This is a genomic window from Bacillus paramobilis, assembly GCF_038096195.1.
In the GTDB taxonomy this organism is placed as follows: domain Bacteria; phylum Bacillota; class Bacilli; order Bacillales; family Bacillaceae_G; genus Bacillus_A; species Bacillus_A mobilis.
The window spans coordinates 288,356-346,026 of the sequence record NZ_CP151108.1; the positions used below are offsets into that span (position 1 = coordinate 288,356).

The 57,671-nt window shown below is 36.9% G+C and carries 50 protein-coding genes and 1 riboswitch (2 of these 51 running past the window's edge); of the genes, 26 read left to right on the forward strand and 24 right to left on the reverse strand.

The annotated features are described in order from the left end of the window. Both AABL52_RS01370 and AABL52_RS01375 read left to right on the forward strand, forming a co-directional pair. Nucleotides 1-484, forward strand: partial view of a zinc ribbon domain-containing protein gene (locus AABL52_RS01370; RefSeq protein ID WP_341518795.1) — the final stretch only. The gene continues 1,067 nt to the left of window position 1, outside the view; the window shows 484 of its 1,551 coding nt (coding positions 1,068-1,551); the start codon falls outside the window, past its left edge; the stop codon is at nucleotides 482-484. A 12-nt stretch (nucleotides 485-496) separates the two neighbouring features. Further along, complete coding sequence (locus AABL52_RS01375) at nucleotides 497-1,876, forward strand: zinc ribbon domain-containing protein (protein WP_341519682.1); 1,380 nt, start codon at nucleotides 497-499, stop codon at nucleotides 1,874-1,876. A 194-nt stretch (nucleotides 1,877-2,070) separates the two neighbouring features. Here the strand turns inward: AABL52_RS01375 and AABL52_RS01380 are convergent, their stop codons facing one another. Continuing rightward, entirely contained in the window at nucleotides 2,071-2,373 is a 303-nt protein-coding gene (locus AABL52_RS01380; protein WP_098238603.1) for a DUF3910 family protein, read from the reverse strand. A gap of 80 nt (nucleotides 2,374-2,453) precedes the next feature. Further along, on the reverse strand, nucleotides 2,454-3,332 hold the full coding sequence (locus AABL52_RS01385) for a cell wall-binding protein EntA (RefSeq protein ID WP_000733334.1): 879 nt from the start codon (nucleotides 3,330-3,332) through the stop codon (nucleotides 2,454-2,456). Between the two features lie 664 nt (nucleotides 3,333-3,996). Here AABL52_RS01385 and opuD point away from each other — a divergent pair. After that, nucleotides 3,997-5,514, forward strand: a complete 1,518-nt coding sequence (gene opuD, locus AABL52_RS01390; RefSeq protein ID WP_001230112.1) for a glycine betaine transporter OpuD — start codon at nucleotides 3,997-3,999, stop codon at nucleotides 5,512-5,514. A gap of 563 nt (nucleotides 5,515-6,077) precedes the next feature. Here the strand turns inward: opuD and AABL52_RS01395 are convergent. From AABL52_RS01395 to AABL52_RS01420, 6 genes are all read right to left on the reverse strand, one after another. Next, nucleotides 6,078-7,379, reverse strand: a complete 1,302-nt coding sequence (locus AABL52_RS01395) for a glycosyltransferase family 2 protein (RefSeq protein ID WP_000988760.1) — start codon at nucleotides 7,377-7,379, stop codon at nucleotides 6,078-6,080. Beyond that, nucleotides 7,376-8,131: a diguanylate cyclase gene (locus AABL52_RS01400; protein WP_000654297.1), complete on the reverse strand. Its 756-nt coding sequence runs from the start codon at nucleotides 8,129-8,131 to the stop codon at nucleotides 7,376-7,378. Before AABL52_RS01400 ends, AABL52_RS01395 begins: the two co-directional genes overlap by 4 nt. Nucleotides 8,132-8,382: 251 nt before the next feature. Beyond that, nucleotides 8,383-9,594, reverse strand: a complete 1,212-nt coding sequence (locus AABL52_RS01405; RefSeq protein WP_001051035.1) for a NupC/NupG family nucleoside CNT transporter — start codon at nucleotides 9,592-9,594, stop codon at nucleotides 8,383-8,385. Nucleotides 9,595-9,940: 346 nt separating this feature from the next. Continuing rightward, on the reverse strand, nucleotides 9,941-11,692 hold the full coding sequence (locus tag AABL52_RS01410) for an SH3 domain-containing protein (protein ID WP_097844729.1): 1,752 nt from the start codon (nucleotides 11,690-11,692) through the stop codon (nucleotides 9,941-9,943). 209 nt (nucleotides 11,693-11,901) lie between these two features. Next, the gene (locus tag AABL52_RS01415) at nucleotides 11,902-12,786 is read right to left on the reverse strand and encodes a D-amino-acid transaminase (RefSeq protein ID WP_144563914.1); all 885 of its coding nucleotides are present in this window, start codon (nucleotides 12,784-12,786) and stop codon (nucleotides 11,902-11,904) included. Between the two features lie 511 nt (nucleotides 12,787-13,297). Further along, entirely contained in the window at nucleotides 13,298-15,226 is a 1,929-nt protein-coding gene (locus tag AABL52_RS01420; protein WP_341518796.1) for an LTA synthase family protein, read from the reverse strand. 545 nt (nucleotides 15,227-15,771) lie between these two features. Between AABL52_RS01420 and AABL52_RS01425 the strand changes: the two genes are divergently transcribed. Further along, nucleotides 15,772-16,137 (forward strand): YkvA family protein, encoded by a 366-nt coding sequence (locus AABL52_RS01425; RefSeq protein WP_000435500.1) that lies wholly within the window; start codon nucleotides 15,772-15,774, stop codon nucleotides 16,135-16,137. Between the two features lie 50 nt (nucleotides 16,138-16,187). Continuing rightward, on the forward strand, nucleotides 16,188-16,679 hold the full coding sequence (locus tag AABL52_RS01430) for a metal-binding protein (protein ID WP_098258012.1): 492 nt from the start codon (nucleotides 16,188-16,190) through the stop codon (nucleotides 16,677-16,679). A 117-nt stretch (nucleotides 16,680-16,796) separates the two neighbouring features. Here the strand turns inward: AABL52_RS01430 and AABL52_RS01435 are convergent, their stop codons facing one another. Further along, nucleotides 16,797-17,114 (reverse strand): DUF4870 domain-containing protein, encoded by a 318-nt coding sequence (locus tag AABL52_RS01435; RefSeq protein ID WP_001014106.1) that lies wholly within the window; start codon nucleotides 17,112-17,114, stop codon nucleotides 16,797-16,799. Nucleotides 17,115-17,397: 283 nt separating this feature from the next. On the opposite strand from AABL52_RS01435, the gene lldP reads away from it, so the two are divergent. Both lldP and thiC read left to right on the forward strand, forming a co-directional pair. After that, nucleotides 17,398-19,059, forward strand: coding sequence for an L-lactate permease (gene lldP / locus AABL52_RS01440; protein WP_341518797.1), 1,662 nt, complete (start codon nucleotides 17,398-17,400; stop codon nucleotides 19,057-19,059). 71 nt (nucleotides 19,060-19,130) lie between these two features. Continuing rightward, nucleotides 19,131-19,246: riboswitch (TPP riboswitch) on the forward strand. A gap of 113 nt (nucleotides 19,247-19,359) precedes the next feature. Next, on the forward strand, nucleotides 19,360-21,120 hold the full coding sequence (thiC, locus tag AABL52_RS01445; protein ID WP_341518798.1) for a phosphomethylpyrimidine synthase ThiC: 1,761 nt from the start codon (nucleotides 19,360-19,362) through the stop codon (nucleotides 21,118-21,120). Between the two features lie 101 nt (nucleotides 21,121-21,221). On the opposite strand, the gene AABL52_RS01450 is transcribed toward thiC, so the two are convergent. From AABL52_RS01450 to cydA, 3 genes are all read right to left on the reverse strand, one after another. Then, nucleotides 21,222-22,580 (reverse strand): arsenic transporter, encoded by a 1,359-nt coding sequence (locus tag AABL52_RS01450; RefSeq protein ID WP_340421474.1) that lies wholly within the window; start codon nucleotides 22,578-22,580, stop codon nucleotides 21,222-21,224. 390 nt (nucleotides 22,581-22,970) lie between these two features. Then, nucleotides 22,971-23,996 carry a cytochrome d ubiquinol oxidase subunit II gene (locus tag AABL52_RS01455; protein ID WP_000544166.1) on the reverse strand — a complete coding sequence of 342 codons (1,026 nt, stop codon included), beginning with the start codon at nucleotides 23,994-23,996 and terminating at the stop codon, nucleotides 22,971-22,973. Next, nucleotides 23,989-25,344 carry a cytochrome ubiquinol oxidase subunit I gene (cydA, locus tag AABL52_RS01460; protein WP_340421475.1) on the reverse strand — a complete coding sequence of 452 codons (1,356 nt, stop codon included), beginning with the start codon at nucleotides 25,342-25,344 and terminating at the stop codon, nucleotides 23,989-23,991. The genes AABL52_RS01455 and cydA overlap by 8 nt, the downstream gene beginning before the upstream one ends. 254 nt (nucleotides 25,345-25,598) lie before the next feature. Here cydA and AABL52_RS01465 point away from each other — a divergent pair, with 254 nt between their 5' ends. After that, entirely contained in the window at nucleotides 25,599-25,748 is a 150-nt protein-coding gene (locus tag AABL52_RS01465; RefSeq protein WP_000283175.1) for a hypothetical protein, read from the forward strand. 90 nt (nucleotides 25,749-25,838) lie between these two features. Continuing rightward, a complete protein-coding gene (locus tag AABL52_RS01470) occupies nucleotides 25,839-26,921 on the forward strand; it encodes a transcriptional regulator (protein WP_341518799.1) in 1,083 nt (360 codons plus the stop codon). Nucleotides 26,922-26,971: 50 nt separating this feature from the next. On the opposite strand, the gene AABL52_RS01475 is transcribed toward AABL52_RS01470, so the two are convergent. Further along, nucleotides 26,972-27,856 (reverse strand): LysR family transcriptional regulator, encoded by an 885-nt coding sequence (locus tag AABL52_RS01475; protein ID WP_016085549.1) that lies wholly within the window; start codon nucleotides 27,854-27,856, stop codon nucleotides 26,972-26,974. A gap of 135 nt (nucleotides 27,857-27,991) precedes the next feature. Between AABL52_RS01475 and AABL52_RS01480 the strand changes: the two genes are divergently transcribed. Further along, nucleotides 27,992-29,992, forward strand: a complete 2,001-nt coding sequence (locus AABL52_RS01480) for a YhgE/Pip domain-containing protein (protein WP_341518800.1) — start codon at nucleotides 27,992-27,994, stop codon at nucleotides 29,990-29,992. A gap of 40 nt (nucleotides 29,993-30,032) precedes the next feature. Here AABL52_RS01480 and AABL52_RS01485 read toward each other — a convergent pair whose 3' ends face one another. The 3 genes from AABL52_RS01485 to AABL52_RS01495 all read right to left on the reverse strand — a co-directional run bounded on the left by AABL52_RS01485 (nucleotide 30,033) and on the right by AABL52_RS01495 (nucleotide 32,980). Then, the gene (locus AABL52_RS01485) at nucleotides 30,033-30,413 is read right to left on the reverse strand and encodes a VOC family protein (protein ID WP_016085551.1); all 381 of its coding nucleotides are present in this window, start codon (nucleotides 30,411-30,413) and stop codon (nucleotides 30,033-30,035) included. A gap of 42 nt (nucleotides 30,414-30,455) precedes the next feature. Then, entirely contained in the window at nucleotides 30,456-31,613 is a 1,158-nt protein-coding gene (locus AABL52_RS01490; protein WP_341518801.1) for an acyltransferase, read from the reverse strand. A gap of 149 nt (nucleotides 31,614-31,762) precedes the next feature. Continuing rightward, a complete protein-coding gene (locus AABL52_RS01495; RefSeq protein ID WP_000649366.1) occupies nucleotides 31,763-32,980 on the reverse strand; it encodes a dicarboxylate/amino acid:cation symporter in 1,218 nt (405 codons plus the stop codon). A gap of 222 nt (nucleotides 32,981-33,202) precedes the next feature. Here AABL52_RS01495 and AABL52_RS01500 point away from each other — a divergent pair, with 222 nt between their 5' ends. The 4 genes from AABL52_RS01500 (at nucleotide 33,203) to AABL52_RS01515 (ending at nucleotide 35,277) form a co-directional block, all read left to right on the forward strand. Continuing rightward, the gene (locus AABL52_RS01500; protein ID WP_001023540.1) at nucleotides 33,203-33,505 is read left to right on the forward strand and encodes a PTS sugar transporter subunit IIB; all 303 of its coding nucleotides are present in this window, start codon (nucleotides 33,203-33,205) and stop codon (nucleotides 33,503-33,505) included. Nucleotides 33,506-33,519: 14 nt separating this feature from the next. After that, complete coding sequence (gene celB / locus AABL52_RS01505; protein WP_098238593.1) at nucleotides 33,520-34,821, forward strand: PTS cellobiose transporter subunit IIC; 1,302 nt, start codon at nucleotides 33,520-33,522, stop codon at nucleotides 34,819-34,821. A 9-nt stretch (nucleotides 34,822-34,830) separates the two neighbouring features. After that, nucleotides 34,831-35,148: a PTS lactose/cellobiose transporter subunit IIA gene (locus tag AABL52_RS01510; protein WP_097844742.1), complete on the forward strand. Its 318-nt coding sequence runs from the start codon at nucleotides 34,831-34,833 to the stop codon at nucleotides 35,146-35,148. Nucleotides 35,149-35,223: 75 nt separating this feature from the next. Continuing rightward, nucleotides 35,224-35,277, forward strand: a complete 54-nt coding sequence (locus AABL52_RS01515; RefSeq protein WP_232289224.1) for a hypothetical protein — start codon at nucleotides 35,224-35,226, stop codon at nucleotides 35,275-35,277. Between the two features lie 104 nt (nucleotides 35,278-35,381). On the opposite strand, the gene speD is transcribed toward AABL52_RS01515, so the two are convergent. Together speD and AABL52_RS01525 are read right to left on the reverse strand one after the other, a co-directional pair. Then, a complete protein-coding gene (speD, locus tag AABL52_RS01520) occupies nucleotides 35,382-35,753 on the reverse strand; it encodes an adenosylmethionine decarboxylase (RefSeq protein WP_340421481.1) in 372 nt (123 codons plus the stop codon). Between the two features lie 18 nt (nucleotides 35,754-35,771). Further along, on the reverse strand, nucleotides 35,772-36,920 hold the full coding sequence (locus AABL52_RS01525) for a polyamine aminopropyltransferase (protein ID WP_341518802.1): 1,149 nt from the start codon (nucleotides 36,918-36,920) through the stop codon (nucleotides 35,772-35,774). A gap of 424 nt (nucleotides 36,921-37,344) precedes the next feature. Between AABL52_RS01525 and AABL52_RS01530 the strand changes: the two genes are divergently transcribed. The 5 genes from AABL52_RS01530 to chbG all read left to right on the forward strand — a co-directional run bounded on the left by AABL52_RS01530 (nucleotide 37,345) and on the right by chbG (nucleotide 41,561). Next, entirely contained in the window at nucleotides 37,345-37,647 is a 303-nt protein-coding gene (locus AABL52_RS01530; protein WP_001023569.1) for a PTS sugar transporter subunit IIB, read from the forward strand. Between the two features lie 16 nt (nucleotides 37,648-37,663). Next, on the forward strand, nucleotides 37,664-38,971 hold the full coding sequence (gene celB, locus AABL52_RS01535; protein ID WP_001168833.1) for a PTS cellobiose transporter subunit IIC: 1,308 nt from the start codon (nucleotides 37,664-37,666) through the stop codon (nucleotides 38,969-38,971). A 183-nt stretch (nucleotides 38,972-39,154) separates the two neighbouring features. After that, nucleotides 39,155-39,478 carry a PTS lactose/cellobiose transporter subunit IIA gene (locus AABL52_RS01540; RefSeq protein ID WP_000989055.1) on the forward strand — a complete coding sequence of 108 codons (324 nt, stop codon included), beginning with the start codon at nucleotides 39,155-39,157 and terminating at the stop codon, nucleotides 39,476-39,478. Nucleotides 39,479-39,481: 3 nt separating this feature from the next. Beyond that, the gene (celF, locus tag AABL52_RS01545; RefSeq protein ID WP_000145768.1) at nucleotides 39,482-40,807 is read left to right on the forward strand and encodes a 6-phospho-beta-glucosidase; all 1,326 of its coding nucleotides are present in this window, start codon (nucleotides 39,482-39,484) and stop codon (nucleotides 40,805-40,807) included. A 49-nt stretch (nucleotides 40,808-40,856) separates the two neighbouring features. Next, nucleotides 40,857-41,561, forward strand: a complete 705-nt coding sequence (chbG, locus tag AABL52_RS01550; RefSeq protein WP_340421484.1) for a chitin disaccharide deacetylase — start codon at nucleotides 40,857-40,859, stop codon at nucleotides 41,559-41,561. 42 nt (nucleotides 41,562-41,603) lie between these two features. On the opposite strand, the gene AABL52_RS01555 is transcribed toward chbG, so the two are convergent. Continuing rightward, nucleotides 41,604-42,785: a chromate transporter gene (locus tag AABL52_RS01555; protein WP_000002747.1), complete on the reverse strand. Its 1,182-nt coding sequence runs from the start codon at nucleotides 42,783-42,785 to the stop codon at nucleotides 41,604-41,606. Between the two features lie 189 nt (nucleotides 42,786-42,974). On the opposite strand from AABL52_RS01555, the gene exsM reads away from it, so the two are divergent. Next, nucleotides 42,975-43,388: an exosporium regulatory protein ExsM gene (gene exsM / locus AABL52_RS01560; RefSeq protein ID WP_000207038.1), complete on the forward strand. Its 414-nt coding sequence runs from the start codon at nucleotides 42,975-42,977 to the stop codon at nucleotides 43,386-43,388. Between the two features lie 141 nt (nucleotides 43,389-43,529). On the opposite strand, the gene AABL52_RS01565 is transcribed toward exsM, so the two are convergent. From AABL52_RS01565 to AABL52_RS01575, 3 genes are all read right to left on the reverse strand, one after another. Beyond that, the gene (locus AABL52_RS01565) at nucleotides 43,530-46,205 is read right to left on the reverse strand and encodes a sigma 54-interacting transcriptional regulator (RefSeq protein WP_000820985.1); all 2,676 of its coding nucleotides are present in this window, start codon (nucleotides 46,203-46,205) and stop codon (nucleotides 43,530-43,532) included. 104 nt (nucleotides 46,206-46,309) lie between these two features. Further along, entirely contained in the window at nucleotides 46,310-47,047 is a 738-nt protein-coding gene (locus AABL52_RS01570; protein WP_000595800.1) for a polysaccharide deacetylase family protein, read from the reverse strand. Nucleotides 47,048-47,254: 207 nt separating this feature from the next. Then, nucleotides 47,255-48,328 carry a glycosyltransferase family 4 protein gene (locus AABL52_RS01575; protein WP_000378314.1) on the reverse strand — a complete coding sequence of 358 codons (1,074 nt, stop codon included), beginning with the start codon at nucleotides 48,326-48,328 and terminating at the stop codon, nucleotides 47,255-47,257. 572 nt (nucleotides 48,329-48,900) lie between these two features. On the opposite strand from AABL52_RS01575, the gene AABL52_RS01580 reads away from it, so the two are divergent. Together AABL52_RS01580 and wecB are read left to right on the forward strand one after the other, a co-directional pair. Further along, the gene (locus tag AABL52_RS01580; RefSeq protein ID WP_098258002.1) at nucleotides 48,901-50,271 is read left to right on the forward strand and encodes a UDP-glucose dehydrogenase family protein; all 1,371 of its coding nucleotides are present in this window, start codon (nucleotides 48,901-48,903) and stop codon (nucleotides 50,269-50,271) included. A 74-nt stretch (nucleotides 50,272-50,345) separates the two neighbouring features. Further along, nucleotides 50,346-51,461 carry a non-hydrolyzing UDP-N-acetylglucosamine 2-epimerase gene (gene wecB, locus AABL52_RS01585; RefSeq protein ID WP_097844748.1) on the forward strand — a complete coding sequence of 372 codons (1,116 nt, stop codon included), beginning with the start codon at nucleotides 50,346-50,348 and terminating at the stop codon, nucleotides 51,459-51,461. A gap of 40 nt (nucleotides 51,462-51,501) precedes the next feature. On the opposite strand, the gene AABL52_RS01590 is transcribed toward wecB, so the two are convergent. After that, nucleotides 51,502-52,629: an LCP family protein gene (locus tag AABL52_RS01590; RefSeq protein ID WP_341518803.1), complete on the reverse strand. Its 1,128-nt coding sequence runs from the start codon at nucleotides 52,627-52,629 to the stop codon at nucleotides 51,502-51,504. A gap of 74 nt (nucleotides 52,630-52,703) precedes the next feature. Continuing rightward, complete coding sequence (locus AABL52_RS01595) at nucleotides 52,704-53,339, reverse strand: YigZ family protein (RefSeq protein ID WP_000926679.1); 636 nt, start codon at nucleotides 53,337-53,339, stop codon at nucleotides 52,704-52,706. A gap of 239 nt (nucleotides 53,340-53,578) precedes the next feature. Here AABL52_RS01595 and AABL52_RS01600 point away from each other — a divergent pair, with 239 nt between their 5' ends. The 4 genes from AABL52_RS01600 to comFA form a co-directional block, all read left to right on the forward strand. After that, nucleotides 53,579-54,421 (forward strand): DegV family protein, encoded by an 843-nt coding sequence (locus AABL52_RS01600; protein WP_000844775.1) that lies wholly within the window; start codon nucleotides 53,579-53,581, stop codon nucleotides 54,419-54,421. A gap of 171 nt (nucleotides 54,422-54,592) precedes the next feature. Next, a complete protein-coding gene (locus AABL52_RS01605; RefSeq protein WP_000400858.1) occupies nucleotides 54,593-54,907 on the forward strand; it encodes a winged helix-turn-helix transcriptional regulator in 315 nt (104 codons plus the stop codon). 253 nt (nucleotides 54,908-55,160) lie between these two features. Then, complete coding sequence (locus tag AABL52_RS01610) at nucleotides 55,161-56,471, forward strand: NlpC/P60 family protein (protein WP_144563952.1); 1,311 nt, start codon at nucleotides 55,161-55,163, stop codon at nucleotides 56,469-56,471. Between the two features lie 127 nt (nucleotides 56,472-56,598). Further along, nucleotides 56,599-57,671: the 5' portion of an ATP-dependent helicase ComFA gene (gene comFA, locus AABL52_RS01615; RefSeq protein ID WP_341518804.1), read on the forward strand. 277 nt of this gene lie beyond the right edge of the window; the window shows 1,073 of its 1,350 coding nt (coding positions 1-1,073); the start codon lies at nucleotides 56,599-56,601; its stop codon lies beyond the right edge, outside the window.

Here is a 57,671-nt window from a genome sequence, read left to right on the forward strand (position 1 = left end):
TCCAGCATTTGATCATCAATTTAAAAAATATACTAAGCAAGAATCTGATAACAAATTAGCATTTTCATTCGTGTCAGGTATTTCTATGAATGGTATCGGAATGAAGGATGTCATAATTGCACAAGGTGGATATCCAGAGGATCTCGCTGAAGTAGAAGAAGTAAATGGTGCATTCCATTACGGTTTATTACTACTTATCATTCCAGCATTCTTTATGTTCATGGCTGGGAGAAAATTAGCGAAATTACCAACTACGAACATGTATATCACACTAGCAGTATGTAGCGGTTCTTACACGATTATGATGATTGTACTGAACATCATTTCTAAATTCCAAATTGATGTTTCAGGAAAGGTCATGAATTTAGCTGGAGCAGGCGGTACTGTACTATCTATGCAAAATTCATTTGTGTATTTAACTTTGTTTAGTTTTATTTTGACATATGTAACGGCATTCGCCGGAATGAAATTAGCTAAAAAATAGGGGGAGAGCATGTTGAAGTTTTGTGGAACATGTAACAAGAAGGTTGCAGATCATTTGAACTTTTGCCCCGAGTGCGGAAGTAAGGTCGAAATAATCGTTGATAACACTGTCACTTCATATACAGAATTGCAAAGTGAGACCAAACCAGTAAAAAGTAAGAAAAATTTATTTTTGATTATTGGTTTCGTCATTATTGCAGCTTTATTATTTGGAGCATATAAATTTGGAGCAAATAAGTTTTCAAAAGAAAAGCAAGTGAATGTAATGATTGAAGCATTCCAAAAGAAAGATATCAATGCGATTGATGAGTTTGTGAAAGCAGAAGACCCGAGTTTAAAGATTAAGACAGAGGATATTAAGGCGTACATCCGTTACTTGAAAGAGAATCCGTCTTATAACAAAGAATTACTGTCTTATTTACAGAAAGAGACTGTAGATCAAAAGTTAACAAAAGATAAAGCGGCCTTTAAAGATGGACAAATTGTCGAAGACGGAAAAGAATGGTTCTTATATCCGAAGTATAAGTTCAGCATGAAATCTTATTACATGAGTGTAAGCACAACTGCAAAGAAAGCGGAAATATCTGTGAATGATAAGAAGGTAGCAGACATTTCTAGTGATAAATCTTCGAAAGAGCTGGGGCCATACTTCCCAGGTACGTATGTTGTAAAGGCAACGGCGAAGACAGAACTTACTGAATTAGAAACAGAAAAAGAAGTAGAGTTAGCAGATGAAAAGAGCGGAAAAGTAGAAGTGGATTTATCACTTGAAGGTAAGTATGTAACCATCTCTTCTGATGAAAATGAAGCAACTGTGTTTGTGAATGGTAAAAAACGCGGGAAATTAACTTTTGGAAGTTACGAACTTGGTCCTGTATCGACAGATGAAACAGTAGAAGTACATTTAGAGAAAACTACTGATTTTGGTGTAGTGAAATCTGAAAGTATTAAAATTGGAGACCAAAGCACGTATTACTTAAAATTCCCAAAAGAAACATCAAGCTCAGCAGTTGGCGATTTTGTACGAAGTCATATTTATGATAATGTACGTGCGATTTCATTAAATGATTTTAGTCTAATTGAAAATAATTATGATAAGAGCGGGAAATCGTATAAAGAAGACCGTGATTACCTACAATATTTACACAAAAAGGGAATTACAGAAGACTTATTAACGATGGAAGTTCGTAATATAGAGCGTCAAAGTGCTACGAAATATAAAGTAACGACATACGAAGAGTACCATATTCGTTACGGTGATGGGTCTGTAAAGTTCAAAAGCTTTAATAATGACCATATAGTTACTGTTAATGGAAATGGAAAGGTGCTATATCATTCTCTTGGTGCCAATAATACGTTGAAATCAGAGGAAGTATCTGGTCCGACTCGTTAATAAAAGAGAGAGGTTGTTCAATGTTTTTGAACAGCCTCTTTTTTTGTAGAGTCTCCTATTGTGAATTTTTGTCGGTAAAGCAATATTTCGTGTCGAACCGTTAATATATTTTCTCTACTCGTGTTCAAGAAGGGGAAATAAAAAGGATATCACTTAGCCGAAAAAATCTGGCGAGGTGATATCCTTTTTTACAATTATGAGCGCGTTTCCTTTACTATCGCTTGTACATATGGATCATGTAATATTTGTTCTATGATTGGTAACATGTTTTGTTCGAATGGAATGTCGATAGGAAATGGCTTTTGTGAGCCGGGTTTGATTCCATATTGGACAATTTTGTAATGTGTATTTTCTTCAGAGCTGAGCACAATTAATTTATATCGATTGTCATCGCCAGCGAGTGAAAAGTCAATGGAAGTAGCGTCGTATGTTACTTCATCCTTATATATATACGGTTTTGGTGTACCGATCCAGTCTACTTTTGCTTGTACATTCATGGACATAACCTCCTTATAAGCTATTATAAAAAAATAAAAGCCAGCTCTCAACAAAGAGAACTGGCTTTAGCAGTCATTGGTTATTTTAAAATTTTCACTTTAACAGTTTTGCGTCCCCATTTTTGAGCAGCACTATCTGATCCAAGTAGGATGTCGATACGGTTACCTTTAATCGCACCGCCAGTATCTCCAGCGATAGCTTCTCCGTAACCTTCAACCCATACTTTAGATCCTAATGGGATTACTTTCGGGTCAACAGCGATCATTTTCATGTTTGGGTTCGCTGTTAAGTCATGACCCATTGCAGTTAATACACGGCCGCCGTATGTGCCACCGTTTTCGCTTGGGTGAGCTGTATATGCTGTAGCTACAACTGTTAACTCACGACCATTAGAAGGTTCGCTAGTTTCAGCAGCTTTCACGGCAGGTTTAGCAGCTGGTTTTGCTTGTGCTGCAGGTGCTTGCGCTTTAGCTGGTGCTACAGTTTTAGCAGGAGCAGGTTGTTCTTGTTTCTCAATAACAGGTGCTGTACCTGTTAAGAAAGGAACGTGAACATAAGCTGTTTTCCCGTTATATTCGAATTGTAACCACTCATTTTGTACTTGGTTCGTTGTTTCGATCATATCGTCTTTCTTCAACGTTCCAAGAACTTCTGAGTCTGTGTTCGCTTCAGCACGTACGTTTAATACGTTAGCTGTTACGTAGTAGATGCTTTTTGTAAACTCTGTACTTACGAATGCGTCTTTACCATCTAAAGTGATTTTTGACCATCCGTTCTCTGTATTTTGAACATCTATTTTATTCCCGTTTAGTAATTTACCGACAACTTTTGATTCCGTAGTAGGGTTTTCGCGTACATTTAGTACGTCTGTTGTTACAACAGTTTCTGCATTAGCAGATGATGTGAAAATCCCAAGACCAAAAACTGCTGCTGTTGCTATTCCAATTAATTTTTTCATGATAGCCTCCATTGCGTTTGTTTTCGTGTCCTCATTATAGCAACAGATTTTTTCGGATTTCAGGAAAACACACAATTACAAACCATTCGTAATAAGTCGTTAACATCCTGTAATATAACAAAAAATATAGGAAAGCGTATTTCATTCTATGTAATTAGTAGGTTTCTACTTATATTCAAAATATTTAATACAACATATTGTTTTCGGCGGAAATAAAAACATTACAGGAGTGTTACATGATGTTTACTAAACGATTACATTCCTTGAGTATTTTACCGTTTTATGGGTAATATAGTTATATAAACATAAACATTTCGTTTGTGAAACTATAAACACGTGCTATATACTAGCAAAAAAACCGCATAATTGTTACAAAAAGAAAGGGTTGCAAGGAAGAAAAATGCCCTTTTTTACATCTGTAACACATCCTTTTTTGGGAAAATACATTCCCATCCGCATTTTTCTCACACAATTTGACAGCAGTATTTCGATCTCATAGCTCTTGCAGAGTGAAAAGGTTATACGGAAGGTAAGGCTGTCCATAAGAATTCGAATTGGTGAAGGTGAAAGTAAGAAAATCACCGTAAAATTATAGTTTTCTATCCGATTTTACATATCGGAATTTATGTTATTTACAAAAGTGAAACCTACGAAGGGGGATTTGATGAGGAAACTGACAAAAACATTCATCGTTTCATTAACATTATGTATTGCATTTACAATTTGGGGGATTATTCCCGAATCTATTATTGGAAAAGGTAGCTTAGGAAATGTAACAACCGCAATTCAAACTGCATTAGTTAGTAAGTTTGGATGGTTCTATATTATTTCTGTTTCTATTATATTAGGTGTGTCTATCTTTTTAATTGTTTCGAAATACGGTTCCATTCGTTTAGGTAAAGATGATGATGAACCTGATTATAGTTATATGACATGGTTTGCTATGCTATTTAGTGCTGGTATGGGTATCGGTTTAGTTTTCTGGGGCGTTGCCGAACCATTAAACCATTTGTACGCACCGCCGTTTGGAGAAGGTGCAACAGAGGAAAGTGCGCGTCTTGCACTACGTTTTTCATTTTTCCATTGGGGATTACATCCGTGGGGACTATATGCGTTTGTAGCGCTGTGTATTGCTTACTTTACTTTTAGAAAAGGAAAAGCAAGTACGATTAGTGCGACAGTAGGTCCGTTATTTAAAGGCGGGGAGCATGGACGTATTGCTCATTCATTTGATGTGTTAGCTGTTTTTGCAACTGTGTTTGGTGTTGCAACATCATTAGGTCTTGGTGCGAAACAAATTGCTGGTGGTGTTAGTTATTTAACATCTATCCCGAATTCATTGCCGACACAGTTAGTTATTATTGCAATCGTAACCGTTCTTTTCATGTTATCTGCGCAAACAGGTCTTGATAAAGGAATTAAATATTTAAGTAATGCGAATATTATTTTGGCATTTGCACTTATGATTATTGTATTATTTGCAGGTCCAACAAACTTTATTATGAATTACTTCACTTCAACAATCGGTTCTTATATTCAGGAATTGCCAAGCATGAGCTTCCGTTTAAGTCCATTAGATGAAGGCGGAAATCAATGGATTCAGTCGTGGACAATTTTCTATTGGGCATGGTGGATTGCATGGTCACCATTCGTAGGTACGTTTATTGCACGTGTTTCACGAGGACGTACCATTCGTGAGTTTGTTATCGGTGTGTTACTCGTACCGACTGTAATTGGTGCACTTTGGTTCTCTGTTTTCGGCGGGACTGGTATTCATATGGAACTGTTCGGCGATGCACATATCTTTGAAAAAGTGAAAGAAATGGGGACTGAAGTAGGATTATTCGCTATGTTTGATCAGATGGGAAGCTTTGGATCAGCTTTATCAGTTCTAGCTATTCTTCTTATTTCTACATTCTTTATTACATCTGCAGACTCTGCGACATTTGTTTTAGGGATGTTAACGACACATGGTAGTTTAAATCCACCAAACCGCATTAAAATGGTTTGGGGTATCGTTCTAGCAGTGTTAGCTTCTATCTTATTATATGTAGGTGGATTAGAGGCCTTACAAACGGCAGCTATCATAGCGGCATTCCCATTCGTCTTCGTTATTTTCTTTATGATGGCAGCATTATTTAAAGAGTTACAAAAAGAAGGGCGTATGAAGCGTCATAAATAATAGAAGGAAAAAGAGCTGATTGTGTATCAGCTCTTTTTTATATAGAAGAAACTTGAACTGCAAGTCAAGGAAATAAAATACTTTACGAGATAAGTAGTATGCCTTTTATATAAAGAAAAACCGATACATTTCGACAAATTCCGATATTTTATAAATTCTATTCATATTTTTGACAAAAAATTGTCGGAAATGTGTTGTCACGTTTATGTATATGTGCTATATTATTTCCTGTAAGCGATTTCAAATAGTTTTAAAGCGCATTCAAGGGGGACATCTAGAATAATGAAACGTTACGAAAGAAAGTGGAAGCATATTTGTTTGAAACGTGTGGCACATCGTAGTGTCCAAGAAAGCACGGAACCTAAGACTGAAACGCGCAAAGAACAGCAAGAGAAGCAATTGGTTCTACAAAAATAGCAATCACTTTTTCGTATATAAATGAAGGTCAATCGTTCGTTGGGGGATGGACGTGAAATTACTTTCAGCTAAGGGGTATTGTCTGATATATAATTTATACGGCAATAAATAAGCACAGAGCATACGGCGCTCTGTGCTTATTTTTATTATTTATCTTTTTTGAATCGAACTGTTTTATCCCAGCCAATGACTTGTTTCTTGCTTTTTGCACGTAAGTATAAAATTAAGCTACGAATAAATAAGTACGTAAAGAGCTGTGCGTACGTAAAGTACATGATAACACTAATAAAAATATTAGTTGGTGTAAAGGTTCGTTCTACACTCTGGGCACTAAATAATTGAGAAACATATGTAATATATGCGACATACCACATAAATAGTAGCGGAATGCTATATTGAATTTGGAATATCCCGAGTAACCCAATTACAAACCAAACGTTTGAAATGATTAAGAATAGCCAAAATACAACATACACTAAAACTTGTTGTAAGGAATGGACGAGAAGTTTTCCTTTAAAGAAACTTAAGGAAGAAAACATTTTTTCTAAAATGTACAAGTTCCCTTGGAGCCAACGTGTACGCTGTTTAATAAGGATTTTTAAATGCTCAGGTTCTTGTTCCCATGTAATCGATTCCGGAACGATTGGCAAGAGATAGCCTTTTTGTGTAATTCGTAATGTTAATTCAGCGTCTTCTGCAATTGCATACGGATCATAACCACCAAGCTCCTCTAATGCAGAGCGGCGAAGAAGCATGTTTGTTCCTGTTAGTGAACCTGTTTGGAATAGTAACCAGCGTCCAGATTGCATAAGGAGCTGGAAGATTTGAAATTCTAACGAAATCATTCGTGTTAGCCAGTTTCTTTTTTCATTTACAGTACGAACGTGACCGACAGCTCCAACAGCATCCTCGGTTGTTTCAGCGTGTTCTACAAGCATTCGCAGTGCATGTGGTTCAGGCTGGTTATCTGCATCATACACACAGAAGTATTCACCATCTGAAATACTAAGACCATAGTTTAATACACGCGATTTCCCTTTTGGTTCACCTGCCGGAACGCGAATGTGACGAATATGAGCATAAGCTTTATCGAAATCGTCACCAATTTCAGGTGTCTCATCTTGAGAGTTATCGTTTAATAAATAAACAGTTAGTTTTCCTGGATATTCAATCTTCGCCATCGCCTCTAAAGTATCTTTAATAACGACGCCTTCATTGTGGGCAGGTATTAAAATGTCGACGCTTGGATAATGTTCTAGCGTACGATCTTTTCGTTTCCTATTTCGGTGAACTAAGCCCGCAAGTGTTAAGAAAGAATAGTAAACGAGTAAGCCAGAGAACAGAAAGGCTGTAAAAATAAGTACATATTTAATTGAAAATGTGATGCTGATCCAAAAAACAAGTACGCAAAACAAGAGGAATAAAAGGAGTATAACGAGTGTCATCATAATACTGTCGGTCCTTTTGTAGCGATTTGTTCTCGTTTAATCTTAATGTCTTGAATTGCCTCAGCTGCAAGCCATTTTTCCATTTTAGGCTGTAGACGGTTCATTACAATATCGGCACCAGCTTCATTTGTATTTTGTAATAAAATGACTAATGTGTTGTTATCATATTCAGCAACAAGGTCAAAGTCAGCCCTTACCGTTTCAACTAATAATGAAGCTACACGGTCCATAACACTTTCCTTCGTATATTTACTAAAGGGAGTGAAGTCAAAATAAATCATAAGGCCTGTTTCATTACGACGATTCATTGCATTTATTAATAATGCTTGTCGTCTTTCGAATTCTTGTCTTGTTAATAATTTTGATTCTCCAATGTATTGTTCTAACGTTCTCACACGTTCGGTTAATTCTTTATTTTCATGAATAACCTTCTTTAATAAATGAGTTGATATATATACGATGAAGAAGTTTGCTGCCATTAGGAAGTGAGTAATAATGTATTCCCATTGTTCTGATGTACTCCATAAGTAAAGCCATGCTTGGTAGAACAGATAGAATACCGAAGTAATGGTTCCTAATATAAAGAGAACAAATGCGGTTTTATCAGTCAATAATAGAAATAGTACATTAACAATTACATATATAATTGTGAAAATGAGAGCATGCTCATATTGGGTTACATGTACAGTTGTAAAATAAAATAAAATTTGTAAAATCCACATAGAGAGGACTTTATAGAAGTTATCTTTCACAAAACTTTCCTCCTTAAAGATAATTCATGCAAGGATACTTGTAGTATGCGCAATTATTAAGAAATAGACCGGATGAATAGGTTATTTTACAGAGCAACCACAAGTAGTATCCCTCTTTTGCAAGAAAAAATAAACAGACTTACTAATTATTTTATCATAATGTTTTTATATTTCGGCATGAAGTATTTAATATATACGAAAAAAACATAATAAAAAGCCTCCTCTTTAGAAAGAGGAGACTTTACATCATTTTATAGGAACATCATACCTGCAACTGCTGCATTTAAGAAGTTCGCTAATGTACCAGCGATAACTGCTTTAATCCCTAACTGTGCAATTTGTTTACGGCGAGTAGGAGCTAACGTTCCTGTTACACCTAATTGAATTGCGATAGAAGAGAAGTTTGCGAATCCACAGATTGCGAATGTTAAAATTAAATTTGTTTTTGCAGAGAACTCTGCCATATGTGGTCCTAAGTTTGCATATGCAACGAATTCGTTGATTGCAAGTTTTTGACCGATAAAGCTTGCTGCTTGCACAGCTTCACCAGGAGAAACCCCGATTAAGATTGCAAATGGTGATAGTAAGTAACCGAAGATTAAATCAAGGCTAAGTTTAATATGGAACAGAGAGCCAATTAATCCTAATAGACCATTTAATAAAGCGATTAATGCGATGAAAGCCATTAACATTGCGGCTACGTTAATAACAAGTTGCATACCTTCAGATGCACCACGTGCAGCTGCATCAATAACGTTTGCGTCTTCACGTTCTGTAGAAAGCTCAACGTTATTATCTACTTCTTCTGTTTCTGGCATAATTAGTTTTGCAATTAATAAACTTGATGGAGCTGCCATAATTGCTGCTGCTAATAAGTGTTCCAACGGAATTCCCATCGCTGCATAGCCGACAAGAACTGATCCGGCAACAGCTGTCATACCGCTTACCATAATAGTGAAGAATTCACTATTTGTTAAACGTGCTAAGTAAGGTTTAATTAAGATTGGAGCTTCAGTTTGTCCTAAGAATACAGTTGTTACAGAGTTTAAACTTTCAGCTTTAGAAGTTCCAAGAAGTTTACTTAATGCGCCACCAACGACACTGACAAATTTCTGCATAATACCGAAATAATATAAGATTGCAACTAATGAACTAATAAATACGATTGGAAGTAGTGCTTGAATGAAGAAAACAAATCCCCAAGGGCCTTTTGCGTTGACTAAATCCCCAGCAACGAACTTAATTCCCTCGTAAGAAAAATTAATTAATCCTTGAACGCCATCTGCAGCGTATTTTAAACCTGCTTTTCCGGCATCCCATCGTAATACGATAAATGAAAATGACATTTGTAATGCTAGCGCAATTAAAATTGTGCGCCAATTAATAGCTTTGCGGTTGGAAGATAGTAAGAAAGCGATTGCTAATACTCCAATCACGCCGCCAATTCCCCATAAAAGATTCATGCAGTGTATGCTCCTTCCTCATAGTAAAAAAAGTGTATAAACCAGTTGTCTATACTTTTGCGAATATAACATCTTAAGTAACTTATCATAATGGACATCGGAGGTCAAACGTCTAACGAAAAGTTTAAATAAAAAGAAAATTCTTTAAAAAAACACATATAAAATAAATAGACATGAAATAGGTTATGTTTTTTGTGGGAATATATACATTGTGATAACGTTAGGGGTTATTTTTGTGGAATATAGTGTATGAAATAGGGAAATAGATACATTATTTTTTCTTGGATAGAGGTGACACATACTAAAAAGAGCCTTCTAGTAATCTAGAAGGCTCTAAAAATATAACTTAAGGTGCCTTTGTGTATCCTAAGAAATGGCTCTTCCAATAAGAATTACTTAATGAAGCGATTGCTACACCTTTATCTCCGGCTTGGATAAATGATCCCCCGCCAAGGTAAATACCCATATGAGAAGGACCTGCTTTATAAGTGTCTTTGAAATAAATTAAGTCACCTGGTTGTGGGCTTGAAGTTTGTGGTAAGCTGCTCCAATATCCTGCAACACTTTGACGACTAATGTTATGACCAAATTTCTTAAATACATGGTAGATGTAACCACTGCAGTCAACACCAGTAGCAGAAGTACCGCCCCAAACGTATGGTACGCCTTGCATTCCTTTTGCGTATGCAAGTAGGGAAGAACTATCGCCGTTATTATTACTTGTATTGTTGTTATTATTGTTATTATTTTGATTGTTATTTTGGTTGTCGTTAGGCTTATTATTTACAGCGCCACCAACTGGTGTTTTAGATAGGAAACGTGTTCCGATATAACCATTTTGACCGTTGTAGTTAATTTTACTCCATCCAGAGTTTTCAGAGATTACTTGAACCTTCTGTCCTTGTGGAAGTGCGCCTATGATTCTATAATTTGTACCTTCGCCGCTACGTACGTTTAGGGCAGAAGCATTAATGTAGTAGTCACCAATTGCACCTTGATCAGGTTGTTTTGGCTGTTCAGGCTGTTTCGGTTGTTCAGGAGTAGCAGTGCCACCTTTAACGAATTTTACAAATTCGCTACTAACGAAGCCTGTTTTCCCTTGATAGTTTACTTTAAACCAACCGTTTTCAGATCCAACTACGTTTAATGTAGTACCATTTAACACGCCACCAATTACACTATGGTAAGCAGCAGGGCCTGTACGAACGCGTAGAGATGTTGCGTTAACAACGTAAGTACCGCCAGTTTGAACAGTTACATTATTGTTTTGTTCTTGGTTGTTTCCTTGCGTAACGTTGTCGTTAGAACCGCCTTTTGTTACGTAGTCTTTGCTTACGTAAGCAGCTTGTCCAGCATAATTGATTTTGAACCAATCTTGAACTTCCCCAACAACTTGTACGACTTGTCCTTTTGCAACAGAACCTACAGTTGTATGAGAAGTGCTAGGACCTGTACGAACACGAAGGGAAGATACATTTACTGTATAGTTTCCGCTTGCTGGTTTTACAGATTCTTGGTTGTTATTATTTGTATTGTTGTTTGAAGAACCTGCATTAGAAGAAACACCAGATACAAATTCGCCACTTACATAACCTACTTGTCCATTATGGTTGATTTTCACCCAACCATTTTCTTGACCAATTACGTTTAATGCTTGTCCTTCATATACACGTCCTGAAACAGAACTAGAAGTGTTAGGAGCGGTACGTACACGTAATACATCGGCAGTAACTTTATTGTTCCCACCTGTTGTACTTACATTAGAATTGCTTGCTCCATTTTTTGATACAAATTCGCCACTAACAAATCCTGTTTTTCCATTCATGTTAATTTTGAACCAACCATTTTCTTCGCCAATCACATTTAATGATTGACCGTTATAAACACGCGAGATGATGTCGTGAGAAGTACTTGATCCTGCACGAACATGTAATACGCTAGTGTTTACCGTATAAGATGAGCTGTTTGATGCAGAAGCTTGGACAGTTGTAGCAGCTTTTTGTGTATTTTGTTCAGGGGCAGCTTGAACACTATCAAGTGTAGGTGCTGCTCCTCCTGCTACAGACACTGCCGCAAGACCGGCAAGGTATTTTTTCATAATTTGTCGATTCCTTTCTGTCTGTAATGTAGTGAAGAAATATTTACCAACTGTTAAAAATTCTAAAGAGCATGTCGATTACTGTCAAGACTTATGCGGGAATCTGAATATGACAAAAAGATTACAAGAAAAAATCAAGGCATAAATTATACCTTGATTTCCATTTAAATACATATATTGAATGTAGAAAGGTTAGAAATTATTCGTGTTTAAGAAGATGACATATTGGATTGTAACAAGCTTTGAGAAAAGGATCTTTGCAAGATTTTAGTTATAGGACCAACTTGACCATCTTGAATGGCAGTTCCATCAAGGTGAGTCATCGGCAAAATTTCAATCGTCGTTCCTGTAAAAAAGCATTCATCTGCTTGATAAACATCGCGAATGCTAAACAGTTCTTCTTGTACCGGAATGCGAAGGGTTTTCGCTAAAGAAAGGACATATTGACGAATAATACCATTTAAAATAAGGTGATTGGCTGGATGTGTGTAGAGAGTTCCGTTTTTTATGAGAAAGAAATTAGAACAACTTCCCTCAGTTACAGTACCATTTCTTACGAAAAGAGCCTCTTTACAACCTTTACGTTCAGCTTTCGTAGCGGCTAATACATTGGGTAATAAATTTAATGATTTGATATCACAGCGTAGCCAGCGCGTATCGGGTTCTGATATAGCACGTACACCATATTCAATCCATAACGCGGGTCTTTCTTTCTTCGTAATATAGGCATAGATTGTCGGCGGGACGTCATATGAAAATGTGTGGGTACGAGCTTGTACACCACGAGATACTTGTAAATAAATCGTTCCATCTTCGTAGAAATTATTATTTTCAATTAGTTTGTAAAGTAGGATAATAAGTTCTGCTTTTGAGAAAGGGAGTGATAATTCTATTTCTTCCATGGAGCGATATAATCTTGTGATATGCGGATCTAATAAGTGAAAGTTCCCTTTATATAGGCGAATAACTTCGTAGACACCATCTCCAAACTGCAAGCCTCTTTCTTCAAGTTCTATGTACGCGCGATGTTTTGTTGTATCAATAACTGCATCATTCCATAGTACAAATTTTTCGTATGCCAATTTCTGTCCCATCCTTTCGTAAGTGCATAAGTAAAGTGAAGCTTTCATTCATTTGGAATAAAAATCACTATAGTAATTTTTATGTGAGTACTTCTTTACATATGCCGTATATGTATTTGTAAATGGTAGAGAAGTAGTAGTGATTTACAGCATTTTGTATATACAAATTCGAAAATAAGAAATAAGAATCCTGCTTTTGAATAAAAAAAAGCAACATTCTTATGGAATGCTGCACAAGGAGGGTAGCTATCTTTCATAGGGACATCGTCTTATTGAATGTTTTGTGTATGGAAACAAAACATATTGAAAGACAATTATAAGAAAGTAGAAATAAACGATTCATATATTTCTTTAAGGGATCTTATTACAGATGAGAGATAAGAAATATATAGAACCTTGCTTACATATTTTATTATAGAGATGTTTCGTTAATCCTATGTGAATATTTGGTAAAGGTTATGTAATGTTAAAGTTAATGAATATAAGTGATTGTATGGAGAAATATAAAAAAAAGAGGCTGAGATTACTCAGCGCTCTTCTTTTCTTCTTTAATAGCTGTTTTTACTTCACCAGTTTTGGTCTTATTACTTTCAGAGAAGCGAAGTAAGTCACCTTCAATGATTTTGTCAGACATGTTCAATTCATTTTGGGCGCGATCAATGAGTGGTTGAGATTCTTCTTTTGGTAGTTGTACAACTTCACCGGTGTTACGGTCATAGAATGTACTGTTCGTGTACATGTACTTATCTGTAATGAAGCTACCGTCACGAAGAACAACGAACCCTTTATTATCAGGTGAGAATACATCATGACCAAATTGAATTTGGTTCGTAGAATCTACACCAAGTAAATTTAGAATTGTTGGTTTAATGTCAATTTCACCAGTTGGTTTTGAAATTGTTTTACCTTCTTTTTGACCTGGAACGTGAATAAACATCGGTGTTTTTTGTAAGTTCATATGGTCAAATGCAGTGATTTCTTCTTTTCCTAAGAACTGTGCCATTGCACGGTTATGATTTTCAGAAATACCGTAGTGATCACCGTAGAATACGATAACTGAGTTGTCGTAAATACCTTCAGCTTTTAGACGCTCAATAAAGTGTTTCATTGCTTCGTCTAAATAGCGAGCAGTTACCATGTAACGGTCAAATACGCCATCACCAGAATTGTATTCATCGATTAATTTCGTGCTGTCATCATAAGTGAATGGGTAATGGTTTGTTAAAGTAAGGAAGCGAGTATAGAACGGTTGCTTCACTTCTTTTAACATATCGATAGATTGATCGAAGTATTCGATATCTTTTAATCCCCAATTTAATTTCGTTTCTGGCGTAATCTTGTAGTCAAGCTCGTTGTAGTAACGATCATAACCAAGCGCCGGATACATAATGTTACGGTTCCAGAATGTTGCGTTGTTCGCGTGGAATACTGATGTGTGGTATCCTTGCTCACGTAAAATTTCTGGAGTTGCTGTATATTCGTTATTACCGTGTGTGAAGAATACAGCACCACGGTCTAGTGGATACATGGAAGTATCTACTAAGAATTCAGCATCAGATGTTTTTCCTTGCCCAGTTTGATGGAAGAAGTTATCAAAGTAATAACTTTCTTTCGTAAATTGGTTTAAGAACGGTGTAACTTCTTGTCCGTTAACTGTTGCACCAATTAAGAATGTTTGTAATGACTCAAGAGAGACAACAATTACGTTTTTCCCTTTTGCCGTACCAAACATATTTGGATCTGGTTTGCTTTGCGTTGTTTTTACGTAGTTCTCTGTTTCCTGTAACTTACTACCGTCAGCAAAAGCTTTTTGTGAACTTGATTTTGCTTGTAAGCCAAGATCATACACTTGGTGTACATATAAACCTAAGTTTTTAACAAGCATAACGCGGTCGAATGAACGTGTTAATAGTTCAGGACGCTCAGCTTCTGCAAGTCCTAAGTTTGCGAAGAAAATAGCAACTGTTGACACGAAGTATAGGGAACGCATTGGGCGTGCTACACGTTCTGTCGGTGCAAAATTCTTCATCTTCTTCAATAAAATGAAGAATACAATAATATCAGCAAATGCAAGGATAATTTTGTAGTTAAACAATTCTTTCACACTAGAACCTAAACTTCCAAAGTTAGATGTTTGTCCTAGTACTGGTAAAGTAACGAAGTCATTGTAGAATCCGTAGAACATTACGTTACCAACAAGAATGATTGTTAAGACAAAATTAATTCCAAGTGCTATATAGTTACGTTTTTTCCCTTTTGCAAATAATGCAAGGCCAACAAGCAGTAATGATGCTGCTAATGGGCTAAGGAATAAAATGAATTCTTGCATGAAAGATTCAAGTTTTAAATCAAAGCTTGTGCGTGTAATAATATATGTCTTCAACCATACGGCTAAAGCTACGAATACAGTGAAACGCACATTTTGAAATTGTGATTTCAAGGTTTCTTTCATTCATTTCCACCCTTTCTCTATCAGGCTTGGTCGATTTTGGAGCGAAAAATGCTAAAATAAAAAATACATAGTTTTCTTGGCCATAATTAGAGGTTCTATATTCACCCATATACGACTATAACTATGCATACCCTTTTGGTTTCTTGTGCTGCTCATAAGCATAACGTCATTTCTGTATTATACAACAAAATTCATTTCTGAGAAACACTATAACATTTTACATTTTTTGTATGATATTTGTCACTACCAGAGAAAACTTTAACATTCGTTTATATGTCCGTCAACTAGAAAATATAACAAAGGTAGAGCAGAATGTTCAGTGAAAGTGAAAATTTTCTTGTTGAGAAATAAGAAATGACAATGGGTGAGTGGTTATCTAGAAACCTATTATATGAAGGGAAGTATGTAAAAATTAACGAACACTTGTTCTTTTTTAGTTTGTTTGTTACAATGAAAGTTCATTGATAGATTATGTGTAATTTTGATGAACTTTTACTGATAACATATTGTAGCTTATTTCTTTAAAAAAATAGGGAGGCTTTTACATGGAACAAAAATTTTCAGTTGAAGCGTTTTGGAAGAAAGCAAAACATGTTGCAAAGCAAGCAGGGCAGTCGGTCATTTATGCAAGTTTATTATTGTTTTACGTTTTGCAAAGACCTGATGTTCCAAAGCGAGTGAAAATTATTGTGATTGGAGCACTTGCTTATTTTATTGCACCAATTGATGCCATCCCAGATTTCATTGCTGGAGTTGGTTATACAGATGATTTAGGGGCGTTAATGGCTGCGCTATTACAAGCGTCGTTATACGTCAATGAAGAGGTGAAAGATAAGGCACGAGTAAAGTTGGCAGAATGGTTTGGTTCGGATATAGACACATCCTTTATCGATCAGAAATTAGATCAATAGGTGAGAACTGTCATATGGTGACAGGGCGAACGTAAGCGAGGAAGTGCTTTATGCCATCAGGAAGAACGCATACGAAAATAAACTTAATATCCCTTCCGGTTGTTTTGTTTATGCTCTTTTCGTATGGATTAACAAACTTGGATTTTTTATTAACTTTTGCAATTGGCTTTTTAGTAGGTACTTCATTTTTAACGCCGGATTTAGATACATATAGTAATGCGTATAATAAATGGGGGTTCTTACGTATATTTTGGTATCCGTATAAGAAGGTCATGCCGCATCGCTCCTTCTTTACACATACAATTATACTTGGTGATGTGATTCGTATTGCATACATGTTAATTGTATTTTCTCCGTTTTTATTCCTATTAAATATAATCGCGCTTGACGGGAATTTGATAGAAATTACGAAGAAACATGAGGTTGAAATTGTAACGTTCGTAATGGGAATTGTTGTGGCAAGCACGCTTCACATTATAGCGGATAAAGTGAATACGCGCCGCAAAAAAATGATGAGAAAAAAGAAGAAACGCAGAAGATAAAAAAACCGTCCCAAAAGGTATTTTGGGACGGTTTTTTCTTATTAATAAGTCGGTTATCGACGAAATTTCATTTATCATCATGCGATAGTGTCTTTTTAATCAAACGTTTGTTTAACCTTAAGCTTTCAGCACTTTAATACCTTTTACGATGTTCCAAATGAAGTAGTATAAGCTAATAATGCCGCAAATACATAAGACAATCATTGCTCCAATGCCAAGTGTTACGTCTGGTTGATCCGATCCGATGCCCATAATTCCTAGAATAATAAATCCAATAAATGACGCGATGCTTGGAATGATGTGTGTCCATAGAGCGCGTTTTGCATGTGGTTTTGTTTCAGAATCTCCCACAATCCACACAATGATAGGGAATAAGATAGGGGCAAATAATACACTAAAGTATGATAAAGCTGCTAATATTTTGTTTCCGTTCATATATATCACCTCATAAATAATATCCGTTGTTATACCTTTATTATGCAGGAAATGTAGTGAGCTTCCTATCGATGAACATTACAAGAACGTGACGTTTTTGTAAGATTTCCACACTAAATAATAAAATTTTCAAAAAACTCTTTTGTAATATAAATGGTTGTGATAGAATTAATGAAAACGTTTTCTTAAACGTTTTTTATTTTAGACTTAAAGGTATGATGACCTGATAGTCTATTGATGAGGTTATTCTATTTAAAAGGGGATTCTTTAGGGGGAGAGAACAATGAACACATGGACACAAGTTTATGATCCGTTCGGAAACATTTGGATTTCGGCAGCGGTCGCACTTATTCCGATTATCTTTTTTTTCTTAGCTTTAGCAGTTTTTCGCATGAAGGGGTATGTAGCAGGATTTATTACAGTTGTACTTACAATTTTAGTGGCGTTATTCGCTTATAAGATGCCGTTCACGATGACGATGGCAGCGACCGGATATGGTTTCTTATACGGACTATGGCCGATTGCTTGGATTATCATTATGTCGGTATTTTTATATAAAATATCTGTAAAAACAGGTCAATTCGATGTCATTCGTGCATCTGTATTATCCATTACAAATGACCATCGTTTACTCGTTATTTTAATCGGTTTTTCATTTGGAGCATTTCTGGAAGGGGCAGCAGGATTTGGTGCACCAGTAGCGATTACGGCAGCACTTCTTGCAGGTCTTGGATTAAATCCTTTATATGCAGCGGGTCTTTGTTTAATCGCAAATACGGCACCAGTAGCGTTCGGAGCGATGGGAATTCCGATTACAGTTGCTGGACAAGTAACTGGTATTGATCCACATAAAATTGGACAAATGGCTGGACATCAATTACCGTTTCTATCATTATTTGTTCCGTTCTTTATCGTATTTTTAATGGATGGATTTAAAGGAGTAAGACAAACATGGCCAGCTCTATTTGTAGCGGGTAGCTCATTTGCAATTACGCAGTTCATTACAGCGACGTTCTTAGGACCAGAACTTCCGGATATTACGTCAGCACTTGTAAGTTTAGTGAGTTTATCGCTATTCTTAAAAGTTTGGCAGCCGAAAGAAATCTATCAGTCTAAAGAAGCAAATAGTGAAGTAGCTGCGGCAACGACGGCAACATCTATGCCGAAACTAACGGTAGGAAAAGTCGTAAAAGCATGGTCTCCATTCATTATTTTAACTGTAATGGTAGTCATTTGGAGCCAAAGTTTCTTTAAAGCGTTATTTGCTCCAGGTGGCGCATTGGAAAGCCTTGTGTTTAAGTTTGAAGTTCCAGGCTTACACAATCTAGTAATGAAAGCAGAGCCAATTGTAAATAAACCGACGCCTTATGAAGCAATTTTGAAATTAGATATTTTATCAGCGACGGGAACAGCAATTTTAATTGCTTGTATCATTTCTATCTTTATTTTGAAAATGAGTGCAAAAGATGCAGTAGTAACATTTAAAGAAACGCTAAATGAGCTTAAGATGCCAATTCTATCTATCGGATTCGTATTAGGATTCGCATTTATCGCAAACTATTCTGGTTTATCTTCTACACTAGCGTTAGCGCTTGCTGGAACTGGCGGACTATTCCCGTTCTTCTCACCATTCTTAGGCTGGATCGGTGTGTTTTTAACAGGATCCGATACGTCAGCCAATGCACTGTTCTCGAATTTACAAGCGATTACAGCACAGCAAGTCGGTGTATCAGAAGTACTTCTCGTTGCAGCAAATACAACGGGCGGTGTAACAGGAAAAATGATTTCTCCGCAATCGATTGCAATTGCTTGTGCGGCAGTTGGACTTGCTGGAAAGGAATCAGATTTATTCCGCTTTACAGTGAAGCATAGTTTATTCTTCGTAATTATTGTTGGTATTATGACGTATGTACAGGCATATTATTTGACTTGGATGATTCCATAAACAACAAAAGAAATAACCTTTGCATTTTTCAGATTATCGTGTATGATGGGAAAGTATTGAAAATTAAATCAGTGATAAACTAGGGGTGCCTAACGTATGCGTAGGCTGAGAGAGAAGCGTGTGAACTTCTTAACCCTTTGGACCTGATCTGGCTCGTACCAGCGTAGGGAAGTTAACGGCTTTACATAATGATGTCTTTATGAGCCAGGTCCTTATTTTTTTATGGACCTGGCTCTTTTTATTTTGGCATACGCTGGCCATATCTCGTCCTTGTCACGTACAGGGGGGGCAACAAAGGTTATGAAACAGTCTGTTTCAGCTGAGCAAATTGAATTGAAATCGAGTTTACCAGGAAGTAAGAAAGTGTATGTGGATGGACCACGCGCGGGTATGAAAGTGCCGATGCGCGAGATTGAACAAAGTGAAACGAACGGCATTCCGAATCCGCCAATTCGTGTATACGATACGAGCGGTCCTTATACAGATCCTGCGTATAAGGTGGAGCTGGAAAAGGGGTTGCAGGCGCCGCGCCACTCTTGGATTATAGAGCGCGGAGATGTAGAAGCATACGAAGGGCGCGAAGTGAAACCAGAGGATGACGGTGTGAAAGTGGCTTCGAAACATACACCTGTTTTTCCGCAAATGGATCGCCAGCCGCTTAGAGCGAAGCAAGGGGCAAACGTTACGCAAATGCATTATGCGCGCAATGGGATCATTACGTCTGAGATGGAATATGTTGCGATTCGTGAAGGAGTAGAGCCTGAGTTTGTTCGTAAGGAAATCGCGGAAGGCCGTGCCATTTTACCAGCGAATATTAACCATCCGGAAGTAGAGCCAATGATTATCGGACGTAATTTCCACGTGAAGGTTAATGCAAATATTGGAAACTCTGCTGTATCTTCTTCTATCGCAGAAGAAGTAGAGAAGATGACGTGGGCAACACGCTGGGGTGCAGATACGATTATGGATTTATCTACAGGTAAAAATATTCATACGACGCGTGAGTGGATTATTCGTAACGCGCCTGTACCAGTTGGAACTGTACCGATCTATCAAGCGCTGGAAAAAGTAAACGGAATTGCAGAAGATTTAACGTGGGAAGTGTATCGTGATACGTTAATTGAGCAAGCGGAGCAAGGTGTTGATTACTTTACGATTCACGCTGGTGTATTACTTCGTTACATTCCGATTACAGCAAAGCGTACGACAGGTATCGTTTCACGTGGTGGTTCAATTATGGCACAGTGGTGTTTATTCCATCATAAAGAAAACTTCTTATACACTCATTTTGAAGAAATTTGTGAAATTATGAAGCAGTACGACGTTTCGTTCTCTCTTGGAGATGGATTACGTCCAGGTTCGATTGCAGATGCAAATGACGAAGCACAATTCTCTGAGCTTGAAACACTTGGTGAATTAACGAAGATTGCTTGGAAACATGATGTGCAAGTGATGATTGAAGGACCTGGGCATGTGCCGATGCACTTAATTAAAGAGAATATGGAGAAAGAACTTGATATTTGTCAGGGCGCGCCGTTCTATACTCTTGGGCCGCTAACGACCGATATTGCACCAGGTTATGACCATATTACCTCAGCAATTGGAGCAGCGATGATTGGCTGGTTTGGAACGGCGATGCTTTGTTATGTAACGCCGAAAGAACATTTAGGTTTACCGAATAAAGATGATGTTCGTGAGGGAGTTATTACGTACAAAATCGCTGCGCATGCGGCTGATCTTGCGAAAGGGCACAAAACGGCTCATCAGCGTGATGATGCACTTTCAAAAGCTCGCTTTGAATTCCGTTGGCGCGATCAATTTTATTTATCTTTAGATCCTGAACGTGCGATGGAATATCACGATGAAACATTACCAGCAGAAGGCGCGAAAACAGCTCATTTCTGCTCCATGTGTGGACCGAAGTTTTGTAGTATGAGAATTTCACATGATATTCGTGAATACGCAAAAGAAAATGATTTAGAAACGACAGAAGCAATTGAAAAAGGGATGAAAGAGAAAGCGAAAGAATTTAAAGACACTGGTAGTCATTTATACCAATAATACGTTACACCTCTTTACTTGATTGATCACACTGTAGTACCTAACTTAAATATAGAAGAAGCCCGCTTTGCTAAGACGGTAGCAAAGCGGGCTTCTGTCGTTTATAGCGTGAAGAAGAGGTGTACCCAGTAGTATAAGAGGAATAATGTGACGACTGTTGTGAGAGGAATAACGATAAGGGATACACTTAAATAGTCTTTCCATTTTACTTTAATTTTGTTTTGTTTCAGGATATACATCCAAATGAGGGAAGCTAGCGTACCGATTGGTAATAATAGTGAACCGATGTCACTACCAATAATGTTTGCGAGATAGATAGTTTTTAATGTGACTGGGTCTAGTCCCATTTCTGTTAATGTGATTGTACCAATCATAAGTGCAGGATGGTTATTGAAGACGTTAGAGAGGAGGGAGACGAGTCCGCCCATTGCAAAGCTGGCATAGAGTAGATGTTGACTTACAATTGGTTCAAGCCAATTTACAAGCGCCGCTGTTAACCCTGCGTTATGAAGCCCGTAAATAATGACGTACATAGAGAAAGCGAAAATTAAAATGTGCCACGGTGTCTTTTTCAAAATGTCGACAGGGTTCGTTCGTAAGTAGTACCATCTCCAGATGAGAAGAACGAGTGAACCGAGTACGGCAACAATTTCAATTGGGATGGATAAGAAGGATGCAACGAATAGAAGACAGCGCATAAGGAAGACGAAGCCTAATACTTTTAGCATGAATCTTGTCCGTTTTTGTTTCGTATCAACCGAATTTTTTCCTTTTAATGGATGGAAGTTTTTCGTGAAGAATATTTCTTCGATATCGTATGAAGAAACAGGTAATTTTTTTGGTAGTTTTTTCTTTAACACTGTATACATAAGCCATGACATAAACAATAGTCCTAATGTTGCAGGTACAAACATCATAGCAGTATGCATATAAAGAGTCATATTCACGATATTTAATGCGATTAAGTTTACGATATTACTTACACCAATTGGTGCACTAGATGCAGTAGCGATTAAAGCACCGCTTAATAAATAAGGGATTTGTTGATGCGGTTTTAATTTAAGGTTTCTCAGTAGTAAAATTAGGATTGGTGTTGTAATTAAAATACTACCGTCGTTATTGAATAAAAGAGTCATAAGAAAACATAATAATTGAATATACCAGTATAAACGGCGACCGGAGCCTTTTGCTAAATTCGCAAGTTTTGCTGCGGACCAGTGGAAGAAGCCGAAGCTTTCTAATATAACCGCCATAACGATGGTCGCTAATATTGTTATGGAGGCACCGCCAATTTTACTAATAATGTCCATGACGTCGGGTCTTGATACGAGTCCAGTAATCAAGATAATGCCAGCGCCAATTGCTGCCGGCCACGCCTCATTTAAACCACGGGGTCGCCAAAAGATAACAACCATCGTTAAGAAGAATACAATAATAGTAATCCATATTTCAATGCTCATATTTTGCCTACCTTTCTATTTTCCCTTGAACAAATGTAGCTTGTCTCAAGTTTGTATTGATAGTATATTCAGCAAAAAATAAGAAGAACTAGACGTATAATGGATTAAAGCGAATATGTGTTTTTCAAGCTAAAGGACAAGTGTCACTAATAGAGAAATAACTATTGTGAGAGGGGTCTATAAATTATTGGGGCGATAAGATAGTAAATGAAATTTATATGGGTGATTATGGAGATATATCGGCGCAACGTAAAATATATCAGCGATTCTTGAAATATATCGGCGCAACGCAAAATATATCAGCGATTTTTAAAATATATCGATTTATCGACAAAACATGACAAAAGGAGCCCATCCCAAAATGCCTTTTGGAACAGACTCCCCACTATATTATTTTTCCTTCAAAAAAGTTCGATCCTTCAAGAATAAATTCCAGAAGAAAATAAATCCTGGTAGTAAAATTGCGATTCCAATTGCGTATAGAATAAGCAATGCATAGAATGTTTCTGTCGTTGTAAAGCTTGTAAATACAGTTACATCAGGATAAATAATATAAGGTAAATGCGCGACACCGTAAGCGTAACTTGCAAATGCATATTGAGCGACGACTGCTAAAACAGCAATACGAGGGTATCCTAGTGTGCCATACTTCTTGTTTGTCCACCAAAGAGAAGAGTACCCGATAACGAATAAAACGATAGAAACTGTAAACCATGGGAATTGCTTTATGAGTCCTTGCATAAGCCAGTGTGTTTCCGGATCCATTACAACGAGAGCGATAATCGCCGTAACGAGTGTTGCAGGACCAAGGATGATGGCGTTTCTTCTGTAAATTCTATACGAATCTTCTGAACCTTGCTCTCTCGCAAAATCAGCAAGAAAGAGAGAGGAGAGAAATAGTTCCGAAGTTAGTCCGAAGAGCATATAGCAGTAGATAACCGGGCTAGAAAGAAGTTTTCCATAAAGAAGTACTTCTTTTCCTTCAGACATTGTAATATAAGCCCCCTCTGTAACGGGTAAAACAGTAATTAATAAGGCTGGAATTAAGAGCCCGGTAATACCTGAAATCACCCGAAGGAGGAATTGATATTTCGGCAGAGAGTAGGCAAATACCATGAATGTACTACGAATTGCAATGAGTATTAAAATTAACATAACTGGCACGAACATCACTGTCGCAAGGGTGAAAGCAGCTTTCGGAAAGAAACCGAGAAAAGCGACAACGACAAAGACGAGAAATGTATTTGTTACTTCCCAGGTTGGTGATAAGTATCGATTGGCAAGCTTGGCAGCGAGAGTGGGATGTTTTGCGTATACCATGCCCCAAAAACCTGCTCCAAAATCGATGGACCCTAATATACTGTATACGAAAATAAGAGCCCATAAGATGATGATTGCAATACTTTCCTCATGCACGAGAATCGCCTCCTTCGTGATGTAAATCATTTGTAAGCGGATGTTTCTTAAAGAATGTCCGTAGTACAAAAACTGTTAAAATACCGAGTCCAATATATAAAATGATGAATAGAATAAATAAAGGGCCGACAAAATCAGCGCGTGTAGAAGCATCGACTGTCCGTTGCATACCATAAATGGTCCAAGGTTGACGACCACTACAGCTGAAAATCCACCCGAATTCAATACCGAGCATCATAATTGGTCCACATGCGGCAGCTCCCCAAAGAAGCCACTTCGGTAATTCTGTTCCTTTTTTTCGGTAAACAAAGTACCAATATAAGAGGGCGATTGCCGCAACTGCAAAAGTAAAGGCAGCGGTGCCGACCATTAAGTTGAATAGTGTATGTGTATAAAATGGTGGCCATGTTTCTTGTGGGAATTCCTTGAGTCCTTTTACGACCGTGCTAGGGTCGAGTCCCACTAGTAGGCTAAGCATGTTCGGAATTTCTAGTGCATAGTTTAGCTCAAGTGTGTTAGGATCTACAACTCCACCAATTGATAACGGTGCATGTGATGTCGTTTCAAATAAAGCTTCGGCAGATGCAAGTTTTTCAGGGGAGTGCTTATGTAAGGCAATCGCTGATTCGTGTCCCGAAAGCCACATCGTAGCACCTGTAATAAATGTCACGACGAGTCCTAACAGTAGTCCCTTTTTATGATATGCCACTTCACGTTTACTTAAATTCTTCTTTAATAATTTAAATCCAGCGATAGAGGCAATGACAGCTGCTCCAGTTGCGTAGGCTGTAATCACAACGTGGAATGCGCTTGTGCCAAAACTCGGATTAAAGAAAGCTTTCCACGGATCAACGTTAAAAACGGATCCATCTGGTCCCATTGAAAAGCCTGCGGGTGTATTCATCCATGTATTTGCTGATGTAATAAGCACGGCAGATGCCGTGGCACCAATCATGACGAAGAATAGCGAGATTAATCTCATAAATGGAGGTAGTTTGTCAGCTGCATATACATAAATGGACATGAACAAAGCCTCTAAAAAGAAGGCGAAAATCTCAATTTGAAAGGGAACAGAAATAACCTGCCCAACAATTTTGGCAAAACCAGGCCAAAGAAGTGAGATTTGCACACCAACAATTGTTCCAGTTGGAATTGCTACACCGAGAAGGATGGCAAACGCCTTCGTCCACCTTTTCGCCATAATGGCGTAATCGGAATCTTTCTTCCAGTGATAGAGTATTTCACTTATAAAAATCATTAATGAAAGCCCGACACCAAGTGTTGCAAAGATAATGTGGAATGCTAATGAAGAACCAAAAAATGCTCTTGCTAGTGTTACCGTATCCATATGTAAACTCCTCTTCTTTTTTGCCATTATTTTCTGATTGAATTGGAAGATTTATTCAAAAAAACTACCAAAAATATATATGTATTTAAAAAGTGGATATGGTAATATAATGTTTGAATATTCTAAATAGAAAGAAGTTAATATTTGATAATATTTTGTTTGTTTTTTAGTAAGGAATATTTTATAATCTTTTATGCGAACATAAGTTCTGTTTTCGAGTTGAAGAAGTTTATGTGAAATGGAGAGGATGTTTTATGTATCCTGAAGTCATTAAAAAGATGGCATTTTCAAAAGAGCATAGAGATTTATTATTGAAGCTGTATAATAAAGAGATTACGCGTCGTGAATATGATCGCCTCGTGGAATCGCTATATAGACCTTCTAAAGAGGCTTACGAGGGATAAAGTGAGGGAGACAATCTAATAGATTGTCTTTTTTTAATTGACGTATGTTCTGTTAAAATTAAGGTTAGCCTGAATAAGGAGGTGAAAAGATTGCGGAAACGTTTATATATAGGGGTTGGAGTTATTCTCTTAATCGCTTTAGGCGGCATTGTATTTTGGTCAGCTATACAAGGAAACCGTACAGAACATTTTATTTTAAGACATATGGTGAATGAAAATGGGACGCTTGCCACATATCGTTTAGCGGATACAAAGGCAGGTACGGGTGAAGCGAAAGGTCGTGAAGCTTTATCGGAATCAGCAGGACTATGGCTACAATATACATTGGATAAAGACGATCAAGCGTTATTCGATGAACAAGTTAAGGTTATTCAAAATAGCTTTGTACATAAGGATCACATTGTTATATGGAAAATCTCTGAAAAGGGAGAAATGCAGTCAGCTACAAATGCACTTATAGATGATCTTCGTATTATAGAACAATTATATCGTGCTTATGAAATGTATAAGGAAGAGCGTTATAAAAACTTGGCAGATCAATTGAGTGATGCTGTAGTTCGTTATAATAAGAAAGATAATTATTACGTTGATTATTATGATGCAGATGCAGGGAAACAAAATAATTTTGCAACTACATCATACTTAAATCCGCACGCATTCTCGTATATGAAGAAGTATGGAAAAGTCTCTGCTCAGCAATATCAGGACGTCGTTCAATTTTTAGCGGATTATCCAAGGCATGGCTGGGCATTCCCAAAAGAGTATAAAGAAGATGGTACATTTACGTACGATAAAGAAGTGAATCTTATTGACCAATCATACGTTGCGTATCATCGAAGTTTAGGTGGCCTTTCATCAGATGCTTATTTGGAATTTATAAAGAAGAAATTCCAGGAGGATGGAAAGTTATATGGTCGTTACAATTTAGAAACGGGAAAACAAACTGTGAAGTATGAATCGCCAGCCGCTTACGGATTAACGATTTTGTACATACTACAAACAGGCGATACGAAGTTTGCGAAGGAATTGTATGATCATATGTCGACATTCCGAAATGATAACGTATTTAGTAGATATTACGGTGGATACGTAACAGGCGAAAATAATAATACGCATATTTTCGATAACGTACTACCACTGTTAGCTGAAATGGAATTAGAGAAGAGTGAATAATAGAAGGTGCCACCATATGAGGATGGCACCTTTTATTTGTTGATATAATTTTACGTCCTAATATTGGAGAAGTAATGAATCACAAATTTACGAAATTGCTGAGCAGTTTTCGATAAGTAGCGTTTCTTCGACCAACTTAAGCCGATAGTTCGCTCGCAATTTGGTTCAATAATACGTAACTTATTTAGTGCTAAAGTAGAGTTTTTTAATAAAGTTAAACTTGGGACAAAAGCGATGCCGAGGCCTTGCTTAATAAGGTCGCTAATCACGGTTGGTTCATCTACTTCAAAAGCGATATGTGGAGTGAAGCCAGCTTCTTTACAAAATTCATCTGTTAAGTGCCGAAATCCATAACCAGTGTTCATACTAATAAACGGTTCGTCTTTTACTTCATGTAGATAGATACTTTCACGTCCTGATAAACGATGACCTGAAGGGACGACTAAGAAAATTTCTTCTGTAATAAGTGGTTCCCAAATAATCTCCTCGCCTTCGATTGGCACAGAAGAAATGCAAAAGTCGATTTCTATATTATCTAGTTGTCGTTTCATAGAAGGAGTAGATGCGAGAAACTGTTGGAATCGAACGTTAGGATGTTCTAGTAAAAAAGAACCGAGTAGTTCTGGTAATATTCTCGGGATAGAAACTGCCAGTGTAATAGAGCTTTGTTGTAATTCAGCTAAATCTTTAATTTCTCGTTCGCCTTCACTTAATTCATGAAAAATGCGCTCTACTCGTTTTAAAAATACTTTTCCAAAAGAGTTTAATGTAATCTGCCGACCTTGACGATCAAATAATGGGACGCCTAAGTCCTTTTCTAATCTAGCAATTGTTTTGCTGAGCGAAGGTTGCGCGATATGCAATTCTTCCGCGGCTTTTGTCATATGTTCTAATCGTGCGACTGTCTGAAAGTATTTTAATTGAAGAAGTTCCATTTTGACTCTCCTTTCTATAGACCAAAAGGAATGAATTGATAATTAAAGATGTATTATACAGTATGGAAAGTGACGTGTATAGTAAATCTGTTAAACCATTCTAATGGTGTTAAATTAGGAGAAGGAGTATGTTTCATGAAAGGAATTCAACTTATATTTAAAGATTGGAAAGCGATGTGGCACCATAAACATGGGCGTATCGCTTTAATTTTTTTGTTAATCGTTCCTTTAATTTATTCAGGATTCTTTTTAGCTGGATATTGGGATCCATATGGACGGTTAGATAAATTACCGGTTGCGGTTGTGAATTTAGATAAGGGTGCTGCAATGGATGAGAAAACAATTCATGCAGGAGACGATTTTGTTAAAAATTTAAAAGAGAACAAGGAATTAGCTTTTCATTTCGTATCAGCAAAAAATGCTGATGAAGGGTTAAAAGAAGATAAGTATTATATGGTTGTTACGATTCCAGAGGATTTCTCTAAAAAGGTAAGTACGCTTATGGATGAGAAACCAGAGCCGGCACAATTGCAGTACAAAGTAAATCCAGGTAAAAACTTTGTAGCAGCTCAAATTGGAACGACAGCTGTGGAAAATATGAAAACAAAAATCTCAAATAGTATTACGAAATCTTATACAGAAGGTGTCTTTTCAAAGTTTCAAGACTTAGCACAAGGATTGGGTGATGCAAGTAATGGTGCGGAGAAGTTACATGAAGGAACGGTAGATGCAAGAAATGGAGCAAATGAGCTTGCAGGTGGTATTCATCGTTTAAGTGACGGGACATCAAAAGTGAAAGAGGGAAGTGACAAGCTTGCGTCTAGCCAATCAGCCTTAACTGGGGGAGCAAACGAGCTGAGTAAAGGAGCGACATCACTTCATAGTGGTATGGAGTTATTAGCGCAAGGTGAAAAAACATTACAATCAGGAGTTAGTGAATTAAGTGCTGGTACAAATGAATGGGTGAACGGAAGTGAGAAACTTGCTGAAGGGCAAGTGAAAGCGGACAATGCAGCAAATAGTGTAAAACAACAATTAGAAGAGTACGTGAAAAGTCATCCAGAAGTGCAGCAAGATCCTGCTTTTCAAAAAATCGTTGCTACTTCTAATGGATTAGCTAAAGCAACAAACGCTTTAAATGGTGGCCAACAACAATTGACGCAAGGTGCGAAGAAGCTTGCGGATGGTCAGCATAAGATTGAAGAAGGTATGAATACATTCGGAGTTAAGTTAAATGAAGCTACTGCTGGAACGAAAAAGATAGCAGATGGTGCTTCGAATTTAGCAGATGGATTTACGAAGTGGGGAAATGGATTTACATCCCTGCAAGAAGGTGTAAATCACCTTGCGAGTGGCGGAACAGAGCTAAATCATGGTGCTGATCAGTTAACGAACGGACTTGTTAAACTTGACGAGGGCGCGGAAGAACTTTCTACGAAATTGGGAGAGGGCGCAGAGAAGATAGCGGCCGTTCGCAATGATGATGCACGCAATACGATGTTCTCAGAGCCGGTTCAATTAGTGAAGTCGACAGTTTCTGATGTGCCTAATTACGGTTCAGGTATTGCACCATATTTCTTATCACTTGCATTTTATGTTGGTGGAATTATGGCATCAAATATTTTACCTCTTGGCCGTAGACAAAATATGAAGGTAAGCGGAACGGTACATTTTATTAATAAACTAGGACTGGTATATGTAATTGGACTTATTCAAGCATTACTTGTGGATGTGGTTGTGCTAGGAGTTATGAAATTAGAAGTTGCAAGTGTGCCACTCTTTGTTTTATCAAGTATCGTTATTTCCTTTACGTTCATGACGTTTATTCTTATGTTAGTAACGGTATTTGGTCTTGTTGGAAAATTCTTAGCGGTAACGCTTCTCGTCTTGCAATTAGCGACGAGCGGGGGGACTTTCCCAGGAGAATTAAATATAGCTGTTCTTAGCAAAATTGGAGAATTTCTCCCAATGTCCCATTCTCTTAGAGGGCTACAAGATGTGATTTCTTTAGGGGATTGGTCACAATTACAAATACAAATTTTAATATTGTTATGCTATCTCGTTGTTGCTGGCGGAATTGCTTGGATCACGAGTCATATACAACATAGGGAAACGAATGCAGAACAAGTTTCTTAAAATGAAAAAAAGCTATCCGATTTTTCCGGATAGCTTTTTCTTATTTCTTTTCCATTACCGCAAAGTAATTGTTTTCATTATCAGCAAAGTTGAATGCTCTACCTGTAGGTAAATCTACAACTTGTCCAACGGTAACGTTTTTCTCAGAAAGATCTTTATACAATTGATCTAAGTTATTAGAGAAGAACATAAGTGAAGGTGTATTTAAATTTAATTCAGGTTGCATCTTCGCAATTAACGCTTTATCGTGAAGGACGATGCTTGTGCCTGATTCTTTCGTTGGTGCAATTTCAATCCAGCGAAACCCTTGTCCGTTATTTTCTTCCGCAATAATTTGGAATCCTACTGTCTCAGTCCAAAATTGTACCGCTTCATCTTGATTATTTACATATAACATAATTTGTCCAATTTGATTAATCATAGGTGCGTCCTACTTTCTTTTCTTGTATGGAATTCTATTATATCAAAGATATGGTTTGAATACCTTTTCGTGATCTTTCCGAAGTACAACCTTCGCCCATTTCACATTTGTTGTAGGAGAAGGCCCTGTAATCCACGTATGAAGTGGTAGTGTACTGCAAATAACCATTGCTGAAATCGAGATTGTGGCCGTTATTGTAAATAATAATAAGCTATATAATATTGTGTTTTCTTGCAGTGTAAATAAAGAAAGAAATTTTGTACATAGTTGTAAGAAGAAAAAGTGAGCTAAATAAGCACCATATGTGTAATTCCCGATAAATCGTAAAGCTTTATACAAGAAACCGCGTCGCTGTACGATTGTAATAGACAGAACGTAAAGTATGATAATTTCGCATACAATATATAAAAACATAGACGGTTTTAAATAAGTCGAAACGGTTAAATGAATAGAGTTTGCTCCGTAAAAACTAAATAACTCATAGTTGATGAATAAAAATAAGATGAAAAATAATATTGTGATAAGCGGGATATGTTTCATGACAAATGTACGCCACGTTTTTAGTGCGACAGCAGCGATTCCTCCCATGACGAAATAGAACGAGTAGAAGAAGAAGGAACGATCTGTATAATGTAAAATGGTTGAGCTAGTCAATTTCTCTCCATTAAAAATGTAGTGAGAAGAATACCACATTAAGAGAAAATATAGAGAAGCAAAGATGGTCATATATTTATATATGTCTTTTTTATTTTCTGTTCGTTTTTGAAACCAATAAAATAGTGTGCACAGCAAAGGAAACAATAAATGAATTTGGAACATCATAATCACGTACCAAAGATGGGGTGCGGCTGTTCCGAGTAATAAACTTTTTATTCCACTTTGTAGTGTAATCATATCGTTTGTTGTTAATAAGTAAAGAATAGACCAGAAGAAATAAGGAATGAGTAAATGTGCAGCTTTTTCATAAATATATTCTGTGTAGGCTAGTTGCTTCGTATATTGCCGAATTAAGTGAAAGCCGACGATAAATATGAATGCAGGTGCTGAAAATTTTGCAAGGTTGAATAGCATGCCCATAATGAGGGATTGCTCAAGTAAGACATTTCCTTGGTTCATTGTATATAATAAGGAACTTTGCAAAACGACAGCAAGGAATGCAATGCTTTGCAAAACTTTAAATTCTGGTGCGCTTTGAGTCATTAGGTCCATCTCCTTTTCCATACATGATTATAGTACGGAGAATGGATAATGAGTGTGGAATATTTGTGAAGATTATAACAAATTTGTGGCGGAATGGATTAACAACAAAAAAAAGAGGATGCTCGTTAGGAGCATCCTCTTTCTATTTATTAAGCAAATTTGTTTTTGATCCAGTTCTTACCTTCTACAAGGCGAGCTGTCATTACGGCACAAGCGTTATCTGCTGTTACGTTTAACATCGTTGCAGGAGGATCAATGATTGTACTAATTGCTGCGATAATTGGCAATGCTTCTGGCGGGAAGCCGTATAGAGAAACGATTAACATTTCACCAATCATACCGCCGCCTGGAATAGCACCCATTACTGTTCCTACTAATAGAGAAACAACAAGTGCGATTGCTAATGTTTTCGGTCCTTCGAATTCCATGTTGAAAATACCGAATAAGAAAGCAATTTTTAATACGCCGCCTAGAACAGAGCCGTCTTTATGAAGTGTAGATCCAAGAAGGACAACTGTTTCACGAACGTCAGAAGAGATACCCATTTTCTTCGTTGCTTCCAAGTTCGCTGGAATACTAGCAGCACTACTACAAGTTGCAAGTGATGTAACGGTAGGAGAGACCATGTTCTTCCAAAATACTTGTACACCTTGTTTGCGACCTGCAAGGTATGCATAGAACGTGAAGAATACAAAGAAGTAAATGAGAGACGCTGGGTAGTATACCATTGCTGCTCGGAAGTAAGTTCCAAGAAGTTGTGGTCCGAATTCACCAACTAATGCTGCGAAGTAAGCAGCAAGTCCGATTGGAGCGTAGTACATAATGAAAGATACAACTTTCATTGAAATTTCTGCACCAGCTTGTAAGAATGTAGCGAATGGTTTTCCTTTTTCACCAACTGCTGAAGTTGCAACCCCCATTAAAATAGAGAAGAAAATAAGAGCTAACATATTTTCGCGAGATAGTAACTTCGAGAAATCAGATACTGTTATAATACCAACAATTTGATCTGCAACACTAACTGCTTTTTCAGCTTTATCAGGCTGCGTTAGTTCTAATACGACACCTTGTGCTGGCGGGAATACTTTCACGACAATAATCATAAAAATAGCAGCTAAAATACTTGTAAATAAGAAAGTTCCAGCCATACTAGACATAATTTTACCGAAACGTTTTAATCCATCCATATTAGCAATAGATGACGCGATGCTAAAGAACACTAAAGGTACAACAATCGTAAACATTAAGTTTAAGAAAATGTCACCAAGCGGCTTTAGAGCAACTGCATCGGCACCCATGAAATAACCAATGAAACCACCAATTAGGATAGAAGATAATAAAATAAGCGGAAAGCGATATGCCTTCATAAATATATCCTCCTATCAATTAAAAAAATCATACTGAATTATTATAGCGAGTTAGAGTCCTCTTTACTAGGAGAATAATGATAGATAGAATAGCGTGAAAACCGAGAAATTTTTGTTTTTAAGCTCGGCATACAGCAGGCAATCTAGACATATATATTTGTAACCTAGTGGTGGCAAGGATGCGCCGTAACTTAGGTTTGGAAAAAGGGGGAGGGAAAAGGGATGAATATTTTACTTTGCTGTGCAGCGGGAATGTCTTCCAGTTTAATTGTTACGAAAATGGAGAAAGCAGCAGAGGCAAGAGGGATAGAGGTAAAGATTTGGGCAGTATCAGGTTCTGAAGTAAATAGTCATATAGATGAAGCTGATGTACTTTTACTTGGACCGCAAGTACGTTATTTATTACCGAAGATGAAAGAGTTATGTAAAGGGAAAGGGATACCTGTTGATGTCATTCAGTCCGTCCATTACGGGCTTTGTAATGGGGAAGCAATCCTGCAAGCAGCTTTGTTAATGAAACCATGAGGAGAGTGGGATAGATGGTACGGTTTTTAGAGAAATATGTAATGCCAGTAGCAGGGAAGGTTGCAGAACAAAGACACTTGCTAGCGATTCGTGATGGACTTGTATTGACGATGCCTTTCTTAATTATAGGGTCATTTTTCCTCATCATTAGTGCTTTACCAATACCAGGTTATAATGATTTTATGGCAGGTTTGTTTGGGGAGAATTGGCAGAGGGCTTTGGGGTATCCAGTTAGTGCAACTTTTAATATAATGGCTTTAATAGCTGTTTTTGGAATCGCTTACAGACTTGGAGAATATTATAAGGTGGACGCTTTAGCATCCGGGGCATTGTCGCTTGTGACATTTTTACTTGCGACGCCATTTCAAGTTGCATATATTATACCAAGTACAAAAGAGAGTGTACTTGTAGAAGGTGCTATCCCAGCTGCATTAATGGGAAGCCAAGGGTTATTTGTAGCAATGATTATTGCACTTATATCTACTGAACTTTATCGGTTTATTGTACAAAAAAAGATAATTATAAAAATGCCAGAGACAGTTCCGCCAGCTGTGACACGTTCATTTGCCGCGCTTGTTCCAGGATTTATTGTTGTAACGGTTATTTGGATTTTACGCTTAATTATAGAAAATACTTCTTTTGGCAGTATCCATAATATTGTGGGGCAAATTTTACAGGAACCACTTAGTGTACTTGGTGCTAGTCTTTGGGGTGCAATAATAGCTGTTATTCTCGTTCATGTTCTTTGGTCATGTGGAATTCATGGAGCTACTATTGTTGGTGGTGTAATGAGTCCGGTTTGGTTATCGTTAATGGATCAAAACCGAATTGCTTACCAAGCAGGGCAAGATATACCAAATACGATTACTGCACAGTTTTTTGATTTATGGATTTATATGGGTGGATCTGGTGCAACACTTGCTTTAGTTATTGGAATGTTATTGTTTGCACGAAGTCAGCAATTAAAAAGTTTAGGGAGATTGTCAATTGCACCTGGTATATTTAATATTAATGAGATGGTAACTTTTGGTATGCCGATTGTCATGAACCCAATTTTACTAATTCCATTTATATTGGTTCCGGTTGTGTTAACGATTGTTTCTTACTTCGCAATGGAATGGGGATTAGTTGCTCGTCCGAGTGGGGCTGCTGTTCCTTGGACGACACCAATTCTATTTAGTGGATATTTAGGATCAGGCGGGAAAATTTCAGGTGTTATTTTGCAACTCGTTAACTTTGCGCTTGCATTCTTCATTTATTTACCGTTCTTAAAAATATGGGATAAACAAAAAGTGGCGGAAGAAAAGGGGGAGTAGTGAACTAAAATGGATACGATAGAGACAAAGGCTTTTCATTTAATTTTGCATGGGGGAAATGCGAGAAGTTGTTCAATGGAAGCAATTGATTGTGCAAAGCGTGGAGAGTTTACAGAAGCGGAAGCGAAATTACAAGAAGCGTTAGAGGAATTAAAAGAGGCGCACCGTGTACAAACGGAGCTCATACAGAAAGAAGCTGGTGGTGAAAAGACCGAAGTTACCCTTCTGATGGTGCACGCGCAAGATCATTTAATGAATGCGATTACGGTGAAGGAATTAGCGAGTGAATTTGTAGAATTATATAGGAAGATGTCGATGCCTGAATGAACCTTGCGTATGCAAGGTTTTTTTATGTTTTGTAAAGATAATTTCATTATTACTTACGTCGTTATATGGTTTATGATGACTTTATATTGGAAACGAAAAATCACGAAATTAAATTATCAATTAAGATGAATAAACTATGTATGTGTGCGTACCAACAGTGGAGTGTTATGAGCCCCACTGATGGTATTTTCATATTAACAAGCCTCCTTCTTCGTGGGAAATGGGAATGGTAACTAATTGATAGTAATAAATTCTCCTACACCACGAATTAATTTTTTTATATGCATACGCTCTGGTTTTAATACACTTATTATTGAATCAATGGCTTCTTGAGGATCGACAGATGTGCCACAAGTATAACAATCAATTGCTGCAAATTTCTTTTCAGGATAAGTGTGAATAGAGAGATGGCTTTCTGATAATAAAAGTAATACCGTTACTCCATATGGGTGAAATTCTTTGTTACTTACATTTAAAACGTGAGCACCAGAGCGATTCGCAGCATCTATTAGATGATGCTCTAAAAAATGAACATCATTTAATAGAGAAAAATCCACGCCCCATAAATCTACTATTATATGACGCCCAAACGTGGAATATTCCATATATTTATACCCTCCTTGTCAAAATTGCATCTCTTTTTGATAGCAATGATGTAGGATAAGTTCAGATTCTAAATTTAAAACGGCATTATTACGGTGTTCTAGATGTTCTTCTTTAAATTGAAACAAAGGAGCAAGAAGAGAAGGTAATGTTCGAGGAGTTGGCACAACATATAATTGTTCAATTTGATCGAGTATATAGGCAGAGTTAGCGGCAATATGAAATCCCCAGTCAGTTCCGAAAGATGGGACGATTGTATGATAACTTTTCACAGTTAATCCAGCATGTTCAATTGTGTTACCGATGCTCCAATATACAAGAGGTGCATCAGCAGGTGAATTAGATTGACAGACGAATGCACCATCTTCTGTTAAAAACGTAGCTATACGAGCAAATAGTTCACTTGTATATAAAGTACTTAATAATTCCGTCGCTGGATCAGGAAAATCAATAATAATTACATCATATAAAGAGGAAGGAGAGTTCAGAAATTCTTTTGCGTCACATACATGTACATTTGCACGCTCATCAAAAAATGCACGTTGGTTTAAAGAAGCTAATTCTGGAACATTGCGAGCCATCGTAATCATTTCTTCGTCTAAGTCGACAAGGTCTACATGTAGAACTGTTTCATATTTTAAAACTTCTCTTAAAGCAAGACCATCGCCACCGCCTAAGATGAGAACGCGTTTGGGATCTATTACCTTTGACATAATCGGATGCACGAGTGCTTCATGATAAATTTGCTCATCGACGGAACTAAATTGTAGTTGCTTATCCAAATATAGACGAATGTCGCTTACTTGGAGTAAATTAATGTTTTGATAATTACTTTTTTTTTCAAATAAACTTGTATGTTCACCAGTTTGTATTTCTTTTAGTGAAATTTCATCCCATACATCTAAGCTGTGTGAATCTGTGGGTACTATGCTTACATTTTCCGATTGTACTTGTTTATCAGGTTTGTCTTGTTTATCAGGTTTGTCTTGTTTATCAGGTTTGTCTTGTTTATCGTGTTTGTCCTGTTTATCAGGTTTGTCTTCAGTGTCCTTTTGATCTAGTGTATCCGTGTTGGAATTTAATTCAGAATCCTCTTCTTGTTTATACCATTTATTTGGAACCTGTATTCTATAAATCTTCATTCTATTCTTTTTTCTATGCTTTGGCATTGGAATCCCCTTTCAAAATACTTTATTTTCTTCTATTCTATGTAATTTAATAGAGTTTGACTGGACAATAACTAGACGAATATCTTGAATAGGTATTTGTTTTTGATTTGAGTTGAAATAGTATATTTTTCGGTATTATATTTTCACACTTTAAAAAAATAGTGTTTTTTGTTTTAAATACAACTAGACAACTAAACACTAATCTATTTTCATACAGTTATGTGTTAAAAGCGTGTTGTTTTATAACACACTGTGTGTTTTTTGGGTGACACACTAATTGAAAGCGTTAACACACAAAGGAAACAGTCGAAAAAGTGCTGATTTTAGTGGTTTTAAAAAGTTGGCACGCTAATTGCATTAATAAATAGCGTAAAGAAAAATAAATAAACATAAATTTTTTATACTACACAAGGGGGATTTTCAAATGAATATTTTATTATGTTGCTCAGCAGGGATGTCTACAAGTTTACTAGTTACAAAAATGGAAGCGGCTGCAAAAGCTCGCGGTCTAGAAGGAAAGATTTGGGCTGTATCTGGGGATGCAGTAAAAACAAATATCGATCAAGCAGATGTATTATTACTAGGACCACAAGTTCGTTACATGCTTTCTTCAATGAAAACGCTTGCTGATGAGAGAAATGTTGGAATCGATGTTATTAATCCAATGCACTACGGCATGATGAATGGAGAAGCAGTTTTAGATCACGCGTTAACACTTAAAAAATAATTAGGGGGGAAGCGAAATGCAAAAATTTATTGCATTTATGGAGAAATATATTGTTCCTGTCGCTGGTAAAATCGGATCGCAACGTCACTTAGCTGCGATTCGTGATGGATTTATTGCAGTTATGCCACTTATTTTAGTTGGTGCACTGGCATCACTAATTAATGGTTTTCCGTCTGAAGCTTTCCAAGAGTTCATGAAAGGTTTGTTTGGTGAAACGTGGAAACAAGTTGGCGGTGGAATGTGGACTGGTTCTTTCGCAATTTTAGCACTAATCATAGCATTTACAACAAGTTATAACTTAGCAAAATCTTACGGCGTTGATGGTTTGTCAGCAGGTATTATTTCATTTGGTGCGTTAATTATTCTTACGCCAACAACACCGAAAGAAGGCGGATTGAACTTAGCTTGGACAGGGGCACAAGGGTTATTCGTAGCAATTATTGTGGCACTCCTTGTTACTGAAGTATTCCGTTTCTTTGTACAAAGAAACATTACTTTTAAAATGCCTGATGGAGTACCACCAGCAGTTTTAAGATCTTTCGCAGCTATAGTTCCAGCATTTGTTATCTTAACAGTAGTTGCAGGTATTCAATTAGCAGTGAAATTAGCTGGTACAAGTGTTCATGAATTTATCTTTAATACGATTCAATCACCACTGCAAAGTTTAGCAGGGACATTACCAAGTGCAATTGTCATTGTACTCCTTGTTCATCTTCTTTGGTTCTTCGGTTTACATGGTCCAAATATCGTTGGTGGTATTATTGAGCCATTATACTTACCGGCATTAGAGAAAAACATGAATTTATTCAAAGGTGGTACATCTGCATTTGATGTTCCAAACATTGTTACAAAACCATTCTTTGATACTTTCGTATATCTTGGTGGTTCTGGTGCAACATTAGCGTTCTTAGTGGTCGTATTAATTGTAGCAAAAAGTGCACAATTACGCGGTGTATCTCGCTTATCAATTGGACCAGGTGCATTCAACATTAACGAACCAGTAATCTTTGGTACACCAATTATTTTAAATCCAATTTTATTCTTACCGTTTATCCTAACACCAATTGTATTAGTAATTACTTCTTATACAGCTATATCTATTGGTTGGGTACCAAAAACAGTTGTGATGATTCCGTGGGCAACACCACCAATTATTAGTGGTTATCTTGTAACAGGTGGACATCTTTCAGGTGCAATTCTACAGTTATTCAACTTTGTAATTGCGATGGTAATCTACTATCCATTCGTTGTATTATCTGACCGTTCTGTTGTTCGTACTGAAAAAGCAGCAGCGCAAGGAAATAACAACTCTGTACCTATGTAACATAAAGATTGTTCTCACAGACAGCATTGTCTGTGAGAACAATTACCTTTATATCATGTTCAAAAAGATGAGACCCATCTACAAGAACACCAAACTATCATTCATAAATTAATATTTTAATAGAAATGTTCAAACTGAAGGGGTATTTCAATCGGTTGAACCATAATAGAGAGGGCGGTAATTATGATGACTACAGCAGAACAAATTCCATTCCAATTAATTTTAAATAGTGGTAATGCACGAAGCTTTGCAATGGAGGCACTTCAATTTGCCAAACAGGGGAAAATGGCAGAGGCTGATGAAGCGATGGTAAAGGCGAAAGAAGCGATTAATGAAGCGCATCATTTCCAAACAGAGCTCATACAATCAGAAGCAAGAGGAGAAAAAACAGAGGTTAGTGTTCTTTTAATTCATGCACAGGATCATTTAATGAATGCGATTACAGTGAAAGAATTAGCAGCAGAATTTATTGACCTTTATAAAAAGTTAGAAGCGAAAGGGGAATAAAGCATGACTGGAATTAAAATTGCTACAATCGGCGGTGGATCTAGTTATACACCAGAGTTAATTGAAGGATTTATTAAGCGTTATGATGAGCTTCCTGTTCGTGAAATTTGGTTAGTAGATATTGAGGCAGGAAAAGAAAAGTTAGAAATCGTTGGTAACTTAGCGAAACGTATGGTGAAAAAATCCGGTTTACCAATCGAGGTACATTTAACACTCGATCGCCGTGAAGCATTAAAAGGTGCTGATTTCGTAACGACGCAGCTTCGCGTAGGTTTATTAGAAGCTCGTGCAAAAGATGAAGCAATCCCGTTAAAATATGATGTAATCGGTCAGGAAACAAATGGTCCTGGTGGTTTATTCAAAGCGCTGAGAACGATTCCTGTTATTTTAGATATTTGTAAGGATATGGAGGAGCTTTGTCCGAATGCGTGGTTAATTAACTTCGCGAACCCAGCTGGTATGGTAACAGAAGCTGTCCTTCGCTATACAAATATTCAAAGAGTAGTTGGTCTATGTAACGTTCCAATCGGAATCCGTATGGGTCTTGCAAGATTACTTGAGGTAGATGCAAGTCGTGTCCACGTTGATTTTGCAGGTTTAAATCACATGGTATACGGATTAGACGTATATTTAGATGGCGTAAGTGTAATGGATCGTGTGTTAGAGCTTGTAACAGATCCAGAAAAGCAAATTACGATGGAAAATATTGCAGCGCTTAACTGGGAGCCAGACTTTATTCGCGGCCTTCGTGCAATTCCATGTCCATACCATCGTTACTACTACAAAACACGTGAAATGTTAGAAGAAGAGAAAGAAGCTTCAGTTGAAAAAGGTACACGTGCAGAAGTAGTAAAACAATTAGAAGATGATTTATTCGAGTTATATAAAGACCCGAACTTAGATATTAAACCACCACAATTAGAAAAACGTGGCGGCGCTTATTATAGTGACGCTGCATGTAGTTTAATTACGTCTATTTACAATAATAAAGGTGATATTCAGCCTGTTAATACACGAAACAACGGAACAATTGCAAGCTTACCACATGATTCGGCTGTTGAAGTGAACTGCATTATTACGAAAGAAGGTCCAAAACCAATTGCAGTTGGAGATCTTCCCGTACCAGTTCGCGGTTTAGTACAGCAAATTAAATCATTTGAGCGCACAACAATTGAAGCTGCTGTTACAGGGGATTATCATAAAGCGCTGCTTGCTATGACAATTAATCCACTTGTACCATCAGATAAAGTTGCAAAACAAATTTTAGATGAAATGTTGGAAGCACATAAAGAATATCTTCCACAGTTCTTCAAAAAGGTAGAGAAATAAAGCGGCGCTATTTAGCCCGCTTTTTTTATTCTATTAAGGAGGTATTATGATGATTAAGTTAATTGTAAATGCAGATGATTTCGGTCTTACAGAAGGTACAAATTACGGCATTATTGATGGACATATAAATGGACTGGTAAATTCAACGACAATGATGATGAATATGCCAGGAACAGAGCATGCGGTACGCTTAGCAAAAGAGTATAACCTACTCGGAGTAGGCGTACATCTCGTATTAACAGCAGGAGAACCACTTCTTGGAGATGTACCATCACTTGTAAGTAGCGATGGATTGTTTCATAAACAAAGCGTCGTATGGGAAGGGAAGGTAAATCCAGAAGAAGTGGAGAGAGAATGGACTGCTCAAATTGAGAAATTCTTATCTTATGGATTAAAACCAACGCATTTAGATAGTCATCATCACGTGCATGGGTTGCCCATCTTGCACGATGTTCTTGAGAGGTTAGCGGCTACATATAATGTTCCGATTCGTCGTTGTGAGGAAGAGCGAGCGGTGCGCCCATTTTCAGATGTGTTTTACAGTGATTTTTACGCGGATGGTGTGACGGAAGATTACTTTGTGCAGTTAAAAGAAAGAGTACAAGATGAACAAACGGTAGAAATTATGGTTCATCCAGCTTATATTGATCCAGAGCTTGTGAAGCGTTCTTCTTACGTGATGGATCGTGTGAAAGAATTGCGCATTTTAACAGAGAGCGAGTTACCTGAAGGAATAGAACTTGTGAAGTTTTAATAGAAAAACGACGGCTATATAATGCCGTCGTTTTTTTTGTGCTTACAAGATGGATAGAATATATCCGCCGAAGGCTCCGAGTATAACGATAACCCAAGGTGGTGTTTTCCAAAAAGCGAGCAAGCAAAATAGAAGAGACGCAAAAACAAAATCTATAGCGTTCATAATTGTGCTTGTCCAAATAGGATCATAAAAAGCTGCTAATAAAATACCGACAACAGCTGCATTGACTCCAAGTAGTGCCCCTTGTATGAAAGATATTTTTCTTACACTGTCCCAAAATGGTAAAACACCAATAACGAGTAAGAAAGCAGGAAGAAAGATCGCAATTGTTGCGAGTATGGCTCCAAGCGTCCCGTTTAACACTGCTCCTATATAAGAGGCGAATGTAAATAGTGGACCTGGTACGGCTTGTGTTAATCCGTATCCAGCTAGAAACTGTTCTTTCGTCATCATTCCATTTTGTACGAACTCACCTTCAAGGAGGGGCAGCACGACGTGTCCGCCTCCGAATACAAGTGCACCAGAGCGATAGAAACTATCAAATAAAGCGATGTAATAAGAGAACGGTCTTAATATTGGTAGCAGTAGTAACAGCCCGAAGAATAAGACGAGACAAGAAACTGCTATCTTTTTTGAAATAGGTACTTTTATATGTTGAGATTGGCTAATTGGTTGGTTGCGATATAAAAACCAGCCGATAAAGCCAGATATTATAATGAGGATGACTTGTGTCCAGCTGCTTGGCCATAATAAGGCGATTGCGGCAGTTATAATAGCGATTGTCGCACGATTTCGGTCTGGCGTTAATTTTTGTGCCATTCCCCATATGGCATGAGCAACAATAGCGACTGCTACAAGTTTTAGTCCGTGAATCCAGCCAGCACTTCCAAGATTGAATTGATTAAGGAATGAGGCGAAGAAAACCAAAACAAGCACAGACGGTAAAGTGAATCCAATCCATGAAATAATAGCTCCTAATACCCCGCCTCTTAATAATCCAACCCCCATACCGACTTGACTGCTAGCAGGGCCAGGAAGGAATTGACATAGTGCTACTAAATCTCCATAGCTTCGTTCATCCATCCATTTTCTTTTTTGTACATATTCGTGGTGGAAATAGCCGAGATGGGCGACAGGACCACCAAATGAAGTAAGTCCTAATTTAAATGAGACGAGAAAAATCTCTAATAATGTTTGAAAAGTGTATTTGTTATTTGCCAAAATGACCTCCTAGAATGCTTTCCTAAGTGCATTATACAAGAGGTAGTAAAGAAAAAGGAACGATTCTAATGTAAAGATTATGTGAATCTTTTCTTCGTAATTAAAACTTGAAAAAGTCATAAATGATTATGTATAAACCATAAAGTAGTAGAAGTAGTGCTGGGAAATTTATATAAGGAGAATGCCCGTATGACAACACATTTCTTTGCGAGGTTAACAGGCAAGAGGGAAATACCTCCTGTAAATACAGAAGCTTATGGTGTAACAGAGTTCATATTTAGTGGTGATTTAAAGAAATTGCAATATCGGGTCATATTGAAAAACATCGAAAAAGTTACATCATGCCAAATTCATTTAGGGAAAACGGATCAAATTGGTCCAGTTGTTTTAAATTTGTTTGGTCCGCTAAAGCAAGGTATTAGTGTAAATGAAGGAGTCGTGACTGGTGTAGTCAATGTGGATGATTTTGAAGGGCCTTTACAGGGAAGAGCGTTTGATAGCTTACTGCAAGAAATCATTGAGGCGAATGTATATGTAAATGTTTATACGAAGTCCAATAAGAAGGGCGAAATCAGGGGGAGAATCAGGAAAGTAAAGAAGTAGAAAAAAGGCTGTCCATATTTTGGAACAGCCTTTTCTGCTATAAGGTGCAAATTTTAGCGATTTTTGCCTGTAAATCGATTTATCTGGAAAATCGCTGATATAATCCGCGTTGCGGTCGATATAGTTAAACAACTGCCTCGATTAATTTTTTACAGGCTGATTTTTAATGAAGAAGTCCATAACATAAAACACTTCGTCATCAGGTATTTGTATTTCAAATGTATTTTCAATCGGTTGCAATGCTTTTTTCACTTTCATATACATCCAGTACTCATCTTGTCTGCGTTTCTCTTTATCTGGATGAGGGAGGAGGCTTTCTCCTTTTTGAAGACGGTCAACCATACAGCTCATATGCAGGATCACACCCATTAAGCTGTCAGGAGTTAGCTGTAAGGAAATCAATTCTTGAATTGTATTTAATGCGTAACGAATTGTTTTAATAAGTAATGCTCCGTCGTTCCGCTGCATTTGTTGTTCCAGAATATCAGCCATTTTTGCATATGTTTCTTCATACGTAATTAATTCTTGAATTGGCTGAATTGCTGTGTAGTTTACAATGTCTTGGAAATGATATGTTAAGCATGGCACTTGCACATCGAAATTTGTGACGATACAAATGATATTCCGCTCTTTTTTTATGTTCTCAATCATTTTCGTTAAATCTTTTTCATGGACGATACTAATCGGAATAATTTCAATTAAGTCTTTGTCAAATCGCAAATAGTTCTCTAACATTTTTTGAATAGCTAAAGCGCTGCCTTCCCCAGTTAAACAAGCTGTCAAAATAACAGATTTCATTGGTGATAGTGGCTTTTTCTTTTCTTCTTGTACGTTTAAGTAAAACGGTGTTAAGTTCTTCACTGTTTCATATAATGCATCTAACGAGTAGCCAAGCTGTGCTTTTCGAGCTGCTTCTAGTGCATGTGGAGTGCTCGTCATGGAAAGAACACGTACCGGAATTTTGAACTCAGTTTCTAATATATCCCCAATATAAGCAAGCGAGCCCATATCAACGAGTAAGAGAAGTCCATTTACATTTTGGAGTGTTTTCATATACACTTTCACACGCTCTAAGAAATCTTTCGGCGATTCATGTAACGGCATATCAATACCGGTTACTTCCTCAATGCCGAGAAGTTCGTTTGCGACGTTTGCCATTTCTGTTGCGATGCCGTTACCGTGCGCTAATATTAATACTTTTACTTCTGTTTGTGAGGCAGGAATTGGATCAACAACGAAGAACATTGTTAAAAAGCCTGCTTCATCAATAGGCATTGTTATTTGTAATTCGTCCTCCAGTAGTTGAATGCATTGCATAGCTACGGAAAAAGCTTCTTTGTATTTCGTACGAATTTGATTTAATTGTGGGTGATGAATTTGTTTCCCAGCTTGCAAACGTTGTAGAGTTGTCTGTACATGTAAACTTAAAGCGAGAAATACTTTTTCATCAAACGTCTTAGATAAATGCTTCTCAGCAAGTACCGCAATTTTTTCACAAACGGAAACGATATTACGATCCACAATTTTAAAAACATTTTCATGACTTGTCTTTTTTGATATTTGGTTAAAATATTGTACGAAAAAGCTTTGAATATCATTTTCTATTAGTAATTCTAATTCTTCCTCTTCAATACCGCGAGCTTGAAGTTCTTCGTATTTATAATCAATATAATCGTATATAGAAGACTGTTTTTCATTCTCTATTTTATGATTACTCCAACCTTCATTACCTGTAAATACAAATGTTTCATTTGGTATTTGGTATAGATGACGGCTCTTTCTTTCAATGAATAGCCCTTCTTTCATATACCAAGGTAAATCTGTACTTGAAACATAAACAGAATCACGTTTCTTTGTCACAAAGTCAGAATAGGCTTTCGCACAGGCAATTTGTACATCCGTTTTTAATTGCCCGATGTTATTGGGACAATTATAAAAGACGAAGGCACGCATTGTATTCGGGCTAACGTGAATTTCTTTTCGTAGGCGTATCGCTTCATTTGTGAAAAATAGTTGTAGTAAAGCAAAGCGTTCTTTATGTGTACGCTCACGAAGTGGTGGCAGCGTAACGGTCATCGGTATACGTCTTGTAAATGTTTTTAATAAAAATGAATTCGGTTCTTCTGTTGTTGCAGTAATGATTAATACTTGTGCTTTACGCTCGTTTTCTGTTTCTCCAAGGCGGCGGTATACCCCGCGGTCAATAAAGGTGAAAAGCATTTCTTGTCCCTCTGGAGGAAGACGATGTACTTCATCTAAGAAGAGGATCCCTTCATGTGCTTTTTCAATTAACCCTTTTTGATCACTTGCCCCTGTATAAGCTCCTTTTTTAATCCCAAATAACTGCCCCAGTAGTAGCTGTGGATTATTTGCGTAATCAGCACAGTTAAAGACGATAAATGGTGCATTTTTAGGAAGCTGTTCAACTTCAATTGCATATTCGTGCATTAAAGAAGCGAACATAGATTTTCCGACTCCTGTTTCTCCTAGCAGTAAAGTATGCATACCGTTTGGAGGATAGAGAATAGAAGCTTTCGCTTTTTCGATTGCGATTTTAAGGCTTGTATTTTCAATTGCAAATGTATCTAATGAAGTCATTTCCTTTGAATGCGTTTCCAACGAAGCGTTCGTTTCTATATAAAAACGAACAGGACGCGTATTTGTTTTTAATAAACGTTTATCTTTTACAAGTTTGTTTAAGTCGCTACTTACATTGGCGCGATCTAGCTGCAATAGGGTAGCGAGTTCTGATGCGGTTACACCTTCTGTATAATTTCCTTCTTGCATTGCGTTAAAAATGAGATCTATTCGTTTCATTTCTATTCACCTCGAAACTTCATCACTATTTAAAATTTTACACAAAAATGGGAAGGGTGGGAAGAGAAAAATAAAACAGCTTTAGCATATAGGCACTAAAGCTGTTACAATCTTGTGTCTTTCCAAAAGTTCACTTCGAGGTGAGAAGATGGATTATAGGGAAGAAGTTTGTATCCTTGTGACTGTAAGTAATCAATTACTTTGGGCAGTATTTGTACGGTTACACTCGAATCATGCATTAAAATTACTTCGACTTGTTCATCGCTCTGATTACGTACTCTTTCTAGTATGGCTGAAGGATTGTCATAGCTTTTCCAATCGTATGTATCGATTGTCCAATCCCACATTTTATATTGGGCGGATACAAGTGCATCACGGTAATTCTTTTTTAAGTAAGGCATGCTACCATACGGGACACGAACGAGATGTGTATTTAATTTTGTAACTTGTTGAACAATGGTTTGTGTTTGTTCCATTTCTGTAATTAAAGCAGATGGATCACCAGTATAAAGGCGTTTTACATCGTGTGACATACTGTGAAGTCCGATATAATGCCCGTCTTTAATTAATCGTTGCATTGTTTTTTTATAATGTGGCACTTTTCCACCAATAACAAAGAAAGTTGCTTTTCCGTTCTTTTCTTTTAAGATGTTTAAAATTTGCGTAGTATATTTGTTTGGTCCGTCATCAAATGTTAAGTACGCGATTTTTTTGATAGGAGAGGTAGTTTCAGTATTTGGATGATGTTCAGCAGGAATCATTGTAGTCGCTCCTGCATGAGATGACGCGTACATAGTAATTGTTAAAAATAAAATAATGTATTGAAATATTCGCTTGATCATAACATTCACCCTCAGTTTGACAATCAAGATGTAAAAAAGAAAATATAATCCTTTTCTTATTATGTATATCTTTCTCCAATAGTGGGACTCTCAAACAAACTATATTTTGGAAATATGAAATGAGGAGTAAAAAATAAAAAATAGCATCCTCTTATAAGAAAGAGGATACTATTTGAATATTTCATAATAGTAAAGGCTATACTACAATTAGTCTTCGCGTTTTTTCACTTTTTTATAAAAGGAAATAAGTGGTTTGTAACGTTCATGTACAAGCCCAATTACTTCAGCAATAATCTCTGTAAAGAAGATTAAAACGAAAAGAAGAATAATGGATAACCATAATGTCGCACTAGAGAAAATGATTGCATTTACACTAAAGAAAATACCGAATGCGTATATAATTAGTACCGTTTTACGATGAGAGAAGCCCATTGCAAGTAAACGGTGATGTAAATGCGATTTATCTGGTGCTGAAATAGGTTTTTTATTTACGATACGGCGGATAATTGCAAATGTCGTATCAAATACAGGTACGCCTAAAATGATAACTGGAACGATAAAGCTGAATAACGTTACACTTTTGTATAATCCAAGTAACGATATAACAGAAATACAGTATCCTAAAAATAGTGCGCCTGTATCTCCCATGAAAATTTTTGCTGGATGGAAGTTGTAGAATAAAAATCCAATTGTACTTGCTAATGTAATTAATGCTAGTGGTAAAATAATAGCGGCTCCAGTGCCCCATGGGCTAGTGAAGGCCATATATGCTAGCGTTGCAAGTACGATAGATGAAATACCAGCAGATAACCCATCTAAGCCATCAATTAAGTTGATTGCATTTGTAATACCTACAATCCAAAATACTGTAATTGGATAAGCAAGCCATCCAAGTTCAGTATCCCCGAGGATTGGAATATATAATACTTGCACTAATAATCCACTTTTTACAATCATCATGGCAACTAATAGTTGTCCACCGAATTTTACCTTCGCAGATAACTCGTACATATCATCTAAAATACCGATGATTACAATGATAATCGCACCTAGCGTGATCGATAACATTCTTTGTTCATATAAGCCGCCAACAACAAATCCTACAGCTACACCAATAAATATCGCTAATCCGCCAAGACGAGGCATGATCTTTTGGTGTACTTTACGCGCGTTTGGCTTATCTGTTGCTCCTATTTTAAAAGCTAACTTAATAACTAAAGGAGTAACGACGAGTACAGTGATGAAAGATGCCAAAATGGCATAAATCACTTGTGAGTCCATTAATACCCCACCCTTTTATAGTCTAACGTAATTTTTTTAAAATGTATTTATCTGAAAATTATGATGTTTATTTACAGGCTCATAACATATGGTATCACAAAAAGATTAGAATTCAATCTTTTTTTCTTTGTACGGCAAATGGAAGCGGATAGAATATATGACAATTGTATACAGAATGTTGAATCGTTTGAGAAGGTTAATCGTATTGTACTTTAGAATATGACATTGTCTCTGTTTCTTCGATAATGAATATTTTTATTTCAGTATTATAAGTGTTACACGTAGAAATGAGTAAATCCCGTGTTAAAATATGGGAATTTATCTGCATGAACGGGCAGTAGGGCTTCCACATCAAAATTTAGTTGAGAACCTTAATTCCTGTAAAATCTCGATTGGTTTAATTAATCATTAGTGGAGGATGGATGCCCCCAACTAAATAAATTTTCATTTTATATTCTTGCATGCAATTTTACAAAAACTTAAAAAAGAATGGAAAAAGTAATTCATATAATAAAGAAGTAAAAGAGTTTTCTCATTTTTAATGTGAGAGGGGGAAGCACAGGGGAAATTCTATGTATTCGTATATTTTCTATTGCATATTCCTGTGCGAAAAGGAAATGGAAATTACGATAATAGGTACCGGATACGTTGGATTGATTACAGGAGTAGGGTTAGCAATGTTAGGCCATTCAGTCACATGTTTTGATATAAATGATGAGAAAATTGAACGGATAAAACAAGGGGATCTGCCTATTTATGAAGCAGGTTTATATGAATTAATAAATGATGCGTGTGAGAATGATTGTTTAACTTTTACAACAAGTAGGGTAAAAGCATTTTGCGATGCAGAATTTATATTTATTGCAGTTGGAACGCCATCTTTATTAGATGGGACAGCGGATTTAACATATATTCGAAGTGCTTGTAATGATATCGGAACATATGCGACGAACGACATTATTGTCGTTACGAAAAGTACGGTTCCTGTAGGTACAAATGATGTGATGAGAGGATGGATTGAAGAGAAATTACAGAACAGATATGAATTACATATCGTATCGAATCCAGAATTTTTACGGGAAGGTTCAGGGATTTACGATTTCTTTCAGGGAGATCGTATTGTAATTGGAGCAGATAATGAGGAAGCAGCACGGAAAGTGGAGAATTTGTATAGTGAATTACGCTTAAAAACGTATGTTACAGATATAAAAAGTGCAGAGATGATTAAATATGCATCGAATGCTTTTTTAGCGACAAAAATTAGTTTTATCAATGAAATTTCAAATATATGTGAGAAGGTAGGAGCCAATGTATTAGACGTTGCACAAGGGATGGGAATGGATAAGAGAATTGGGGCGTCTTTTTTAAATGCGGGCATTGGTTATGGGGGATCGTGTTTTCCGAAAGATACGAAAGCCCTTGTGCAAATTGCAGGGAATGTGGCACATGATTTTCGCTTGTTAAAAGCAGTCATTGAAGTCAATAATAAACAACAGTTGTTATTGATTGAGAAAGCGAAGAAAGTATTAAATATGAACAAGAAACGGATTGCGGTGCTGGGAGCGGCATTTAAACCGAATACGGATGATATAAGGGACGCACCGTCTCTTATTATGATACAAGAATTAATTCATATAGGTGCGGACGTAGTTCTATATGACCCGAAGGCGATACCAAATATGAAAAACATCTTTGGAGAGACTATACAATATAGCGAATGTATAGATGAATCGATTAGAGGAGCGAGTGCGGCTTTTATCATGACAGAATGGGAGGCTATCCGAGCTTATCCGTTAGAAAAGTACGCACAACTTATGAGAGAGCCTATTTTATTAGATGGAAGAAATTGTTATACTATTGAGGATGTCAAGAAGCAAGAGATAGATTATTATTCGGTTGGAAGAGAAAGTATTTGTAAGAGGGACTTTTCCGTTATTCGTTAAAAAGGCATGTATTCATGTATATTCTTATATGTCATAATAGAATTTGTAACTAGTGAAAGAAAAGAGGCAATGAAATGACTGAACGTTTAAAAGTAATGACAATTTTCGGGACACGTCCAGAAGCAATTAAAATGGCACCTCTTGTGTTAGAGTTGCAAAAGCATCCAGAAAAAATTGAATCGATTGTGACTGTAACAGCACAACATCGTCAAATGTTAGACCAAGTATTAAGTATCTTTGGAATTACGCCAGATTTCGATTTGAATATTATGAAAGACCGCCAAACTTTAATTGATATTACAACGCGTGGTTTAGAAGGTTTGGATAAAGTAATGAAAGAAGCAAAGCCGGATATTGTACTTGTACATGGTGATACAACGACAACATTTATCGCAAGTTTAGCTGCTTTCTATAATCAAATTCCAGTAGGTCATGTTGAAGCAGGACTTCGTACATGGGATAAATATTCTCCATACCCAGAAGAGATGAATCGCCAACTAACAGGTGTAATGGCAGACCTTCATTTCTCACCTACAGCAAAATCAGCAACGAACTTACAGAAAGAAAATAAAGATGAGTCACGCATTTTCATCACTGGAAATACAGCAATTGACGCATTAAAAACGACTGTAAAAGAAACATATAGTCATCCTGTATTAGAGAAACTTGGAAGCGATCGTCTTGTACTTATGACAGCTCACCGTCGTGAAAACTTAGGAGAGCCAATGCGTAATATGTTCCGTGCAATTAAACGTCTTGTTGATAAGCATGAAGACGTACAAGTTGTGTATCCGGTTCATATGAACCCAGTTGTTCGTGAAACAGCGAATGACATTCTAGGCGATCATAGCCGCATTCATTTAATTGAGCCGCTAGATGTAATTGATTTCCACAATGTTGCAGCTCGTTCATACTTAATGTTAACTGATTCTGGTGGTGTACAAGAAGAAGCGCCGTCATTAGGTGTACCGGTTCTTGTTCTTCGTGATACAACGGAGCGCCCAGAAGGTATTGAAGCAGGTACATTGAAATTAGCAGGAACAGACGAAGAGACAATCTTTGGTCTTGCTGATGAATTGTTATCAGATAAAGAAGCTCATGATAAGATGTCAAAAGCATCTAATCCTTACGGTGATGGCCGTGCGTCAGAGCGTATTGTAGAAGCAATTTTACAACACTTTAATAAGTAAATAAAAAAGAGCCAAATCATATGCGATTTGGCTCTTTTTGTTATTGCTGATTTCTCATAATCCACTCTGCATGAGCATTCGTAGAAGGAGGTGGCTCAGTTGGTGTTTTGTTCTGATTCGTTTCTTTCTTTGCTTTTTCGCCAGGGTTAGAATTTGAAGAAGAAGTTGATTCGGTTTTTGTAGTTGGATTTTCTTGAGTGTTTGCTGTTTCGCCTAATTCTTTTTTAATTTCGTTACGTACTGTCTCTACACCGATTGGATCTGGAAGGAAGTAATAAATACCACCTATTTTTTTGTCTTCTCCTTCAAGTTTGAACGTTTGTATTGTAGAAGGATCAAACCCAGATATTTTATTGTAAAGGGCAAGTCCGTCAGAAATAGGAATGTCAGTTTTTATATATTTCCCAACGACTGCCGTTAAATCTTTAATTTTAAATACGGTAGAGGCTGAATTTAGTTTTTGAGCAACTGCTGCTAGTAATTGTCTTTGTCTAGCGGCCCGACCGTAATCGCCGTTTGGATCCTGCTTTCGCATACGTACGTATGCAAGTGCTTCTTCTCCATTTAAGTCTTGTTGTCCTTGTTTAAATTCGATTTTTTTGTAATAATCCACGTCCGAACGCTCCCAAAAATCGAATGGGACATCAACGGTAACACCGCCAACAGCATCAACAATACCTTTAAAGCCTTGGAAATCAATTTTAATATAATGGTCTACAGGAACTTTTAGAAAACCTTCGACAGTTTTGATTGCCATTTCTTCTCCACCGTAAGCATGCGCAGCGTTAATTTTGTCCTCTTTGTTCTTGCCAACAATTGGAACGCGACTATCGCGAGGGATACTCATAAGCGAAATCTTTTTAGTTTTAGGATTGACTGTCGCAAACATTAATGAATCTGTACGACCGTTTTGACCGTCCGTTGCATAATCTTCTATACCCATAATGAGGAGTGTGAAAGGCTCCTTTGTAATTTCTACATCTTCGGTTCTCAAGTCCGATTTTTGACGAGTAAAACCACTATACATCCCCATGAGAGAAGTGTAGGAATTTAATATATAAAGTCCTACACCACCAAATAAAAATACGAAAATAAGGAAGTAGAAAAACTTTCTTCTTCGTTTCTTTTTTATTCTGCTATTTTGGAGATGATAATAACGTTCTTCCATATATAATCTCCTTAGTTCATTTGTAGGGAAGTAATTCACTACATTAATCTTTAGAGGTGATAGTATAGTTATTCTTAGATAATATTTTGTTCTAAGTACAACATATCTCCTTCTGTAATTGTACATTTCCCATTTGTTAATTCAATCATCCAATCTGTGAATGCTTGTTTTCCGTCTTCTTCTACATACGTATCAAATGTGACATTTTCGAGATAATGTATATCTTTAATGGCATATTTCGAATTACGTAATTCATTTTCAATTTTGCCAAGTAATGTGTAATCAATTTCGGTCTGCATAACACGCATTAGTTTTCGCTGAACGACACCAACATGATTAATACCCTCACTTGTACATTTTCCATATGCGCGAATTAATCCACCTGCGCCCAGTTTGATGCCGCCAAAATAGCGAGTAACGACAACGACGGTATCTTTTAAACCGCGTTTTTTTAGTACCTCTAACATAGGTACGCCAGCTGTACCGCTAGGTTCTCCATCATCATTTGCTTTTTGGATTTGATCTTGTTCGCCAATCAAATACGCAGAACAATTATGTGTGGCATTCCAATTTTGTTTTTTTATTTTGTGTATAAATTCTTGAGCCTCTTCTTCGGTTGTAGCTCTGCTAACATAACAAATAAATCTTGATTTTTGAATGACAATTTCGTGCTCACCGTAGTCTTTGATTGTTAAATATTGTAATAACACTCGTATACGCCCCTATCTACCAAAATGACTAGTACTTTACATTTTAAAAGCGAGCGTTTTTATATTCAAACATTTTTTATAAATAAGCTGAGATTTTTGGTGAGTATTTTACCTTTTTGTTGTAATTTGTCGAGATGGTGAGTATAATTTCAAATCGGCATTTTCATGTATGGATGCACCATTTTTAGTTTTCGTGTAAACTTAGGGAATAAAAACTTTTTTATAAGGCAGGTACGCAAATGAAAACAGCTATTGTTACTGATAGTACAGCATATATACCGAAGCATATTCGTGATGAACTCAATATATATATGATTCCATTAAACGTTGTGTTTGGAACGGAATCTTATCAAGAAGAAGCTGAAATTTCAGTAGATGATTTCTATGTAAAAGTACGTGAGCAAGAAGAACTTCCGAAAACTTCTCAGCCAGCAATCGGAAAGTTTGTTGAGTTATTTGAAGAGCTATCTAAGGATTATGATGCGGTTATTAGCATTCATCTTTCAAGTGGGATTAGTGGTACATATCAAACGGCAACGACAGCCGGGCAAATGGTAGAGGGTATTGATGTATATACGTACGATTCTGAAATTAGTTGTGAAGTACAAGGATTCTATGTGCGTGAAGGTGCAAAATTAGCAAGCGAAGGAAAGGATCCGAAAGAGATCGTTGCCCGTTTTGATGAAATGAAGAAAACGATGGACGCTTATTTTGTAGTAGATGATTTACATCATTTACAACGTGGAGGACGATTAAATAGTGCGCAAGCCTTCATTGGTAGTTTGTTACAAGTGAAACCCGTTTTATATTTTAGAGATAAAATCATTATTCCATTTGAAAAGATTCGTACACGTAAAAAAGCGTTAAAACGAATTGTTGAAATTTTTGATGAGCAAGCAAGTCAAGGTGTACCTATGGAAGCAGTTATCATTCATGCACAACGTGAAGAGGAAGCGAATGAATGGAAGGCAGAATTAGAAGCAAAATATCCTCATGTCACAATCCGCACAGGTTATTTCGGTGCTGTAATTGGTACGCATTTAGGTGAAGGTGCACTAGGTCTTGGGTGGTATACGAAGTAATAAGATATAAAAAGCTCTCTTTTTAAGAGGGTTTTTTTACGGATATTTTACGTGTAGTTGACAAGTTAATATTTGGAAATGTTAAAATGTACGTAAAATAAAATAACGAGGAAAGTTTTATAACTTACTTTTTACAAGAAACTATATTATAATAGAAGAGAGGTGAAACATATGGAGCATAATTCTTGTTTATGTCCAAAGTTTGAGTCAGCTTTTACTTTGCTTAGTAAAAAATGGACTGGCTTAATTATTAAATCTTTGCTTGAAGAGTCAAAACGTTTTAGAGAAATTGCAGATATTATACCGAATATGAGCGATCGTATGTTATCAGAGCGTCTAAAGGAATTGGAAAGCGAAGGCATTGTAGTTCGTAATGTTTATCCAGAAGTACCAGTTCGAATCGAGTACGGCTTAACTGAAAAAGGGAAAGCATTAGAAAGTGTTATGGATGAAGTCCAAAATTGGGCTGAGAAATGGATGAAATAACGTTTTGATTTCATTCATATTAGTGTATTGTAACAAAACGTAAGGGAAACCTTGCGTTTTTTCTTTGCTTATAAAAAGCTTTTAAAATTCTACACGTATATACAAAAATATGCATATTTTGCGATAGAGTTACATATAATATTACATTTGTTTTACAATAGCGTAACATTAGCAAAAAAAATCCCGAATTATGGTATAAATTTTATAGGTTATATACGGAAAAAAGACAAAAGAAAGCGGTGTAAAAAATAAAATGAAAAAGCTAAAAATGGCATCTTGCGCATTAGTTGCAGGGTTAATGTTTTCAGGACTAACACCAAATGTATTTGCAGAAGATAAAATTTCTGACGTGAAATCACAAATTAATACACAAAATGACACTTTACATAAACAACAACAAGAACGTGATGTATTACAAAAGCAAATGAATGACTTAAACAAAACAATTCAAGGTTTGGATAAATCTGTTCAAGAGAATGCTTCAAAACTTGATGAAACAACGAAAAAAGTTGCGGATACTGAGCGATTAATCGAAAATAAAAATAAAGATATTGCAGAACTACAAACGAAAATTGCAAAACGTGAAGAGTTATTAAGAAAACGTTTAGTTGCACTTCAAGAACAACCAAACACAAATGTTGTAACAGAAGTTCTTGTAAACTCTAAAAATGTTGCAGATTTAGTTGATCGTTTAACGTCTGTTTCTAAAATTCTTGAGTCTGACGAAGATATCATGAAAACACAACAAGAAGATCAAGCGAACGTGAAAAAAGATGTTGAAACGGTAAAAACAAAGCAAAAAGAATTAAAAGAAGCCCAAGCTCAAATTGAAACTGCTAAGAAAGAACTTGACGCTGAAAAAGCGAAAAAATCAACAGCAGTAAATGATTTAAGCGGTAAAATGGATACAGTTGTAACTTCAATGACAAGTACGGAGAGTCAATTGAAAGATCTTGAAAAACAAGCACTGCAATTACAACGTATTGCTGAACAAGAAGCACAAGAAAAAGCTGCACAAGAAGCTGCTGCTCAAAAACAAGCAGAACAAGCTGCTAAAGATGCGCAAGCGCCTACAGCACAAGCACCTGCAGCACAAACTGCACCAGCAAATAATGGTGGACAAGCTCAAAAAGAGGAACCTAAAAAAGAAGAGCCTAAAAAAGAAGCACCTAAAACAGAAAAGAAAACACCAGAGCAAAACCCAGCACCAACTCCGCCGGCTCCTGGCGTAATTGGTAAAGCGCAAAGCTACTTAGGTTTACCATATGTTTGGGGAAGTGCATCTCCATCAAACGGTGGTTTTGACTGTAGTGGATTCATTTCTTACATCTTCGGCGTAGGTCGTCAAGATGTTGCAGGTTACTGGAACTCAGTTTCTAAAGTAAGTAGCCCACAACCTGGAGATTTAGTATTCTTCCAAGGTACTTATAAACCAGGTCCATCTCACATCGGTATTTACGTTGGTAATGGCCAAATGATTCATGCTGGTGATAAAGGGATTGCATACTCTAGCTTAAGTAGTAGTTATAACCAAAAACATTTCTTAGGATACGGTCGATTCTAGGATTTATAAACGAATAAAACATGTGTATAAAGTCGATAGCTTACTATTTTATAAGTAGGTTATCGGCTTTTTTGAGTTTTTACGAGATCATGAGAAAGGTTTATAGTAGTGCTGGAGGTGGTTGCTGATGCTTGCTGGAAAACAGTTGCTATTAGAAGAACTTTCTTCAAATTTACGGAGAGAATTAAGTGATTTGAAAAGGAAGGGAGAGGTCGTATGTGTACAAGGTATAACAAAAAAGGCTTCTAAATATATATGTCAGCGCTGCGGAAATATAGAGCAACGGCTATTTGCATCATTTTTATGTAATAGGTGCAGTGAAGTGTGCACGTATTGTCGGAAGTGTATAACGATGGGGAGGGTAAGTGAATGTGCTGTACTCGTTCGTGGAATCGCTGAAAGAAAAGGAGAAAAAGGTTTAAATTCGTTACAGTGGAACGGGGCCTTGTCTACTGGTCAGGAGTTGGCGGCGCAAGGTGTTATAGAAGCTATTAAGAAGAAAGACTCTTTTTTTATTTGGGCTGTGTGCGGGGCTGGAAAAACTGAAATGCTATTTTACGGTATTGCAGAGGCACTTCAAAAAGGAGAAAGAGTTTGTATCGCAACACCAAGAACAGATGTTGTACTGGAATTAGCACCGAGATTACAAGAAGTGTTTCCGCATATAAATGTAGCTGCTTTATACGGAGGGAGTGTAGACCGGGAAAAAGATGCAGCGTTAGTCGTTGCAACGACGCATCAATTGTTACGTTACTATAGAGCATTTCATGTCATGATTGTAGATGAGATAGATGCTTTTCCGTATCATGCGGATCAAATGTTACAGTATGCAGTACAACAAGCGATGAAAGAGAAAGCAGCGCGTATTTATTTAACTGCAACTCCAGATGAAAAGTGGAAGCGTAATTTCAGAAGGGGTAAACAAAAAGGTGTCATTATCTCTGGGCGATATCATCGTTATCCGTTGCCAGTTCCTCTATTTTGCTGGTGCGGAAATTGGAAGAAAAGCCTCCATCATAAAAAAATCCCTCGAGTTTTACTACAATGGTTAGAAATGTACGTAAACAAAAAACATCCCATTTTTTTATTTGTTCCTCATGTGCGATATATAGAAGAATTGAGCCTGATATTGAAAACGCTGGATCCTAGAATCGATGGTGTACATGCAGAAGATCCGATGAGAAAAGAAAAAGTAGCAGC

What these genes read in the sequence shown, in the direction of transcription:
- celB (WP_098238593.1), top strand. Translation starts at nt 33,520, where the DNA reads ATGGTACGGTTTTTAGAGAAATATGTAATGCCAGTAGCAGGGAAGGTT.
- AABL52_RS01600 (WP_000844775.1), top strand. Translation starts at nt 53,579, where the DNA reads ATGAAAACAGCTATTGTTACTGATAGTACAGCATATATACCGAAGCAT.
- AABL52_RS01495 (WP_000649366.1), bottom strand. Translation starts at nt 32,980, where the DNA reads ATGAAGGCATATCGCTTTCCGCTTATTTTATTATCTTCTATCCTAATT.
- AABL52_RS01500 (WP_001023540.1), top strand. Translation starts at nt 33,203, where the DNA reads ATGAATATTTTACTTTGCTGTGCAGCGGGAATGTCTTCCAGTTTAATT.
- AABL52_RS01380 (WP_098238603.1), bottom strand. Translation starts at nt 2,373, where the DNA reads ATGAATGTACAAGCAAAAGTAGACTGGATCGGTACACCAAAACCGTAT.
- AABL52_RS01485 (WP_016085551.1), bottom strand. Translation starts at nt 30,413, where the DNA reads ATGATTAATCAAATTGGACAAATTATGTTATATGTAAATAATCAAGAT.
- AABL52_RS01405 (WP_001051035.1), bottom strand. Translation starts at nt 9,594, where the DNA reads ATGAATCTTTTATGGGGAATTGGCGGCGTGATTGGAGTATTAGCAATC.
- thiC (WP_341518798.1), top strand. Translation starts at nt 19,360, where the DNA reads ATGAAACAGTCTGTTTCAGCTGAGCAAATTGAATTGAAATCGAGTTTA.
- AABL52_RS01430 (WP_098258012.1), top strand. Translation starts at nt 16,188, where the DNA reads ATGCCATCAGGAAGAACGCATACGAAAATAAACTTAATATCCCTTCCG.
- AABL52_RS01610 (WP_144563952.1), top strand. Translation starts at nt 55,161, where the DNA reads ATGAAAAAGCTAAAAATGGCATCTTGCGCATTAGTTGCAGGGTTAATG.
- cydA (WP_340421475.1), bottom strand. Translation starts at nt 25,344, where the DNA reads ATGGATACGGTAACACTAGCAAGAGCATTTTTTGGTTCTTCATTAGCA.
- celF (WP_000145768.1), top strand. Translation starts at nt 39,482, where the DNA reads ATGACTGGAATTAAAATTGCTACAATCGGCGGTGGATCTAGTTATACA.
- AABL52_RS01475 (WP_016085549.1), bottom strand. Translation starts at nt 27,856, where the DNA reads ATGGAACTTCTTCAATTAAAATACTTTCAGACAGTCGCACGATTAGAA.
- AABL52_RS01420 (WP_341518796.1), bottom strand. Translation starts at nt 15,226, where the DNA reads ATGAAAGAAACCTTGAAATCACAATTTCAAAATGTGCGTTTCACTGTA.
- AABL52_RS01415 (WP_144563914.1), bottom strand. Translation starts at nt 12,786, where the DNA reads ATGGGACAGAAATTGGCATACGAAAAATTTGTACTATGGAATGATGCA.
- lldP (WP_341518797.1), top strand. Translation starts at nt 17,398, where the DNA reads ATGAACACATGGACACAAGTTTATGATCCGTTCGGAAACATTTGGATT.
- AABL52_RS01530 (WP_001023569.1), top strand. Translation starts at nt 37,345, where the DNA reads ATGAATATTTTATTATGTTGCTCAGCAGGGATGTCTACAAGTTTACTA.
- exsM (WP_000207038.1), top strand. Translation starts at nt 42,975, where the DNA reads ATGACAACACATTTCTTTGCGAGGTTAACAGGCAAGAGGGAAATACCT.
- AABL52_RS01385 (WP_000733334.1), bottom strand. Translation starts at nt 3,332, where the DNA reads ATGAAAAAATTAATTGGAATAGCAACAGCAGCAGTTTTTGGTCTTGGG.
- AABL52_RS01435 (WP_001014106.1), bottom strand. Translation starts at nt 17,114, where the DNA reads ATGAACGGAAACAAAATATTAGCAGCTTTATCATACTTTAGTGTATTA.
- AABL52_RS01490 (WP_341518801.1), bottom strand. Translation starts at nt 31,613, where the DNA reads ATGACTCAAAGCGCACCAGAATTTAAAGTTTTGCAAAGCATTGCATTC.
- AABL52_RS01605 (WP_000400858.1), top strand. Translation starts at nt 54,593, where the DNA reads ATGGAGCATAATTCTTGTTTATGTCCAAAGTTTGAGTCAGCTTTTACT.
- chbG (WP_340421484.1), top strand. Translation starts at nt 40,857, where the DNA reads ATGATTAAGTTAATTGTAAATGCAGATGATTTCGGTCTTACAGAAGGT.
- AABL52_RS01570 (WP_000595800.1), bottom strand. Translation starts at nt 47,047, where the DNA reads ATGATCAAGCGAATATTTCAATACATTATTTTATTTTTAACAATTACT.
- speD (WP_340421481.1), bottom strand. Translation starts at nt 35,753, where the DNA reads ATGGAATATTCCACGTTTGGGCGTCATATAATAGTAGATTTATGGGGC.
- AABL52_RS01580 (WP_098258002.1), top strand. Translation starts at nt 48,901, where the DNA reads ATGTATTCGTATATTTTCTATTGCATATTCCTGTGCGAAAAGGAAATG.
- AABL52_RS01410 (WP_097844729.1), bottom strand. Translation starts at nt 11,692, where the DNA reads ATGAAAAAATACCTTGCCGGTCTTGCGGCAGTGTCTGTAGCAGGAGGA.
- AABL52_RS01510 (WP_097844742.1), top strand. Translation starts at nt 34,831, where the DNA reads ATGGATACGATAGAGACAAAGGCTTTTCATTTAATTTTGCATGGGGGA.
- AABL52_RS01565 (WP_000820985.1), bottom strand. Translation starts at nt 46,205, where the DNA reads ATGAAACGAATAGATCTCATTTTTAACGCAATGCAAGAAGGAAATTAT.
- celB (WP_001168833.1), top strand. Translation starts at nt 37,664, where the DNA reads ATGCAAAAATTTATTGCATTTATGGAGAAATATATTGTTCCTGTCGCT.
- AABL52_RS01465 (WP_000283175.1), top strand. Translation starts at nt 25,599, where the DNA reads ATGTATCCTGAAGTCATTAAAAAGATGGCATTTTCAAAAGAGCATAGA.
- opuD (WP_001230112.1), top strand. Translation starts at nt 3,997, where the DNA reads ATGAGGAAACTGACAAAAACATTCATCGTTTCATTAACATTATGTATT.
- AABL52_RS01450 (WP_340421474.1), bottom strand. Translation starts at nt 22,580, where the DNA reads ATGAGCATTGAAATATGGATTACTATTATTGTATTCTTCTTAACGATG.
- AABL52_RS01395 (WP_000988760.1), bottom strand. Translation starts at nt 7,379, where the DNA reads ATGATGACACTCGTTATACTCCTTTTATTCCTCTTGTTTTGCGTACTT.
- AABL52_RS01425 (WP_000435500.1), top strand. Translation starts at nt 15,772, where the DNA reads ATGGAACAAAAATTTTCAGTTGAAGCGTTTTGGAAGAAAGCAAAACAT.
- AABL52_RS01575 (WP_000378314.1), bottom strand. Translation starts at nt 48,328, where the DNA reads ATGGACTCACAAGTGATTTATGCCATTTTGGCATCTTTCATCACTGTA.
- wecB (WP_097844748.1), top strand. Translation starts at nt 50,346, where the DNA reads ATGACTGAACGTTTAAAAGTAATGACAATTTTCGGGACACGTCCAGAA.
- AABL52_RS01480 (WP_341518800.1), top strand. Translation starts at nt 27,992, where the DNA reads ATGAAAGGAATTCAACTTATATTTAAAGATTGGAAAGCGATGTGGCAC.
- AABL52_RS01540 (WP_000989055.1), top strand. Translation starts at nt 39,155, where the DNA reads ATGATGACTACAGCAGAACAAATTCCATTCCAATTAATTTTAAATAGT.
- AABL52_RS01525 (WP_341518802.1), bottom strand. Translation starts at nt 36,920, where the DNA reads ATGCCAAAGCATAGAAAAAAGAATAGAATGAAGATTTATAGAATACAG.
- AABL52_RS01590 (WP_341518803.1), bottom strand. Translation starts at nt 52,629, where the DNA reads ATGGAAGAACGTTATTATCATCTCCAAAATAGCAGAATAAAAAAGAAA.